Raw genomic sequence first — 54,728 nt, forward strand, 5'->3', positions numbered from 1 at the left:
GCTGCGCGTCCCGCTCACCGGCCCGGCTGCGCCGGGCCGGTGACGCTCCGTCCGCTGCGCTCCCGGAGCTGCGGGGCGTTGCCCCGCTGAGGTGGCCTCCGCTGCGCTCCAGCCACCAGGCCGCACCCGCTGCGCGGGCACGGAACGGGCCTGCGGCCCGAGCAGCTAGGAGGGAGGGTGGCGGGGGTGGTGACTCTGCATCAGGTGATGCCCCATGTAGCTTTGGCAGAACCAGGCCGACCCCCGTGCTTCAAAATGCAGCATCAGACTGACTCTGGAACCAGACGCTACCCCCGTTCGATGTGGGCCACCCAGGTAACGGCCTGGAATTTGCTGGGGACTTCCCCGATTCGCTGATGGCCGGCAGGAACCTGGTAATCCGGCGACCGGTTCTATGCCTGCCCGTCATGCCGCCTTTCGGTACGTGTCACTGCGTAGGTTACTGGCCACCCTTAATACTGGTCGGGTACTCTCACCGCAGAGAGTCGTTCAGCATCGAGCCTGGCGGGAACGAGGCATCCAAGTCGCTCTTGTATCTGACGAAGCGCATTCTCGTATGCCTCGGCACGCTCGCCACCTGCCACGGCAGCTCTGTGGCCGGTGAGCCTGTCGAGAACTTCCGGACTTTTACCGTAATCTCGATCCATGAAAAGAGGATCGAAAGAGGATAGAATCTCACCGTTTTCAGCGTAAGAGAGCCATGATGACCCCGTTGCGCTAAGCCTGGCACAGAGGGAAATTGTGCCTGATGCAGCGGCTTTGAGTACGTCGTCACCTGCAAGGTATGAACCCTCTGATTCGATGACGAAAGACCAGTCTTTATGTGATCCGGCGCGTAGAAGTGGGCCGCTATTATCTAGCATCCCGATGGTCTCTAGCTCGTCCACATCCAAGTCGGGAACATCTTCCGATTCGATTTCTTCGCCTAGCGCTTTGATCGCTTCCGCTTCGTCACGGTTCATGAGGAGAGGAGCGACAGTGCTCCCGACGATTCGAGATAGCAGAGCGTTGGGTTCGACGTCTCTGGAGAAGATGACGCAGTAGCCGGTGTCATACATACGTGAGTTGGGGAAATATTCATCACTCATATTGGCCTCGACAGGTGTGGCGGGTGAGGGGTTTCAAACTTGCAGGTCCGCCCCACGCAACTGGTGGAGCGGACCATCCGATCAGCAGGCTATGCCATGTCTACCCGACGGGCTGGCCAGCTTCTACCCAGTAAGCGTCATTGTTCAGGAGCCGCCATTCGGTGGTGCGCCTGCCGAGGTCACCTCCCACGCCCTCATTTTGAGTCTTAGGCATGCTGGCGCGAGCGCACTTAGCAGTTGGCGACGGCATCTGGCCCTGTTGCAGGCCTGGCCAGGTGAGACTCAGGCGCACCTGACCATTGACCGTCTGGGAGACCACGTTGTACCGCTGGCACTCGATTCCGGACTTGACGCCCAGTTGCCGGCCGCTCTCCTTCGACGAAGCGAACGGGAACTCGTCGCACTGCGGCTCAGGAGTGCTGGAACTCGGGGTGAACGTGCCGTCACAGACCACGGCTCGGTTCTTCCTCGCCTCGAGTTCGTTGGCCTCGCGATGCAAGGGCTGCCCCTTCCCCTCCCAGCCCGGGTGAGAGGACATGCTCGCCTGCACCATGCCGATAAACTGGCGGGCCTCGGAGTACTTGCGGTCCACGACGAAAGTGGGGGTGTAAGACGGCACGACGCAGCCTGCTCGGGCGGACACTTCGTTGTCGCACCGGACGAGGTACTCCCCGCCCCCGGGCTCACCGTTTCCGCCCCATCGGGTGGTGCCGGATGCACCTCCGATGTTGACGGTGAGCGCATAGCTGATGAGGAAGCTCTTTCTCCCTGTCGTGCCCGTCCAGGTGCGACTCATTGTTCCGTCAAGGGAGCCACCGACCGTGACCGGGCGCGGTGTGGCCCAAGCACCTGCATTCTGCTTACAGCTAGTGTCGAGTGAACATACCGGAGTTACCTTGACCGTCATCGCGCTCGACGTGACGTCAGAGGCGTACAGGAAGAAGTTCATGTACTCGAAGAACTCGGGAATTGAGTTCTGAGTATCGATCTCCTGCTCGACTGTACCGTATGCCTTGCCATAGACCATACCCGTGATGGTATCCATGACAATAATGACCACACCGCGCACGGAACAGATACTGGTCCGCTCGACGTAGGTCGTGTTTTGGGGCTGCTGGGAGCACCAAACCACGTTTGCTGCTGATGGCGCTGCAGCCCCCCGCGTCTTCGCGAGTTCTTGGGGTGTCTGCCATTCAATGCAGACAGCCTTGTCTTGGCCGGCCCTTCGCAGAGAGTCCAGATTTCGCTTGGTTTCTGCACAGGTAGATTGCGGGGCCATTGAAGCAGCAGGCAGTACGTCGAAGTCCGAGGGGGTGTCACCGACTAGAATCTTCTGGCTCTCGCCGCCCTCCCGGCGCTCGACGGAGCTAGAGCTTGACGGGCTTTGTGCGCTGTCAGCGTTTGCCGTGAAGGGGGAAAGTAACGCCACGGTGAGTGCAGCGACTACTCCTAGGCGTCTTCTTTTGGCGCGCAATGGTCCTCCAGATCGCGTGCGACGTGAAAATTCCACCTCGCACGCAATCACGCGTCACCGCTGACGGTCAACGATCAGTTCCAGACAGTGAAAATCGGGTTTCAGATTAACTCCGCAATCGGAAATGTCGCTGTAAATAGAATTATTCCCTGGCCTGTCACGTGGTGGTGACCAGGGTGCCCGCAGTGGGGCGAGGGCTTGATGGGCCACGCAGCGGGCTGTCGACCGGGGCCGACGGGTGCGCCCGCAGGGCGCCGGCCCCGGCGGTCCGACCGCGCGCAGCGCAGGACCGCAGTGCAAGGGAGCGCAGCGACCCGCGCGTCGCGTACGGGAGGCCCGCAGGGCGCTCCCGTACGGCCCCCGACCCACCGCGTGGCACCTTGGGCCGCCACCACACCAGAAAGGCATCTACCGGACGGGCTGGATGGAGCGCGGGGTGGAGTGGGCCACGCTGCGGTGTCCGGCCGAGGCTGGCGGTGGGGCAAGGTGGTCCGCGGGCTGTTCAGCGTTTGGCGGTGCCCAGTTGTTCGGGGGTTGTGTGCAGGTATGCCCGTTCGACGGGTTCGGCGGCGGTGTGCTCGCGGCGATCTGTAGCGGGTTGTTTCGGCCGTCTCTGCCAGGTGTGTGGGCGGTCTGTTGCGGCGAGCAGGTAGTTGATCCGGCGGGCGAACTCGTCTCCGGGCAGGGGGATTTCGGTGTCGGGTTCGCGGAGGTAGCCGGCCGTGACGGCGGCGGGGATGTAGGCCATGAGTTTGCTGATCGAAGCGGGCCTGGACCGTACGGTCTGCTTGGCGAGGTGTCGCAGGATGCGCATGAGCTGGGTGGTGGAGGCGCTGGTGATGCGGTGGTCGGCCGGGTTCCAGCTGTTGCCGTCGTCGCAGGCTCTGGGTTGGGGCGGCGGTTGGACGTCGTCGGTTTGCCGGTGCCACCACTCGGCGGTGTGTCGTTCTCCCAGCGCGAGGTGGTGGAGGTAGAGGCAGTAGGCGGCGGCTGCGAGTCCGGCGCCGGCGGCGTATTGCCACCAGAAGCGTGCTCCTTCATCGGTGTCGGTCAGTTGCAGGATGCAGGCCAGGACCAGAGCGCTGCGGGGCTCGGGGACCTGGTCGGTGACGAACCGGGTGACGGTGGCGGGTGGGGTGTGCAGGACGAGGGTCTCGCACAGGGCGTGTAGATCCTGGGCTGCGATGTTGGGGGTGCTGTTGTCCCGGGTGGGGTTGCCGGTGGGGCGGGAGGCCGCGGCGTTCGCGGGAGGCCGGGGTGTTTCTCGGGGGACGGTGCGCTCGCGGGCGAGCAGTGCTCTGGAGAGGAGTTCTTCGATGCGGGTCACGGGGCTGTTCCTCCGGTCGAGGGCGGCGTGTCGAGGACGTCTCTCACGAAGCGGGTGGCGTGGCGTTCGTCGGAGCGGACGGTGGCCAGGGAGGCGCCGACGAGGGCTGAGACGGTCTCGGGGGTGAATCCGCACAGGCGCCGTAGCACCATGACGTCGAACTGGCGGCCGGGCAGGTGGCTGATCACGGTGAACAGCTCGACCAGTTCGGGGATCTGGTCCATGTCGTCGGCGGGGTCGGTGAGGGACCGCAGTGCGAGGGTGTCGAAGGCTGCCGGTCCGAGTTCGGGCCGGCCCTCGCGGTGCAGGGTGCGGGCCATGACGGTGTCCCGGAGAACGGTCCAGGCGTGGCGGCGGGTGTCGGTGCTGGTGAGGGCGTCGTTCCAGGAGAGCCAGAGGATGTCGTAGGTGTCTGAGACGGCGGTGTCGCGTTCCTCGTCGTCGAGGAAGGCCTGGGCGTAGAGGAGGTAGTGGCTCTCGGTCAGCTCGCGGAAGGCGCGGTGGTCCATGGGCGGGGCCGTGTCAGCAGCGGTGAGGATGGTGGTGTGGTCCGTGCAGCGTTCGACCCATTCACCGCTCCTTTGAGACTCGAAGGCTGCCTGGCGCCAGAGGCGGTACAGGGGCCAGTTCGGCATGCCCAGCTCGGCTGCGATCAGGTGGACGACTTCCCAGCGCGGGTACAGGCTCACGCCGCGCAGCAGTTCGGACAGCTTGGACTTGGCGAAGCGGATCCGGTCGCTGAGTGCGTTCAGAGTCAGGCCGCTGGCCAGGTAGGTGTCGCGCATCGGCACGAGCCAGGCGCGGTGGGTGCTGCTGACGTTGTCTGCGATGGGGCCGAGTTTGCGGCCGGGGCGCGGTCTGTCGGGTGGTACCAGCGGGTCGGTGGGCGTCGTCACGGGGCACCGTCCTCCTTGTCCGCAGGCTGCGCGGGCGCGGGCGGTGCACTGTGGGTGCGTGCGGTGTGGACGATCTGCTGCACGGTGACGGCGAGGGCGGGGGCCAGCGCGGTGGCTGCCGCGGTCTGGCCGGCCGCCACCATCACCCCGCTCCACGTGAAGACCGTCATCGTGACGGTGAGAATGACTATCTGCCGATGCTGCATGTGGCTCCTGCTTTCCGTGGTTGTTCGGCCTCCTGTTCCGGCGGCTCGTCTGGACGCCGCCGGGTCCCCGGGCAGGTGGGTGCCGAGGCCACCGGTCCGGGAGGGCAACCAGCATGGAATGCACGGGAGTTGCTACGCCATGTGATCAAGGAATCACGGAACAATGCCGATCACCGGTTCGGTCCCGGAGGCAGGCGGTAGGCGCATCGCGGCTGCGAGATCAAGGAGGCGCGCTGACGGGTGGAAGTTCCCGGTTCTCCTTGCAATTGCACGCCGAAGAGACGTCAATAGAACATGACGCCGTTGGTGTCGGCCTTCCATCCGGAAGAGCCCGCCCCCGTGCCGAAACAATGGGGGAAGCGGGCACCCGCTCTCGCCTGGCCGGTCGTAGAGGCCAGGCGAGAGCACACCCCACTACAGGGCACGACGACCGTAGACCACGGCGCTGACACGCCCCCGCCCCTCCTCGCGCAGGCGGCCCGGTGGGGCGAGGGCGACAGGTCAGCTCAACGAGGTCGGGCGGCGCGGAGGCGGCACCGCGCGCAGGAGTTCCCACAGGGGGCGTGAGCCGGATGCCCAGACGGCGAGGGTCTGGCGGTCGACGACGTGCAGCCGCTGCTGCTGGGCGAACGACACCGCGGGGGCGGTGACCCGGCCGTTGGTGATGATGACCGCGATGTCGGCGCCGTGGACCTGGCGGGCGGTGCCGTTGAGGACCTGGAGGTCGGGGGTGCCCACGGGTGAGCCGTGGGCGCCGTTGCGGCGGTGCTTGCACTGGATCACCCAGCGTCGCCCGTATGGGTCGGTGGCTTTGACGTCGGCGCCGAGGTCGCCGCGGCCGCCGACCCGCTGGGCGTCCTGGCAGCCGTCGCGGTGCATCAGCTCGCGGACCGCGTCCTCGAACCGGGAGTGGTGCAGTGCGTCCAGCTGGGACAAGCCGTAGCGCAGGCCCTGAGCCCGTACCGCCTCCCACTGGGCCTGCTGCTGACGCTGGTAGAGCCAGCCGGCGCCCGCGAGGGCGGCGAGGACCAAGAGGGGGACGAGGACCCACCAGTGGGTGAGGAGCCAGTTGACGACCGTCACGACCAGCGTGATGCCGGCCGCGGCCGCCGCGGCGTAGAGGAGCAGCTGGGCGTCGCGCTGCTGCTGCCTGCGGGAGGGCCGCCGGGTGCGCCGCCGCGCGGGCGGCCGCCGGCGGGTCACCGCTCCCACCGGATCGGGTACGACACCGTCGGCCGCGGGTGCGGCTGCGGTGCCCGCGCGGCGGGGGCGTCGTCGAAGCGGATCGGGTAGTGGACGGTGGTCTGCGGCCGCGGGGTGGTCCCGTCGCCGGGGGAGATGTTGCTGTTGCCCAGGCCGATGACGGCCAGGGCCACCACACTGAAGATCATCGTTTCCCGTCGGGCGCCCGGCGCCCACCGCGAATGCCCGCGGACCGGTGTCCCGTCAGAGCGTACGTACGGCCGTACCCAAGGCATGCAAGCCTCCCCCTCGTCACAACTTCCCCCACACCAGGACATGCTGACAGCAGCCACTGACAACGCGTCAGCAGATCAGCACCCCAGGTGATCAATAAAGAGAAGAACAGGCCAGGTCAGGGAGAATGCGAGGCCGAAACCAGTGGCGTGCAGGGGTGGCGCTCAGGCGCGGGTCGCGCGTGCCAGCCGGCGGTCCAGCTCGGAAGAGGTCCGGCCTCCCGACGGCCCCGCACTGGCTGCCCGAGGAGCCTCACTGTGGGGCACCGCCCGTTGCAACACCGGTCAGACGCAGTGGCTCCGCGGACAGTTTCGGAGACTTCCGATCTGCTGGGGGAGAACAGCGAGGGGTCGACCGTCGAGTAGGTGAAGGCGCCACCTGCGCGCCCCCGAAACCCGACGGAGACCAACTCACATGACGTCGTCCTTGGACTGGGCCGGTCTTGTTCCGGCTGTAGCGGCGACCGCGCAGGCGGCGGCCGCCATGGTGCAGATGTACTGGGACCGGCGGCAACGCGGTACCAGGACGACGGAGCGCGACCACTGCCGCTGCACGCCCCACCAGGGCGCAACCCACCTGCTGGACACTCGCGTAATTCGTGTACATGTCAGTGTCGCAGCCCGCACCTGTACGTCAGTCACGCTGGGTGTCCTCGTGGACGTAGGAGCCAACGAAGCGGGCCCGTGCCCCCTGCCTGCTGAGGAATACCGCTCGTGGTAGCGGGTGAGGCTGCCGCTGAGCCCCCCGTCTCTGGAGAGGGGGAGCCCTCCCCAGCGGCGAAGGTAGACCTGGGCCAGCGACTGTTGGACTACTACGAGACCTTCATGGAGACGGAACCCCGGTTTCTGCGCAACATGTGGATGGGCACGCTCTCGGAACAGGCCTGCGAGGACGTGGCCCAGGAGGCGTTCATGAGGGCGGCGCGTAGGGTCCAAGCCGGACAGCTGGGCCCCACCGTGAAGATCGGGGCCTACCTCCGCACGACGTCGTTCAATCTGGCAATCGACAGGCTGCGTGCCGACAAGCGGATCGACTTCGTGGATGCCACCGCGATTGTGGAGGCGCCGCCCAGCCCGCGGAGTGAGGACGTCGATCCACTGAATGAGCTGGTCCGACCCGCGATCGAGGCTATGCCGCCCAGCAGGCGCCGCCTGATCGTGCAGCTGCAGAGCCAGGGGCTCGACGACACGCAGATCTCTGCAGAACTGGGCATAGCCGCGGACCGGATCCACCGAGACCGGTATGCAGCCGTCAGTGAATTGCGCAGCAAGCTGAACGCATTCATTCGAGATAGGCACCGGAAGAAGACACAACGCGCGAAGAAGGACAGGTGACGGTTGTGCGCCGCTTCACTAAGGGCAGCGGCGGCCGCCGGACGTCGGCGGTACCGGCCGAACTGCTGGCGCTCATGGACAAGCTCGCCGGCCCTCCCGACTTCTGGGATCGTCCCGACGGTGACTTCGGCCCTCTGAGCAACCTCTACGAACTGGAGGTCGAGGAGCGAGAGGAGGCGAACTCGCTGTACCGGCTCGGCTCCAAGGCATTGGGCCGCGACGAGCTGTCCACGGCCGCCGACTGGCTTGGAGCGGCAGCCGCCGCAGGCCATCCAGGCGCGCTATTCCGGCTCGGGCTGGTCGCGCTCCGCTCCAGTGAGGACTGGAAAGACGACGCGTGGTTCTTCATCGCCGAGGCCGCCAGGCACGGACACGGTGACGCCCGGTGGCTCCTCGCCGCGTCCGTCGACTGCCCCTCCTCCCTCACCAGCAGCGCCCCCTTGAACGAGGACACCTTGTACTTCGAAGAGATGCGCCTCCTGCTCGGTGTTGCAGTACCCCTTCCACAGCCGACCCTGCCCGCCACCTCGCCAGCCCTCAGCCGGCAGCCCGAGACGTCCGAGGATTGCCGCGCGACGGAGACGGGCAGCCCGGCGACCGCGCCTAGGCCCATCCCACCCCCGGTTTTGCCCACCCTCTATCGGCCAGCCCGAGCTTCCCTCGGCCGAACAGCTGACCACCCATTGGTCGGGGCCCTTGAGCTCAAGAGCCCGGTTCCGATGTCGGAGTGGCCGATCTCCAGCGAAACTGGCAGGGAATCTCGGGGCAGCTGTGCCTGCTTTGCCTGTGCTTGTCAGAGGCTCGGTCTACGCTGCGGCCAGCGCTGTCTGCGAGGGGGAGGGGCCTTGGTAGAGCTTGATTCGCGGCGTTTCTTCAACAGTCAACAACGGCACGTCTTGTACTCGCGCGCCGAAGGACGCTGCGAGCGCTGTGGCGACGAGCTGGCCGTGGGCTGGAATGCCGACCACCGCGTCCCTTGGGTCGCTGGTGGTCCGACAACCATCGAGAACGGGCAGGCCCTGTGCGCAGGGTGCAACAGCCGGAAGGGGCGGGAGATGCAGTTCCAGGACACATTTAAGCCGCGGCCGTTTCAGGCGGACGTCGTTACACAGGTCATCGACGGTATCGAGTCAGGTCGTGACCGGACGGTTGTCCTTGCCTCGCCGGGTTCCGGAAAGACCTTGGCGTACTTGTCCCTGGCCACCCGCTTGTTCCGCGAGGGCCGGATCGACCACATCGCAGTGTTTGTCCCTCGCGTCACCCTGGCGCAGCAGTGCGAGATCGGTTGGCAGCACCTGACCCCGACCAAGGAGTCGGACGGACTGTGCAAGCTGTTCGAGCAGCCGCGGTTCGGCAAGATCTGGCACCGCACGAATGAAGTGCCGCTGACTGGAGAGAAGGGGACCGGCTTCGTTTCCACCTACAGTGCCCTGGCAACCAGTGAGTCGATCTTTCTGGAGTGGGCTGCCAAGCATCAGGGTCGCTTCTTGCTGATCGCTGACGAGGCACAGTTCTGCGGTGACTCCAAAGACAACGACGGCGGCGGCACCCGCGCCGGAACGCTGATCCAGAAGCTTCACGGGTTCGCTCTGCACACCCTCCTCTTGACCGGTACGCCCTACAGGGCGGACAACGCGCCGCTGGTACTCGCTGACTACGCGGAACCGCGCCCCGACGACCCGAAGGGCCTCAAGCCCTTGGTCAAGCATGCCGAGGCCACCTACGCCGACGGCATCGCCGAGAACTACCTACGCACCTTCGAGATGCATCTCACCGAAGCACGTGTATCACGTCGCACTCTCGGTGACCCTGATGATCGAAACAGCGGGGACAGTCTCCTCACGTACAACCTGTCCGACGACGGAGACGGCCTGGCCGAGGTGCTGCGCGATCCCAAGACGTGGGAGCCCTTGGTCGAGCAAGTCGTAACCAAGGTGCGTGACAAGCAGAAGTTCAACCCCGAGTACCGCGGGCTGATCTCGTGCATGGGTCAGAGCGAAGCGAAGAAGGTGCAGAAGTACCTCCAGACCCGCCACCCCGGTCTGCGGGTCGGTATCGCAGTCTCGTCTGACACGGATGCGCCCCGTGCCCTGGCCGAGTTCCGTTCGCTGCCTATGGACGTCCTCGTGACAGTACGGATGGCGTTCATCGGGTACGACTGCCCGCAGATCAGCGTCGTTGGGATCCTCACCCACTACCGGGACGTCGGACATCTCATGCAGCTGGTCGGGCGCGGCCTGCGGGTCTGGAGCGGGATGCCGTCTCGCGAACAGTCATGCCTGATCATCGCGCCTGACGACCCGAAGATGAAGGACTTCCTTGAGCATCTACGCGGTCAGAGGGAAGAAGGTCTGCGTCGTGTCAAGGAGCGTGAGACCGCCGAGGAGTCGACTGGCACTGCCGAGGAACGCCAGCTCGCGCTGTCCTACGTGGAATCAGCCGTGGCCACGACGACCCGCGCCGCGAGTAACGACACTGACGTCGAATCCGATGAGCTGATGCTCATCGAGTCGATCAAGGTGGAAGTGGACGCTGCCGAGGATGCGACCAAACTCGCTCGATTCCTCGACCTTTACGGCATCCGCACGAAGATGGCGCAAGATCTCCCAGGGCCCCGGAGTGACTCGGACAACGAGGTTTTCGTCCAGCTCCCCCAGCCTCCGCGCACGGACAAGGAGATCATGGAAGACCTTAGGAGCAGGACTACAAGCGCCATCACCCGATATCTTCACGCCTGCGGCGTGCCGCCGGGTTCTCCCGGATACGCGGACGCCGTTCAGAAGGCCACCTTCAGAGTGAACGAAGCCGCTGGCTACACCGCGAAGACGGCCAACACCGTCGATCGCGCCGAGAAGCGGCTGAAGGCCGCACTAGCCCTGAAATAGGAGGGCAGCATGAGCGCACGCATAGAGTCGAACTCTCAGCTCACCCCGGAACAGGAGCGTGTCTACCGGCTCCGCAACGCCGCCGAGCGCGACGGTGGAACGCCTGGTGGTTTCCTTGAGCTGCTTGCTGCCGTCGTGGCCGACGGGACGTGGCGCCAGATCCCTTCAGGGATCAACGCTCCGCAGCCGTTCTCCTCGTTCGCGGAGTTCATCGAGGCCAAGCCACCATTCGGCCTGGGCCAGCGCGTCCAGGACGTCCATGTTCTCCTGCAGATGCGTCATCCCCACGAGACGGTCACTGAGATCCGGACGAAGATGGACTTCATGCGTGCCGAGGTACGCCGGCTGCTGGCAGAGGACGGCATCACCGGCTACTCCGAGCAGCAGCGTGACCGCGACATCCAGGCGTGGACAGCTCTCGACAAGGCCGGCAGTTGGTGGCTGGCCTTCTTCGTGGCCTGCCAGGTCCGTCCGGCGAACGGGGGGAAAGCGGAAGTGCAACGGCACGCACTGGTGCCGAAGATCTCCGCTGCCGAGTTCGCCCGGCGGGCCAGCACCTCGCCCGAACGCATCCTGCGCTACTACAAAGCCTGGGAGGCGGCCCACGCAGCCGGCGCAGTTCCGACCAGCGCGACCGAGCTGTACCCCGGTCACGAGCCGCTTGAACTTCCCCCTGCCGAGGACTGGACTCTCTACTACACAAGCCGCCGCAACTCCTCGTCCGACCGAGGCGCTCTCATCAGCGCAGCAGCAGAAGCAGAGGGCATCCGGCCCACCAAAGCCTTGGAAGTCGCCGAGAACCCGACGGCTTTGCGAGCAGCCATCCTGGGTGACGCCAAAACCGCCAACGCCGCTCGTGACGCGCTCAAGGCCCTGAGCTTTGAGGAGCGCCGCGAAGAACACCTCGCCTACGTCCGGCAAGCAGCTGAGGAGGGGAAGGCGCAGGCCGCCTCCGGGCTGCTGATCGAACTTCCGGACAAGGTAAGAAACGAGGTGTCCACGCGTCTGGCGGAAGTCACCAATAGCGCCACCGACATCGAGGCGGTGGCGACAGCCTACGAGGCCGTGCAAGCGCTAGTGACCAAGGCCGTAGAAGCAGACCCACAGCTGCATGCGAATGAGCGGCGCGTCCGCTTTCAGAAGGCGCTCAAGGCGACTCGCAAGAACATCTCCTCCATCGACCCCACCGACTTGCCCGCGGTCGTCGATGACGATCTCCGACAAGAGATCACCGCTTTGCAGGAACTTGTCAATACCCTCGTAGCAAGCATCGCCGACCGCAGCTGATCACAGCTGCCGCCGGATGTCACAACCGATGTCGGCGGCCCGTCACCAGCTGGCTCCCTGGACGCGAGTCACGAAATCGGCCCAGGGAGCCAGTGCATGAACGTTGCTGGGAGCACTGCGCAGACCCCCACCCCCTGTCGGTCTCCCTGGTCTGTCAGGATCAGGCGCCAATCGGTATCTCGCCATGCCTGCCAGGTAACGCTCTGCACGCCGGCGGGCCCTCGTGCGGAGCCCTGCGACGGCGCGGCGCGGGGGCGTCGCGCCTATGCGCCGGTCTCGCGTGCCAGCTGACGGTCCCGCCTATCGAGATCTCGCTCCTCGGCGGCCAGGGGGGCATAGCCGTTCCCGCGGCGCGTGCCTTCCCGGCCCACTGGCCAGCTCGGCCGACGTCAGCAGCGTCTGCACTGGCGCCGAGCCAGGCCCGCTCAGACTTTACTCAGTGCCGTCGCCACCCACGATGTCAGCTGTCGTCGCTTTCGTCGTCCACCATCATCTTCTCGTTTAGACCACGCAGCAGCGAGTGCATGTTCAGCAGAGCCGGGAGCAGGTACTCCTCCCGAAAGGAGTCATAGGACGCCGTGTGGCAGACCGCGTGTCTGTTGTGCTTGTCCTTCACCGTGTCGCTGTGCGCGAAGGTAGCCGACAGCGACCGGATGACGAGATGGGCCCGGAGTTCGAAGATGCCGACGCTCCTGGGCGGCATCGGCACATGGTCGATGACCCAAGTCACGGTCTTGCCGGCGCCGAGGGTGGCGAGTAGCCCCTTTCCTTCATCGTCCCGAGCGTGCTTGAACTCCTCCCGGTACCAGTCCAAGGCCTGGGTCTCCATCGCTGTGTAGACGACGTTGGTCGCCAGAGCCAGCGCCGCCTCCCATAGCCCGGCGCGCGCGGTCGCGATCGCGCGCGCTCCCAGCCTCCGGAGGTCTGCCAGATCCTCGTGATGCACTTCGTTGAGGCCGGCCTCTACCTCGTCGAACAGGTCCACGCGCTGGGTGTGCAAGTAGGTGTAGCGGCCCTCGCGGTCGGGAGCGTCCAACAGGGCGCGCAGATGTCGTTTGCCTGGTGCCCACATCAGGCCTATGCCGTCATCGGTGACCATGTCGATAAGCTGAGCCCACTCTTTCTCGCTGAATCCTTGCAGGTTGGGCGGGAAGAGCAGTTCCGCGAGCCTCTCGGCAAGGCCGGGTACCTTCGGTGAGAGGGGGCGCGCAAGGTTCTCGAACGGGTTCGGGAACAGGTCGTTGATGTTGAAGCGCGGTGCCGTGATGATGCCGCGGAGGTGGCTGGCCCCCGCGGCCTGAGCGCTCGCGCGCCGAAGCGATGCGGTAGTAGTCAGCCAGTATGGGTTCGGTCCCAGAACGCCACGGGGCCACGCGTTCTTGCCCCTGAGCACATTGGGGCCCGTGATGGTGGTGCCGTACAAGGCAGGCTTGAGAAGTGGCCGTATTAGGTCGCGTTGCTGGGCGAGGATCATGTCTCGAAGCCCAGTTTGTTCCATCACCTGCCGCCACACCGCCTGAGCGAGCGGCGCTCCCAGCCCGTTGAACATCTCTGTCCGTACGCCCGTTCCATACGAGGACGATACGAACGGCTTCTTCCGCTTCTCCTGACCCATGCCTCATGATCACAAATTCCGGATACGGGCGGGCCTGAATTCCGCACCGAGTCGAGGGCTCCACGGGTCCAGACTGGCGCGTCACACTCGACGTACGCGACGACGACCACCGTGCGCAGCGCCGTGACCCGGTACAGGATGCGTACGCGCTCAACGTCGTCGGTGTACTGGCGCAGCTGGGGACTGAAGGTGTCGCCGGGCAGGGGATCGCCGATGTCGGGGGCGACGGAGACGACGACTAGAGCGCGGTCCAGGGCGTGGAGCTCCGCTTCGCTGGTGAGGGTCTCCAGCTGCTTGGCGGCGGCGTCGGAGAAGGTCATACGGGCGCGGCGCGGGCCGTGCTGTCGGGCCATCAGGCGACGGCTGGGCGCTGGCGAGCCAGCCGGGCGAGGTGGACGTCGCGCAGATCCTCCCAGGGCATGCAGTCCTCTACCGCGGGCAAGCCGTTGGTGGCGATGTCCTCAAGGACGGCGGCGAGCTGGTCGGCGTTCTCGCGGGTCTTAGCCGCGTAGGCGCGGGCCGCGTCGGCGGCCGCGGGCTCCAGCTGCTGCCGGACGGTGTCCGTAGGGGCCGGCTGTTCGCTCTTCGAGGGCGCCAGGGCGCGTGACTGGCGTGTAGGCCCACGGTATCGCCGAGGGCTGAGGGCGGGACCGCTCCGGCGAGGGTAGGCGCCGGCCGCGGGCAACTGTGCGCATGGCGGGGCGAGATGGGTGTGCGGTGCGGGGTTCGGGGGCTCGGCAGGGGTGCAGGGGGCGCACGCTCACCCTGCTGGTGTGCTTCGCGTGTGAGCTTCCGCACGCTGGTGGTGGGAACTGGCACGGCGTACCCGTCGGGTCGTCACAAGCTTCCGCTGCTTGGGGACTTGAGCATCGTTTGAGGTTGGGGAAGTTCACCTATGCGACTGCTTGGTATGGCACGGGGTGTCAGTTCGGTGTTTGGTAGTGCCGCGTTTGACGGGAAACGGGATCCGTAGCGCTCAGGTAAAGTCTCACCACCTCGTAACCCCAGGGCCCTCGCGTACGCGTGGACCGCCCCGCGCGGGGTCCACGAACGATGTGGCCTCCGCGGAGCTGCGAAATCCGCAGTTTCCCGAGGAATGGGGTGATGAGACCCGATGACTGAGCACGACGAGTCGGAGGGGCACTGCCGTTGTTGCAGCAGGCGGGAGCCGCCCAAGCGGGCCTCCCGGTGGCTGGGGTTCCTGCTCCACGTGGCCTACGAGGTCGCGCGGAACTGGCCCTGGTAACGCGGAAAGCCCCGGTCTGAGGACCGGGGCTCTGACCGACCCATAGGTCGGCCGCACTGCACACGGGCGTGCAGGGAAGGCCTCACCGGGATGCTTCGCGGGCGCCAGGTGGGGCTTTCCTCTTGTCCGAATGCGGGTTACCGCCGCGTACGCAAGCGAAACTCGGCTTTTGTGATGCCTGTCACACTCAGGGGTGGCGATGTCCCCACTATGCCTTGCCTTGCCGCCTTGATGCGACAGGTAGTCACATGTTGATCAGCACACATCCGGGCCTTCGAGACGGAAACAGCGCTGGTAGTTCCCACTTTTTCCCCGATTGGGCGTGACGCAAGTCACAACCCCGTACGAGTGATCCCCCGCACTGGCGACCGCGCTTTTTAAGTCGATTTGTCGGGGATTCACACGCGCATAAATCCAGCGCGATGCTGCCTCTGCCGTGCGGCGCCGGACTCTACACGCACCCTCTGACAATCACATCCCCGAAGGGCACGTTTCTTCAGACGCCGGTGCCGTCGCCCGGGCAGCAGCCCGAACACGACGTGAGGCGCCTGCCGGCCTCCTCCTCGATGAGCAGAGCTGGGCTGCGTACCACCGGCGTCCATCCGGGTTCTCATGTCGAGGCGCGGGCCAGGCCACAGGCGACCGCCGCTCGGCCTCCTGCGCGCCCTCGACACCTATAGGCAACGCCCCTGGGCCCGGCTCGTGCGACGGAGCAGTCACCGTCGCGGTGGAAAGGATCCCGGTATGACCATTGCACTCACACGGGCGGCGCACTCAGCGAACCACTGATCGCGCCCCTCCCTGGGCCGCTATCAACGGCTCATGGTCAACTCTGTGCTGCGCGGCCTGGCTGCCGCCTGCCTCGCCGTCCTGTCCCTCTTCGCATCCATTCCGGCTCACGCGGTGGAGACGCTTCCTGTCGCCGAAGCCGTCACCCGCCTCCAGATCGCCACCGAGTCCCGGGAGGGCTACGACCGCGACGCCTTCCGCCACTGGAACCGGGGGGACGACCCGGCCGATGGCTGCTCCACCCGCAACGAGGTCCTGATCGACGAAGCGGTCGAGCCGCCCGTGGTCGGGCCCCGGTGCCGGCTCTCGGGCGGGCAGTGGTGGTCCTACTACGACCGGGTGTGGGTGGCCTCCACTTCCGGGCTGGACATCGACCACATGGTGCCGCTGGCGGAGAGCTGGGACAGCGGCGCGTCCGCGTGGACAGCCGAGCGGCGTGAGGCCTACGCCAACGACCAGGGCGCGGCCACCAGTCTGGTGGCGGTCACGGCCCGCTCGAACCGGTCCAAGGCCGACCAGGACCCGGCACAGTGGATGCCGCCGGCCGCCGAGGCGCACTGCCGGTACATCGCCGAATGGGTCGGCACGAAGCTGCGCTGGAACCTGACCGCGGACGAGGCGGAGCTCGCCGCGCTGCAGGAGGCGGCGAGCAGCTGCCCAGAGCAGAACGTGACGTACGAACTCGTCGCCTAGTACGTCGCCCGCCCGCGGCGGGCAGTGGTGCGGGGACGGGGCCGGCCGCCGGGCTTTTGCCCGGCGGCCGGCTTTGTCGCGTGGGCGGCCGGGTCAGCCGTGGTAGGTGATGTAGCCGTTGCGGTCCTTGTCGTTGGCCTTCTGCGTATAGGCGTGGACGTCCGCGCGGGCCCCGGTGGGCTTGTAGAAGTAGATGGTGTCCTTGTCGTTGTTCCAGATGAAGTTGCAGTTCTGGCGGTAGACGACGTTCTTGGCGTCCGAGTCGGTGCCGCGGCCCCCGCGCAGGCTCACCTGGTCGCCCGGCTGCAGGGTGTGGCTGCTCTTGAAGGTGAAGGTGTTGCCGGCGGCGTCCTTGACCTTGTAGCCCTTCAGGTTCACCGTCGCCGTCTTGGAGTAGTTCTTGATCGTCAGGTACTCGGCCGCGGTGTTGCCGCCGGAGCACCTGTTGGAGTCCCGGCCCGGAACGTCGTACTGGATGCCCTTGATCTTCAAGGGCGAGGAGTACTCGGCGGCCTGCGCCGGCACAGCAGCCGCCAGACCGAGCGCGGCGACAGCCGCCGTGGTCGCGGCAGCAGTCAAGACGCGATGGATGCGCATGAGGAATCCCCCCTCAGTGGTGCGAATGGAGCGCCCGGAGCCTACCGGACGTGATCACCAAGTGAAGTCGAAGTGGAGAAAGTGCAACCACTCGTCCATGCGGCGGAAGACTGGGCCGGTGCGGCTGCGCCGGGCGGGGAATGACCGATTGGCCGGGCCCCGTAGGGGTGAACAGGCAGCACAATGAGAACTGCCGCCCCGGGCCGAGCGTCGTGCCGGTCATGGAAGCGATCAACGATGTGCACGTGTCCGAACCGGGCCTGATCGTGGTCGACGTGGCCGCAGCCGACGACGAGACCGCGTTCGCCTTCCACACCGCGCTGGCCGCCCGGTGGGCGACCACGGCTGTGGAGCGCACCACTCGCGAGCCCGGGCAAGTGGGGGTGCGGCTGCGCTGCTACCTCGACCTGCGCCAGTCCCCGCCGGATCACGGCCACGGCCTCTGGTGACACCCGAACTGCCAGTGCTGACGTCTTCGGTCCCGCCCATGGCGGGCAGGTGACCTAGGAGCTCGTCGCCTAGCGCCTTCCTCCGCCGCGGGCGGTGGGAGGGGAACGGGACCGGCCGCCGGGCGACTGCCCGGCGGCCGGCTTCTTCGTACGGACGGCCGGGTCAGCGGTGGAAGGTGACAGCGCCGGAGCGCTCCGAGGCGTAGGTGGTTACAGGTCCTGGACGGCGCGCAGGGCGGCGTCCACGCGGGCCATGGCCGCGCCGTCGACCGGGCCGAGGAGCTTGGCGCCGTCGAACCGGTCGACGCGCAGCTGTGCGATGTTGACGGCGACGGCGGTGGACGGGAGCGGGTCGCCGATCACGACGGACATGGCAGTGTCGGGGTAGCGGCCGCTGTCGTGCAGCACAATTGCGAGGACCGCCCCGTAGGCCTCTTCGAGGCCGGTCAGGCTGATGATCAGGACGTTGCGGCCATCCGCGAGCGACCAGATTTCCCCACGGTTCACAGAGTGTCGCCCTCGCCCGCCAGGTCGTCGCCGAGGCCGAGCGTAGCCAGCTGCTTGGCGGCATCGAGGGTGGCGGCGCGGCGGGCGGCGCGGACCACGTACGCGTTCACGCTCAGGCCGGCCTCCAAGGCGGCGGCCCGGATCGAGGGCGCGATGTCGTCCGGGACGCGCAGGGTCATCGTGATGACAGACATGGTTGCAGGATAGCCACCGGTTTGCGGTGGCGTAAGGCAGTGGCGGGATGTATGGGCTGACGCGAGTCAGACCTGCCGGGCCCGGATCCAAGCGCGGGGTGCCGGTAGGAGACAGGTCCGGGCGGGGCCGGCGCAAGCGAATGCGTGCCGCCAGTGCTCCGCGGTCCCGGCATCCGATCGTCGGCACCGACCTAGATCACCAGCCGCAGCTCCACGAGAGCGACGTCTTGGGGTTCGCGCGGGCCCCACCCGGCGAAGACCGTCCACCTCTCCCAGATAGGGCGGTTGCGGGCGTACGTGGAGGGGCGTTGCAGCGTTTGGTCCAGCGCCGCATTATGTCCATCAGTGGACATGTACAGTGGTGGACATGTTGAAGTTCTACGCGGTGGTCGTCACCCCGCAGGACCACCCTCCGGCCCTCATCGGTCCGTTCGTCGCCGAGACCAACGCTGAGCGCTACGCCGAGCGGATCGGCTCGTTCGAAAGGCGACGCACGAGGAGCAAGGTCGACGCCTTCGTCGTCGTCGCTCACCCAGGCAGCCGCGAGTACCTCGACCCGCGGCTGCCCACCGACCCCTGGACCCTGGGCGAGCTCATTGACGAGGAGGAGGACCAGGACGTCGTCCCCTGCCTGTACGCCCGCCTGGTCGCCCAGCTTGGGAGCGACGTCGCGGAAGAGGTCTGGTCTCGGGCCACGGGGTGGGAAGGAGGCGAGAATTCCGGCCGCGAGCAGCTCCTTGCCTCGGCCGAGGACTGGCGCACCCAGCGCCTCGGTGCCGCTCTCGCCCTCAAGCGCATCGCGGTGGAGCTGTGGAACGACGGCATGGAGAACGTCCAGGACATCAGACGCGCGACGGGTCTTTCGCGGACCACTGTCTACGAAGTGCTCCGCGCTGCCGGTATTGATCCGGCCTCGCGCGATTCCAAGCGGTGAATCTCTCCCTCGCCTTACCCAGCAGACTCCTTGCCTGCCCGCCTTCGCCATCCCGGCACTTCGAAGGGTTCCGCTCATGACGAAGCTCCGCCCTCACCAGCGTGAGGCTGTCGACGCCGTCCTCGCCGCACTGGAGGTGCCCGCGGACGGCACCGTCCCCGAGCGCGGACTGCGCACCCAGGTCGTCATGGCGACCGGCTCCGGCAAAACCCTCGTCGCCGCGCAGAGCGCACGCGAACTCCAGGCGGGCCGCGTCCTGGTGCTCGTGCCCTCGCTGGATCTGCTGGCACAGACCGAGGCCGCGTGGCGTGCGGCAGGCCGCACCGGCCCGATGATCGGCGTCTCCTCGCTGCGGGGCGAGGGTCTGCCCTTCCCCAGCACCACGGACGTCCGGGAGCTGGTCGAGTGGGTGAAGCCGTTCGACACGGTCACCGTGTTCGCGACGTACGCCTCGCTCGGGCTCGGCACGCTGGAGCGCGCGCACCAGGCCGGCCTGCCGGGGTGGTCGCTGATCGTCGTGGACGAGGCGCACCGGGTTTCGGGGCGGAGCGCGAAGCCGTGGGCGGTCGTCCACGACAACCAGCGCATCCCCTCGCTGCGGCGCCTGTACATGACCGCCACCCCGCGGCTGTGGCAGCTCGGCGACGAGGACGGCGACCAGGGCGCACCGGGCGAGCTGGTGGCCAGCATGGACGACCATCCCGACAGTCCCTTCGGCAGCAGGGCGTACACCCTGACCTTGTCGGAGGCCGTGGACCGGGGAATCTGTGCGCCGTACCAGGTGGTGTGCGTGGACATCACCGACACCCACCTCCAGGCCGCGCAGCTTCTGGGCACGGATGCCCGCTCGGACGAGGTGCGCGGGGCCCGCCTCGCAGCCCTCCAGACCGCCCTGCTCAAGGCATCGTCGGAGGAGGGATTCCGGCGGACCCTGGTCTTCCATCATGTGGTGAAGGAGGCGGAGGCGTTCGCGGCCGGTCTTCCCGACGTGGCCGCCAAGCTGCGCGCTGAGGACCCTGCGCTGTACCCGCGGGCGATCTGGGCGGACTGGCTGTGCGGCGAGCACAAGCCCGCCCACCGGCGGCGGGTGCTGGATGAGTTCGCGGCTGGCGTCGCCGCCGACGGCACGGTGGTGGAGAAGGGGTTCCTGGGGTCGGTGAAGGTGCTGGGCGAGGGGGTGGACACCCGGGAATGCGACTCCGTGTACTTCGGGGACGTGCGCGGCTCGATGCCGGACCTGGTCCAGGCCGTCGGCCGCGCCCTGCGCATCCAGCCCGGCGAGGGCAAGGTCGCCTCCCTCGTCGTGCCCGTCCTACTCGGGCCCGGCGAGAGCGCCGACACCATGCTCACCTCCCGGGCTTTCGGCGGACTCTCCAAGCTTTTGATGGCGCTCCGCGCGCACGACGCCCGGGTGGTCGAGCAGCTCGCCGAGCAGCAAGCCCCGAGCCCCGTGGCCATTCAGGGCGCCCAGCACGACCAGGACGGCGAAGGCGAGGCTGGTGGGCCGTCGGTGCCCGCGCGCCAGCTCCTGAAGTTCTCCACGCCGCGCGATCCCGCGCAGCTGGCCGCGTTCATCAACCTGCGCGTCCTCAACCCCGAGCACCAGCACTGGCGGCGCGGCATCGAAGCCGCGGGCATCTACGCCCGTAAGCACGGTGACCTGAAGGTGCCGTTCACCTACCGGGTGCCCGGCGCAGACGGCCCGGCGGAGGCGGAGGGGTGGCCGGCCGCGCTCGCCGGTTTCCCGCTGGGGCAGTGGATTGCCGACAACCGGCGCTTCTACGCCCGCGGCGACATGGACTCCGGCCGCGCCCGGCAGCTGGAGAAGCTGGGCATGGTGTGGTCGCACTTCGACGTCGCCTGGGAGGAAGGCCTGGCGGCCGCGCGCGGGTGGGCCGCCGAGGCCGGGCACCTCCTGGCGCCGTTGGACGCCGTGTTCCAGGGCTACCGGGTGGGGATCTGGCTGAAGAACGCGCGGGCGGGTGCGCGGAAGGCGCTGGAGGTCGAGCAGCGGCGTGCTCAGGGCCTGCCCGTCGCGTCGTCGGCCGGTGCGCTGTCGCAGGCGCGGCGTGAGCAGCTGGAGGAGATCGATCCGTCCTGGTGCCCGGCGTGGCCGGTGGAGTGGCAGCGTGCTTTCCACCTCGTGCGGCAGCGCCTGGAGGCCGGCGGCATGCTGCCCATGGCGCCGGGCGAGGTCGTGCACCAGGGCGAAGACCTCGGACGGTGGGTCCGCTCCGTCCGGTACGGGTGGGACAGCCTGACCACCGTGCAGCAGTGGTTGTGCGAGCAGGTCCTCGGCATCACTCCCGCGGCCGACGAGGAGAAGCCCCGGGCCCGGCGCAGCCAGGCCGACAAGTGGGCCATGAACTACGCCGCCGCGAAGCAGTTCTACGACCGCGAGGGACACCTCCAGGTCCCGCGCAAGCACATCGAACGGACCGTGGACGAGGACCAGGAGGAGCGGGAGCACAAGCTGGGTGCATGGGTCGGGAACCAGCGCAGCAGGGCCGCGACCCTGTCCCCGGAGCGGATGGAACTGCTGTCCGCGATCGGGATGCGGTGGGCCTGATCAGCGCGAGCATCCGTGATGGTTAGCCGTCACACGGTGACGGCTAACGCAACGGCCGTTCGGATGCGTCACGAGGTGTCGGCAGCCTCATGACGCATGCGCCACGCTCTGGTACGACACCGGGGCGAGCAGTACACCGCATCCGTGCGCTTGCGCACCGAGACGGACACCCCGCACACCGGGCACAGGCCCTGCGCCCACAGCATGCCACCGCCCCTGATGAGGTTCAGCCCCTCCTCCACAGCGCGCCGGTAGATCTCGTTGTGCCGCTGAACGCGCCGCCAGTGACGACTGCGGCATGTCGTGCCGCAGTAGCGCCGGGCCGCCGTTCCCCGCTCAGCGCACTCGCCCCGGCTGCCGAAGGGCGGGACACGGTGCTGATGGCGGGGTCGGGCGGATCGCCGGGGGGCTGGGCGACGGTGGCCAACTGGCGCCGCCGGCACCCCGACTTCCCCGCCCCGGCCGGGGGCACCGCCACACACCCGGAGTTCAACCGGTCCGCGGCCGTCGCCTGGCTCCTGGCCCACGGCAAGCTCGTCGTGCCGTCCGGTGTGCCGTGGGCCACGCTCGTGCTGCGCCCGGACGGCGCGGGCAAGGAGCTGCGGTGCCGGCTCGATGACCCGTGGCTGGAGCTGGCCACCGCCGCCGCCGACGACGACCGCCTTTGGGGCTGGATGAGCAACCAGGACGCCGACGTCCTGGCGGCCCTTGCCGCTGAGGGGGAGGGCACAGCCGTGCGTCGGCTGGCCGCTCCGGGCACGCTGCCGCTGACGGTCCACGGTGGTGCCCGGGTCATCGACCAGTCCCGGCGCGGCAGGGGCGGGCTGCGGGGGACCGTGGCCTGGCCCTGGGCCCTGCGCGGCCCCTCACACCGGGCCAGGCGGGCGGCCAGGTCCGCCACGGCGTGCCGCCCACCGCGCCCGGCGGGCGGTCCCTCGAGGAACAGGTGGTGGCCACCGGCCGCGGCGACCTCGACCGCCGTGCGCGCCGACTCCTGACCCATCACGTCGGCGAGGTCGTGCCCCGTGGTCGTGCTGCGCCGCTCCCATGCTGCGCACGCCGGTGGCGGCTCCGGTGCCGGGCATCATCGGTGAGCTGAGCGCAGAGTTCGGCATCGCGGCCAGCACCGCTCAGAAGGCCCTTGCGCACGTGCGCGACACGGGCCAGGTCCGTACCGAGCTGGGCTTCGGTACGTTCGCGCCGACTCGAAGTAGGCCGGCTAACGTCGACGGCTTCGCGGAGCGGCGAGCGTGGCCGCTTCACGTAACGCGACCGCAAGGCGTTCGTCGGCAGCCTTGGATTCCTCGACGGCACGAGCCGCCACCGGGGCCGCAGCGTTGACGTTCTGTCGGCCTCTGCCCTCGTCGCGTCCCGCAGCAAGTTCAGTGAGCATCAGCTGAAGCCGTGAGATCGCGAGCAGCGCCTTCATGAAGGCTGCGTTGGAGTTCTGATAAGCCGTCACCAACTCGGGCGCCGTATAGAGCATGAGCTTTGTAACGACCAGGCGTGATTGCTCGTCCTGATGACCTTCATCGAGTTCCTGAGGGCTAAGTCCATCGGGTAACTGCCTGCGCATCCAGGCGAGGTCGCGCGCGTTGCCGAGCGCGAGCATCTTCCGATGCGCCTCTTCGATGGCGTCAGCCTTGCGCTCCCAGATCTTGAACTCGGTCTCGCGGTCCCGGGTCGCGCGCTGGGTGCGGCTGGCCGCCATCAGGGTGCCTACTGTGCCGATGATGGACCCCAGCAACCCGGCACCGATTCCGATCAAGGCAAGGGTTACCGGTGTGATCGTCACAGGGTGAGCGTAGGCATGGGTACAGCGTCATGCGGCCGAATCTGGCGAAGCCCCGGAGAGCCGTCGTGGCCTCCGGGGCTTCGACGCGTTCAAAGCACGCCGAGCGACGTGAGCACCACCAGGCACAGCGTCAGCGACCCGCCGAAGACACCACCGCCGTAGAGGAACGCCGGGCCCTTGGGCGTGGTGGGCTTGTGGCTGATGAGACCCGCCACCATGCCGATGATGATGGAGAACAGGAAGCAGATCATGAAGATCAGCATCCTGACACCGAGAGAGAGATTCACCTTCCGACCTTTCCCGGGAGGGTGGTCGGGACTCTGCGGTACGCAGCTCTCAGCCCGACCACCACATGTACATACGTGGGGTCCTGCTGAGGCCGCGCCGACGTGTCTTGGCTCTCGGTGCCTGGCCAGGGCGGTGTAACGGCTGGCCGGTTTCATCTCCTCGAAGGGGTTGCTTATCTCCCGTTAGGGCTGACTCTTTATCCGCGCGATTCGGCTATCTAAGCCCCCTCGTCCGAGGGGGCTCAATACATTGGTCAAGGCCCCCCATCCAGGGGGCCTTCCGAATGTGGCCTACCCGACTGCGTCGGTCTGCGGGCTCGCCGGTAAGTTCGTGTTCACATCAACTGTACCCGAGGCGGTGTTAGTTGGCGGTTAAGAAGCCCGAGGCCCGGGACGGTATCTCCGGGGGCCTCCTGCGGGCGGGCACGGCCGGACGCCCCGGGTGGGGGCTCCAGGCCGCCGGAGACCCCACGGAAGCCCGGGACGATATGCGCCCGGGCGGTGTGCCCGACAGAGGGGGGCACCCCGTTACGGGGTGCCCCCCTCTGTCGGGAACCGTTCACTCGTGATCACTGTAGGCGGTGCCCAGGATCTCGTCCCGGCCGTGCCGGTGCACGACGATGGGCGCGCCACTCACGTCTTCCAGCGTGCTCCCGCCGGCTCGAAAGCGCGAGCAGGGGGTTGGGCAGGTCAGCGGCCTGCGTCGTTGATGCCGGATGCCAGCTGGCCCACAGCGTCCAGCACGCCCTGCCCGAACCCGGTCGGTGCGACGAGGATGCCGAAGACCAGAACGATCAGCACGGTCAGCTTCACGTCATTGCGGCTGCGCGCCTCGGTCCGCCTGCGCAGCCGCACGACGATGATGACCGCCAGCAGCACGGCCACGTTGATGGTCAGCACGTACAACCCCCACCAGCTCAGGAACGCCCCTGGTCAAGGTTGTAGCCAGCCCGTCCAGCCCAGACGTCTGCGTCATCCAAGGATGGCCGCATCCGTCCGCGAGATCGGCCGGATCTGCCGTCTTGTCCCGCCCGGCTCGCGCCTGCTCCCGGTCAACCCGGCACGGGACCGTCGGCGCGCAGCTTCCGGCCCCACCGCTCGGCGGCCTTGGCGTCGCAGTACTCGCACAGCGGCGAGCGGGCCCCGACCCCGTATTTGTGGGTGGGCCGGCGGCATGCGGCGCACGGGCCGACCTGGTCGCCGGGGCAGGTGCGTGCGGAGGTGTCCGGCTCGGTGACCGGCGGAACGGGGGCAGTCATCAGGGTTCCTCGCCTGGGCGGCCGGCGGCGGCCGTCTCGAACGAAGAAGAGAACGACAGGTGCTCCGCGGCGGGCAGGCCCGCCTCCCGGGCCGCGTCCCGCAGGTCCGCGGTGATGCCCTCCAGCGTCTGCGGGAGGCGGTGGCGCCGACGGACCGCCATGCCGTGATCCCAGCACAGGTCCACCCAGCGCGGCCCCGCGCCCGCAAAGGCCACGGCGCGGACGGTAGCCGCGGGGGCGCCGCAGACGGTGCAGGGCCGGGGCGGCACCTCCTGGACGCGGGCGAGAGCCTGCGGGCGGGCAGGCGGAGCCGGGGCCTGGTCGAGGTGCTCGGGGGCGATGCCGTGCCGGGTGAGCAGGTCAGCGGGCTCCATGACGTCTCCGTTCGCCCACCCCTGGGATTGCTGCGTGACCAGCACAGCATAAAATAGAACGTGTGAACGAATCAGGTCCGACGCGACTCGTGCTGCTCCGCTTCCTGGAGCGCGTGCAGCTGCGCGACCTGGCACGCACCCAGCAGTGGATCGCGGACGAAGAACGCCGGGACGCCGAACGGCGACGCGGCATCGAGGAGAAGCCGGACCCGCCCGCATGGCTCCTGGAGCAGGGATTGAACCGGCACAGCCCGCCCGTCTACGTCCACACCGGCGACTGCTGGAACGCAGGCAGGCGCAGCGCCGGCATCGAGCAGGAACAGGCCCGCCAGGCCATCACCGACGGCGTCAAAGCCTGCCCCCACTGCCGCCCCGACAGCGCGCTGGGCATCCTCGACTAGACGAGGCTGCGCCGGAACAGGAACGAGAAGTATGAGGGGTCGCCGTTACGGTCGGCCAGCGCCGTATGGTTCACCGGTTCCCACCCCTGGGCACTCCAGCTGACGAGCATGCTGTTGATCTCCTCATCCCACCCAAGTGAGGCGACGAGCGTCACGAACTGGTACTCCCACTGACCGCTCATGCACCAACGTTGCCCCGTATCGGCGGGCCGCACTCGCCGCGGAGCAGCCCAGCGAGTGCGGCGAAGAGACCGGGCACCGCTCGGGGCGGTCCCGTCGGCTAGATCCGCTTCAGGCACGTGGCAGGCACTTGCCCTCCGCGGATGACTCGCCAGACGTGTCCGCCCTTCCCGCACTTGTGGTAGGCCGGGCCGCTCTGCGTACGGGCGATCGCTGCGACGCACGACGTCACCACGTCACCCCGGTGCAGGTAGCGCACCACGGGACTGTGCGGTGACGCCACGGGCGCGTTGCCCTCTGGCATCCGCACCGCCACCTTCCGCCCGGTGACCTCGTACCGCGCGGAGCACGCCTTGGCGGCAGCCGCTGAGGTAGGGGCGGGGATGGCGTGAGCGGCCGGGGCGAGCAAGGCGGTGGCGGCTAGCATGGTTGCCGTGGCAACGGCGATCATCAGTCGTGTCACACCCCGCCCAACTGCGGGTCGGACGAGAAGGGTCACGGCTCCCAGTTGATGATCACCCGCTCGGGGTGAGGTTGACGGCAAGCGGTGAGGATGTGGCCTCAACGATGAGGTGACCTAGTAATGTTCGGCCACATGAGCATCCCTAGTCCCCGAGGGGAGCGAGAGAAGCTAATCACCGCTCTCACCCCCCAGTTGCGCAGGCACCTGAAGATCCGCGCTTTTGAGCACGGCATGGACATTCAGGATGCCGCTGAGCACGCCATCAAAGCCTGGTACACGGCAGACGAACTGCCCGAGGTGGACACCGCCGGTGCCCGGACTTGGGGCACTTTCCTTCCAGTTGGCGAACCGGACTCGTTCAAGACTGCATGCAGCGAACGCGGAGTCACCTATGTCCAGGGCTTGGCTCAGGCATTGACGCTCTGGCTGGAGGCGCACCCCTCCCCCAGCGCGCCGCTCACCGAGCAGCCGGTCATCCGGGTCATAGTGGCCAACCAGAAGGGGGGCGTGGGGAAGACTTTCATCTCAAGCGGCGTCGCTCAGGCACTCGCAGAGGCCGGCCACCGGGTGCTGATCGTCGACTACGACCCTCAGGGGCACCTCACCGCAGAGCTCGGATTTGAAGACCTCATGTACGAGGACGACGTCGAGACGCTGCTGATGCACATGGATGGGACCGCCAAGGGTGACATCCACGACCTGCTGGTCGCTCTGGACCACGAACGCTTCGGTGAGCGTCTGCACTTGCTCCCCGCGAGCGACGACGCGTTCCTCCGAGACGTGGCACTGTCCAAGGTGTCGTTCAGCGAGGCTGCGCTGGAACGCGCGCTGGAGCCGCTGGAGAACGACTACGACATCATCATCATCGACGGCCCGCCCAGTCTCGGTCTGAACATGGACACCGCGCTCTACTACGTGCGGCGCCGCGAGGGTGAGCTGTCCGACCGGTCGGGCGTCATCACGCCGGTGTGGGCGAACAAGGCATCCCATCGAGCGTTTCGGCTGCTGCGTTCCCAGATGGAAGACCTGTGCCGCAAGGGCCGCATCACGGTCGACTATCTCGGGCTGGTCATCAACGCGTATGACAGCCGGCGCGGCCGGTTGGTCAAGGAGAACCGAGACCAGTGGGAGCGCAGTAGCTCGCCGGCGGTTCTAGCAGTCATCGGTGACCTGAAGGAGGGGCGCGAGGCCGCAGACGGGGAGATCCCGCTGCTGGAGTACGCGCCCGATAGTGAGCATGCGCAGGCGATGCGCGACCTGGCGAAGGAACTGGCGGTATGAGGAAGACCAAGCCGAAGGGCCAGTCGGAGCGTGTGACGCGCGGCTTCACGCTGGACGAGGACGGGCAGGGCAGTCCTGAGGAAGCGCCTCGGCGCGTGCGGACGCGTCAGCAGATCATGAACGGGGAGGGCAAGCGTCCGCCGGCCTCCGTTCCCCTGGCGGAACTGGCGCACAACCCGTTCAATCCTCGCGACGAGTACACCGACATCGAGGAGACTGCGGAGTCGCTTCGGGTCAGGGGGCAGGTTCAGCCGGTCACCGTTGTACGGCGTGCCGCTTTTCTCCGCGCTCATCCTGACCAGGAGGCGCAGATCGGGTCGGCCGACTACGTCGTCATCGACGGCAACCGCAGGCTCAAGGCTGCCGGTGCAGCTGGGCTCGCTGAGGTGCGGATCGACGTCAATGACGACCTGGCCGCCACTGCCGCCGACCTGCTGGAGTCAGCACTCATCGCCAACGTGCACCGGGTGGATGTGCCTCCTCTGGACCAGGCACAGGCCATCCAGGAGTTGGTCGGTGTGCACGGGTCGCAGGGCAAGGTAGCCAAGCGGCTGGGGAAGTCGTCGGCCTGGGTTTCACAGCGTCTGGCACTGCTGGAACTCACGCCGGACCTCCAGAAAGCTGTGGAGGTCGGCGACCTCAAGGTGGAGCCGGCCAGGCGCATTGGCCGCTTGCCCAAGGAGCAGCAGGCCCCTGCTGCTCAGGAGGTTATGACCGCGTCGAAGGCGCCTCGCCAACGCGCGCCGCGTCGGCGCCTGGGGGAAGGGAGCGAGGCCTCCACCGTTAACGGCGTTAACGGTTCTACCGCTCCTCAGCCTGGTGCTGCTGTCCCACCGCAGACCGTTAACGCCGTTAATACCTCGGCATCGGAAGCTCTCGCTCTCTCGATCATCGTGCCCCCCGACGCTTCCCCGGAGCACGTAGTGGCCGCACTGAGGAACCAGCTCTCTCCGCAGGACTTGGCCGCGGTCGCGGAACTCCTCATGGAGAGTCTGACCGGTTCAGCGACTGGCTGAAGTGGACACTCGCCGAGGGCTTGCCCAATTGGGCAAGAACGATCTTGCTCGGAACCGACTATAGGTCGGCCAGAAAAGCGAAAGGGCCCCTGCCATCCGGAGACCGGATGGCAGGGGCCCTTTGCGATGGACGACGGCCGATGTCGGGTGTCTGCGGCCCAGATCTCTCAGTGACCGGCGAGGTGCGCGTCGGCGGTAGCGCGAGCGGTGTCAGCCAGGTGCCCGGACAGCTCAAGGCCGTGCCTGACGGCGGCCTCCAGTCGCTGGACCAGTTCGGTCGGCATGCCGTAGGTGCGGGCGCCGTCCAGCAGGTTCTCCAGGTGGAACGTGTCAGCCAGGACGCGACCGCGGATGTCCAGTACGTCGGGCTGCATGACGAGGGCGCTGTCGTGCCGCCTGATCACCAGGCCTGAGTCAGTGGCCTGGCGGTAGGCGGTCTCGGTCTGCGCGTCGAGCACGGCGGCGACCTCGGTGGCGTCGGTGTAGGCGCGGCGCCCGCCCAGGCAGGCGGTGGCGACGTCCTTGAGGGTCTGTCGGGTGAGGGGCATGGGGACCTCCAGGGGAGGGTGGTCGCCTGGTCCGGGTGACCGGGCGGACACCGTGAGGCCTCACAGCCGGACTGTCCCGGCTGCGAGGCCTCACGGAGAGCGCCGGTTCGTGCAGAGCTGTCGGCCGTCCCACGGGGAGGCCGGTTACAGCAGGGCGACCATGGCGGCCAGGACGAGCAGGGCGAGGGCCGCCAGGGTGCAGTCGATGGCGCGTCGCAGCATGGCGAACTTGGTGACGGCGATGGCCGATAGGACGCGGATGCGGGCGGCGCGGGTGTCGCTGTCCATGGAGGCCCGGACGGTGTCGTCGTCGGTCAGGCGTGCCCAGTAGGGGAAGCTCGCGCGGTCGTCGCCTCGCAGGTTGGGCCTCACGACCAGGAGCAGCAGCACCGCGGCGGTGCCCAGGACGAGGACGGCGAGTGCTCCGACGGCTTTGGCTGCGGTGGGCAAGTCACGGCCGGCGAGGGAGGCAATGCCGGCCAATGCCGCGCCGTTGAAGGCCAGCAGCAGGGAGGCCTTGGCGTCCGTGCGGCTGATCTCGCCCGTGACGGCCGCGCACGCGGCGTCGAGGTTCTTGTCGACGATGGACTCGGGGACAGTGGTCATGCGGTCGCTCCTTGAAGGGCGGCGGCCAGGAGCGCGACGGCGTCGGTCTGGTACGGGTCGGCGTACAGCCGGTGGTCGCTCACGACCAGAGGCCCGAACCGTGCGGAGATGCGGTAGCCGGGCACGAGGGTGGTCTCCCGTTCGTCCAGCGCGGCGGTGAGCCGGTCGTGGTCCCGCTGCGCGTGCCGGGTCTGGGTGTACGGGCCGAGGCGCAGCAGGGTGTAGCCGTCGAGGCTGTCGTCGCGGCGGCGGGCCTCGATGTAGAGGGCGTAGTGCGCGGGGGTCATGCCGACGTCGTCGGGCAGGTCGAGGCCGGCCGCGGCGTGGGTGAGGGGTGCGTAGGCCGGGTTCCACGTGCCGAGGATCTTCCGTGTCTCGCAGCGCAGCCATCCCCGCGTCCAGCGGCGGGCGCCGTAGAGGGGGTACGGGCCGCCCGGGTCCTGGAGGGCGACGGCGATGAGGTCGGGGCCGTGGTCGTCGCCGGGTCGGGGGTGGGCGCGCTCGATGAACGGGCCGACCCGCAGGGCGATGTCGCGCGCGCTGCCCGGGGTCCAGGGCTCCGGGGAGCGCAGGGCGGCGAGCATCGCGCGGAACGCGTCGACGGCGGCCTGGTCCTCGGGGGACAGGCGCCCGGGGGCGTGGCCACAGCGGCGGAACATGTGACGGATCATCGGACGGTCAGGCCTTCCTGCTCGTGGTGCGGAAGCGGTGAAGCGCCGTGCCCGGCCGGGCACGGCGCTCCTGAAGCGGTGTGGACGGAGCCGTGGTGAGTGCTCACGGCTGGAAGTCGGGCAGCTGCTGGAACACCCGCCGGATCAGGTCCGGTGACGGCTTCCAGGGCACGACCTGGCCGCGCGCGGGGACGGGCAGAGGCAGCTCCTGGACGTCGCCGAGCACGAGATGCCAGGCCCCGAGGTGTGCCCATTCCGAACACGGGGCGGACCGGCCGGCGTCCTGGTGGCAGTCGGTGATTCGGGCGACGCCGAGCACGGCGCCGGTCACCAGCTCACGGCCGTGGATCGCACGGCTGACGAGCGGGACGCGCAGCGCAGACTGGTCGATGGTCTTGCTGGCGTGCAGCAGCACCCATCCCGGCCTCCAGGGCCGCGGGCGGTTCTCCACCGGCTTGGCGCCGGTGAGGATGGCGGCCGCGTAGGGCTGCTTGACGCTGAGGCCGCGGATCCAGTCGCCCTTGGGCAACGCAGCCATGCTCATGAGGGGTTGTCCTCTCGTGGGATCGGTGAGTTGGTCTTCCGTGGGTGCGGGGCGTCCAGAGGCGCCACCGGGGCCGGGGCGCGGGTGTCGCTAGGCGTCGGACACGAACCGGCCCCGGCGTGCTTCGAGGGGGTGCTCGGTGAGCCAGGCCTCTGCGCAGACCTTGTGGACGTACTCGCCGGCGTGCGAGATCAGGTGGGCAAGGGCGTCGCACAGGGCGCAGTGGCTTTGTTCACGTCTGGCGGCAGCGCTTGTGCATGAGTTGCGGTGGCAGTTGGTGATCATTCAGCCGAGAGATGTTCGCGAGTTTTGACGGCAGCGCCGTGCCGTCGTCGCGGCGAGTGATCAATTCACTGTGTCTTGGCAAGCAGCGTACGTAGGGTTTGCGCGTGACAGGTGAGAGTGAGCGGGCCGTGCAGGCGGCCATCGATGGGGAGATGCGGCTTCTCGATCCCGAGGTGCGTGCTTCCCCGGCCCGTGTCCTGGAGCTGCTGGATCCGGGGTTCATCGAGTTCGGGGCTTCTGGGCGCCGGTGGGACGTCGAGTCGATCCTCACGGTGACGAGCGGCGGCTCGGTGTCTCTGGAGTCTCCGGTCAAGGTCAGTGAGATGGTGGGAGTCGTCCTCGCTCCGGGCATCGTTCATCTGACGTACTTCGCCGACAACCAGGGCCGTCGGGCATGGCGGAGTTCTGTGTGGCGTCTGACGAAGACGGGCTGGCGGATGTACTTCCACCAGGCCACTTTGACCAGTTGAGTGGGTGGGACCGCCGCCCGCAAGGACGGCGGTTGTCCAGCCGAATCGGGTGGCTTCAGCTGGCCGCCGGGCGACCGGTTGTGCCCGCCCCCGTGTCATGCGATAGGCAGGTGCGTGCCGGGGCGGCCCGCGCGGCGGCCGTTGACGGTGCGGGCGTGAGCGTCCGCGGTGGTGGCCAGGTAGGGGAACTGCGCGCCTTCCTTGACCCGGTACATGGCGGTGTCGGCGCCGCGCAGCAGGCGGTCAGCGGTTTCGCCGGGCAGGTCGGCGGCGCGGACGATGCCCATGGACACGGTCAGGTGCAGCGTCTGCCCGTCGTGGTGCACCGGCTGCTGCATCAGGTCGCGCAGCGCGGTGATGTCCGCCAGGGCCGTCTGGTGCGCCAGCACGGCGGTCATGGCGAACTCGTCACCGCCGAGGCGGGCGGCCAGAGCCTGGCGCGGGTCCGTCCAGTGGGCCAGGCGCTGGCCCATGGTGCGGATGACGGCGTCACCGGTGGCGTGGCCGTAGGTGTCGTTGACGGCCTTGAAGCCGTTGCCGTCCAGCAGCAGGACGTGGACGGCGTCACGGTCGCCGTGGGCCAGCAGGCGCTCGGTGTGGGCGAGCAGCTCGGGTCGGCCGGGCAGGCCCGACAGCGGGTCGCGGCGGGCGTCGTGCAGCTGCCGGCGGACGCGGACGTCGTCGGCGAGCGCGGCCAGGGCGATCGGCACCGCGGCCGCGATGACGAGGGTGCGGGGCCTCTGCCGTAAGACGGCGGCAACAGGCATGATGGTCTCCGTTCTTGCCCGTGCGGGCGGAATGAGGAGGCGCACCCTCGGGCTGTCCAGGCTCTGGTGAGGGTGCGCCTCTGCTGTGTGTGGGGGCCGACCGGGCGGTGGCGGGGCCCGGGCACACTGGAGGTGCTGCGGTCGCTGGGACGTGACCGCAGCAGTCCGGGGCGGTCGCGTGCTTCTGCCGATGCTGCCGCCGCCCCGGACGTCACCCCTGGAGACGCTCAGGCGGCCAGCTGGTGCGCGGCCGGGGCAGCGATGTAGGTGGCCGGGTCGGCGGGTGTGCCGTCCCAGCACTCCAGGCAGGAGCCGAGGGTGCGCAGTGGCAGGACGTGGTGGTAGCGGCGGCGGCACACCGGGCACGTGGTCCGGGCGGCCATCGCGGCATCGAGGGCGGCCTCCCGCGCGAGGGTCATGGGGCGTACCGGCGGTGCGAGGTCGACGCGGTACAGGTAGGCGGGGCGGGTGCAGGTCCGGGCGGGACGCGTGGCGCAGGCCTTGCAGCGCAGGATGGCGACGGGGTCGTGGCCACCGGGCCGCAGTCCGGCGGCGCGCAGCTGGCGGCGGGTGGCGAGCTGGTCGGTTGGCGCGGTTCCCCAGTCGTACTCGGGCAGCCCCTGCGGTGTGCGGGGGAGTGCCTGGCGGCGCTCGCGTCGGGCGCGGGTGGTCATCGTGGCGTCCAGGGGCGGGGCAGGCGCTGGGGGCGCTGCGGGTAGCGGGGGCCGGGGACGGTGGGGCGGGGCCGGCCGATGCGGCGGCGCGGGCAGGGGATGAGCACGAGCAGTACCTCCAGGTGTCGGGAAGCACTGCGCCCCGCCGGTCGGCCGGCGGGGCGCAGTGCTGCGGGGGTATTGGGTGCTGGTCAGGCCGGGCAGCCTGTCCGGTCCTCGCACTCCGCAGAGGGCGAGGACCAGGCAGAGAGTCCGGCGGTCAGCCGCGGAACGCTGATGGGCCCGCACCCCATTTGGATGCGAGCCCATCAGCCGGCCGGAACGTCTCAGACGTCGGTGGGCAGCGTCTCCCCGGAGTCGGCGTCGACCGCCGTGCCTGTGGGGGACAAGCGGATGGTGCGGGCATCGGCCCTTACTCCCTCGGTCCAGTCCTTGCCCCCGATCGCTACTCGTACGGTGACGTCTGCGAGCGGGTCGGTGACGGGGAGGGACAGTTCGGGGGCCTTCGGGTACCAACGGTCGTCCCCGCGGGTTGTGTGCGCGCTCTCTCCTGAAGCGTCGATGCGCAGGTATCGCGCGTTGCGGTCGGCGTACGACCGCAGCTTCACGATGACGTGGTCGCGGTCGCTGTTCCAATGCGCGACGAGGTCGGCCTTGACTCCGTCGATGTTCAGCTCAGTTGCTGACCGTCCCTTGTATGCGGCGGCCTTCGCCTTCCGGTCTTCTTGGTGCTGCTCGGTGTCGGCGGCCTGCCAGACGCCTGCTGCGGTGATGGACAGCGCAGCGATGGCAGCAACGTAGGGCCAGGCGCGGCGACGGGTGGTCACGGCTGGTTCGGCCGCCGCAGGCGGGGGCGTAGCGGGGTCGGGCCCGCGGTGCCACTGCGGGGATGTGTCGTCGTCGCTTGGAGTCTGCTCGAACCACTCCACGTTCTTGCCCATGCGCAGGACCGTAGCGCGCAGTTGTGTGGCCTGGTCCGGGTTGCCGCAGAGTTCAGCCACGCGGGCTCGAGTCGACAGCCAGGAGATGGCTTCGTCGGAGTTGATGCCGTAGGTGCGGATGTCCGTGCGCTCCCCGAGGACGGTGAGGTCGGCGGCTTCGGTGCACCGGCCGGCCATCGCGGCCTGGATGGCATCGCGGTGGCGGGTGTCGACGACGTTGGGGGGCATGTCCCAGTCCCAGGCGTCGTCCTCGGTGGCGGCCTGTTCCAGTTCCACGAGCACGGTGTCATCCTGGTCGTGTTCCTGGCCCTGGTCGTGCTCCTGGTCCTCGATGAGGTCGGAGGTGGTCTCGGGTACGGCGGTGTCCTGCTCTGCGGTCAGTGCCTGCTGTGCCATGCGGCGCCGTGATGAGGTGTCGGTGAGTCGGCTTTCGTCCTCGCTGATCAGTGTCTGGACGATGTCGACGTAGTCCGGACCGACCCGCCATACCGCCTGGCCTGGGTCCAGGGTTGGAATTCGTTCGATCGCCCAGGTGGGGAGGTTGAGGAGAGCGCCGACGATTGCCGCCTCCTCGGGTCCCAGGCGTCCGACGTGGACGACTTCGCACAGGCGGGCCAGGTCTTGCGCCGGTCCGGTGCCGAGGTCGGACAGCGTGTGCATCACCACGTCCAGTGACAGGCCGGCCTTGCGGCTGTTCTTCAGCAGGCGCTGGATCAGTTCGCTGGTGGCCGGAGACAGCAGGATCTGCCAGGCCTCCTCCAGGACCAGGTGCCGGTGGGTGGCGGTCGACTGCCGCAGCCACACGTGCTCTGCCCAGCACGCCACAGCGGCCATCAGCGACGGGATGGCCGGTGAATTGCGGTCCAGCCGGGAGAAGTCAAAGCTGGTGATGGGCAGGTCGGTTTCGGGCAGGCTGGCGTTGTCCCCGTCGAACAGACCGCGCAGCGAGCCCTCGGTGTACCGGGACAGGGCGATGGCGGCGCCCTCTCCCCATTCGGTCAGCTTCTCGGTCGGCCACCTGCCGTCTTCCGGCTGCACCAGGGCATCCACCAGGCCGGTGAGCGAGGTGGCTTTGGGGTGATTCAGGGCGTGCTGGAGAGCGTGGGTGGCCTGGTGCGTGAGGGCGCCGGGTTCGACGGCCGCGATCAGTGACCGCACCAGCTGCTCGCGGACTTCGGGCGGGAAGAGGTCGGAGACGGGATTCAGCGTGAAGGCGCCGGCCTCGATGACGTGACCGCCGAGCGAGCGGGTGAGGGACGCCCACTCACCGGCGTTGTCCTCACCGAATGAATCGACGACGACGTACTGGTGGCCGTGGTCGAGGATCTCGCGGCGAGCGCGGACCTTGGCCGTCGTCGACTTGCCCGAGCCGAGGCCACCCAGGGCGAGAGAGTTGGTGGAGGGCAGGTACCGGTCATCGGCCATGGCGGGGGAGAGGTGGAACGGGCGCCCGTCGAGCAGGCTGCGCCCGATCTCGATGCCGGGGAAGCGAGTGCTGGAGGCGACGAGTGGCACCGTGATCGCGGCATGGCTGGAGGGCAGGCGGATCATTAGAGGATCGCCCCTTTCCTGGTGGAGGCTCCGTGCGGGGTGGTCATCGCGTGAGCGCGGTGCTGCTGGCCCGTGAGCCAGTCGAGACGGATGCGGTGCCGGTCGGCCATGAGGGAGGTCTGCCACCGGGCGTCCGTGACGGCCTCGGGGCTGTCACCCCACACCGTCATGTAGGCGTCGAGGTCGACGAGCGTGGCGCCCTGGACGAGCGCGCCGTGCGTCGTGGTGTTGGCGATGTCCTGCGCATCCGCCTTGACCTTGTCCATGGTGAAGGCCTCGCTGGCGGCGCGCTGCCACTTCGCGGACCGGCGGGACTGGCTGGTCGGCAGCGGCCGGTACAGGACGGCAAGGGTCCGGTCGGTGCCCTGTCCCAGCAGCAGCCGGGTCATGAGGTCGCCTCCGGTCTCGGCGGGCCAGGAGGTGATACGTGCGGTGGCCGCATACCTGCCGTCGTCCAGGCAGACCCAGCCGGAGCCCCGTGCGGATACGGCGGGGACCGGTTCGGGCTCCACCGGGGTCAGTGCGCCGAGACTGGCGAGTTCGTGGGCCAGGGTCTCCACGATGCGGGCCGGCTGGCCTGTCAGCCCCTTGGGCACATGGACGGAAATGGTCTGTGTGTGGGCGGTGTAGTCCTCCACTCGGGCGTGGTGCGTGACGTGGACTTGGATTCCCGCGCCGCGGGCCTGATCGCCGGCGAACGCCAGCGCGCGGGAGAACGCCTCGTGCCAGGCAGCGCGCAGCTGCGCGTCCTGCATCGTGCCGTGCTCCGGGTACAGCGTCCACGTCGTGGTCGCTCCCGCGCTGGCCATGGAGTCGGGGACGGTGCGCTCCCGCACGCGTCGGTAGCCGACAGCGGCCCACCGGGCGATCGAGCGTGGCCCGGGTGCGACGTTGAGCAGCGCAGCGGCAGCGCCGACTGCGCCGAACGTCCAGACCGGGGGCGGGGTGAGCATCGCCGACATGAGGATGGCTCCCCCCAGGCCCGCATTCGCTTTCGTCAGCAGAGTTTCGGCGGGGCTCAGCCCGCGCTGCAGAGCGGGCACACGGTAGCCGGGCGTCAGGGAGTACACGGCAGATCCTCCTGAGGGTGGGTGCAGCCCCGGCGTGCACCCCCCGGACGACCGAGGGGTGCACGCCGGGGTCAGCTGGGTTACGGGTGGGTCGACGGTGGGGTCGATCCGGGCCCGGATACAGGCTGTGAAGGCGCGGCGGAAGCGGGCGCCGATCCGGGAGCGGACAGCGGATTCGATAGGTCGGGGCGTCCCGCAGCGGGCCCGCCGGCGGCCCTCACCGCGTCCTGTCGTGCTTTGCGGATTTGAGCGTGGCGTACTGCATCACGCCCGGCCTTGTCGCTAGCCGATGCCGTGGTCAGCCGCCCCGGCCGCTGAGGCTGCTTGACGCCGTAGGCGCCGAGCAGCACACCTCCGTCGTGCGTCATGGCTCGGCGCGGGGTGTCCACCGTGCGGGGGCCGCGCGGTGTCGTCTCCTGCTCGTAGACGTCGGGTACACCGGCGCGCACGACGGCCCGCGCGAGCGGGTGATCCGTCCTGCGCTCCACCAGCGTCCGGGCGGCGCCGGCCATCCGCGGCCCAAAGTACGGCACCCCGTGCACGATCATGCGCAGCATGAGGACGTCTGCGGCGACCAGGAGCACGGCGTCCATGACGAGCGCGCCCTTGGTCAGCTGTACGAAGGGGCTGACGAGGATCAGGGCGAAGGGCGCGAACATGAGGCCCAGCAGTCGCTGAGCCCACATCTTGACTGCTGCCGTGTCGCCCCCGCGTGCCAGCGACGCCAGCACTACGGGAGCCAGGCAGACGAAGGCCAGGACGCCGAGGCTGCGTGTCATGAAGACCAGCGCCGCGAGGGCGAGGGCAACGACGAGCATGGAGAGGATCAGCAGGACGGACAGCGGATTGTCCGCGTCGGCTGCCTTGTCCATGTCTTCGCGGATGACCGTGAAGAGCGTCCCTTGATCGGCGTTGAACATGGCCGTGAACGCGCCGCTCACGGCCCGGTTGAGCAGTTCCACGGCCCCGGGGACGGACGCCATGCCAGCGACTGCCCCGAGGGTCCATCCGGTCGATGCACCCATCTGTCGCAGGCGCGGTACGCCCTGCCAAGCGGTCAGGGCGCACACGACGACGACACAGATGAAGATGGCGACGGCCAAGTGCTGTCCCAGCCACAGGAACTGCTGGTACACCCAGTTGTCGGCCTTTTCGGGCGCCCATGCGTCCTTGGGGGCGATCAGGTCGACGATCTTCTGGATCAGATTGTTGGCGATCTCCTGGACCTGTCCGGCGGCACCGTCGGTGAGCCCTTGGCTTCCGCCGGGGCCGGGCGACCCGCCACCAGGGGGGCCGCCGCCGTTGTTCTCCTGCTCGCAGAACTCCTTGGCCGGGCCCTTGAGCAGGCTGCACGGGTTTTCGTCTGCTCGGAGTGCCATGGTCAGCCCTTGGCCTCAGTGACCGTGCTGAACAGCGTGTCGCCGTACAGGGCGAGGACCACGGCGACGAACAGGGTGCCGACCGCCATCATGCCCTTACGGAGCGCGCCCTTGGGGTCGCCCGACAGCTGGAGGAGCATCCGCAGGGCGATGACGGCAATGACGGCGGCGATGCCCTTGGTGACGAGTCCTCCGCCGGTCAGGCCGATGGTGTCGAAGAAGTCCTGGAATCCCTTGGACATGTCGACGGGGGCGGCGAGGTTGAACTTGCGCATGGTCAGATCTCCTTGTTGGTGTTCGAGGTGGGACGGCCAACGGCGAAAAGGTCGGTCATGGTGTCCAGGGGTGAATAGCGAACCTGCGTTCCGGGGCGAGGGGCGTCGATTATCCAGCCATTGCCGACGTAAATGCCGACGTGGTGAATGGTCGCCCCGCTGGAGCCGTAGAACATGAGGTCTCCGGGCCTTACCTGCCCCCAGTCGATGTGTTCGGATGCCGCGTACTGTGCGGCGGCCGTGCGGGGCAGAGTAATTCCGGCTTTAGCGTAGGCGTAGAGCGTGAGCCCGGAGCAGTCGAATCCGACGGTTGATTTTCCGGATCGGCCACTGGGCGAGCAGCAGGTTCCGGTACTGGGACCGTTCACGTCTCCGCCACCCCACGAGTAGGGGGTGCCGAGCATCTGCTTCGCCGTGTTGATGGCGGTGGCAGCCTGCTGGGTGGTCGCGGTTTTGCCGCCGCCCTTGCTCTGGTTGGCAAGTGCGTTGATCGACCGCACATAGTTCTGTGTTTCTTTGTAGGGCGGGACGCCGTTGTATTTCTGGACGGCGCCGCTTCCCGCGTTGTAGGCGGCCAGCATGTTGTTCTGCTTGTTGCCGGGAACGTCTTTGACGTCATCGGCGATCGTGCAGAGGTACTTTGCGGATGACGGGATCGCATCTTCGGGGTCCCACACATCACGCTTGCCGTCGCCGTTGCCATCGATTCCGTGGGTTTCCCACGTGGACGGCATGAACTGCGCAATGCCCTGCGCACCGACCGGGCTCCGCGCTTTCGGGTTGAATCCGGATTCCTGTGTGAGCAGTGCGGCGAGCAGATTCGGGCTGACTTCCGGGCAGGTGGTGCCTGCCTTTTCGATGAGCTGCTGGTATTCGGCGGGCACGGCCATGGTGAGCGCCGTGCTCACCGGGCTGTCGCCGGCCGACTGCACGAGCGCGGCCACGACGACGGCCGCGGTCGCGCCTACGCCGATGGTGACGACTGTTGCGGTCCTCAAGAGCGTTTTCCCTCCCTTCACGGTTCAGGGGGTGTTATCCCTGGTCACCTCCGCCATGGCGGTCCGCCAGGGCACCGCCATGGGACCGGAACGGTCCGCCATGGGTCCGCCATGGGAGCGGCGGTATGGCGGTGGCGTGGCGGTCGATGGCGGTGCTGTGGCGGTGCCCTGGCGGAGGTGCGTGGCGGTCACGAACCGGAGCCTGCGAAGGCGACCAGGTCCTTCAGGAGGTAGCCGCGCCCCTGTGAGTTCTTGTACGTGGGCGGGCCGCCGAGAAGCTCGTTGAGCTTCTTTCCGCGTTTGACGGGGTCGTCTTCGAGGATTCCAAGAGCGGGCGCCATGTCCGGTGTGGTCATAAAGTCCACGCCCTTGCTCCGCATCAGCTCGATGGCTTGCCTGAGCGGTCCTTCTTCCGGGATTGATTCCAGACGCTTGGCGACCTTCTCGTCCACCACGTCCCAGACGAATTTGTCGTCGAAGTCGAAACCCCGGATGAGGGTGGATCGTCCGTTGGCGAACAGGACTGCCTGACCCTTGATGTGCGGGTCGAGGAGAACCGGGTTGATCGGTGCGACAGTTTCGAAGTACGTGTCACCGAGGGCAACCTTTGCCGTTCCTGCCGATGCCACGTAGAGGCACATCCGGTAAAGGAACTGGTCGCGCACCATTACAGGAATGGCGTTTGTGGAGGGGCGCTGCGTCATGAGAACCGTGGAGATTCCGGATTCCAGCGACTTGGCGACCAGTGATCGCGTGTCCTCGGCAATCTGCCGCGCTTGGTCCTTTTCTTCGTTCGTGGCTCCGGAGGCGAAGAAGTCGGCCGCCTCATCCACGATGAAGATGACCGGCTTGAATTTCGGCACGGGCTGACGATTACGGATGGCTTCCGTAATTTTCGCGTAGCGGTCGTCCGAGCGGCCATTGAGTTCTCGGACCATGTCCCAGAACACGGCCGGATCGTCGGACGACTCATATCGGCTGGCGATCGGCTCGAATCGGGTAAGTCCACAAAACTTTCCGTCGAGCAAGTACAGCTCGAATTCGCCGTACGCGATCAGCAGACACGTGATGATGCCGTTGACCAGAGTGGTCTTGCCCATCTGCGTCATTCCGGCGACCAGGAGCGATGCCTTGTCGAAGGTGGGCACACCGGCGAGTTGGCCGGTCACGTCGTGACCGAACGGGACACCGGCGAACGTCTCGATCTCCTGCCGGGTCGGTGCCGGGAAGGGGCGGGTGAACGGGGGCTCGTGCAGCTTGAGGAGCTTGACCCGGCGTTCGTTGTCGCGGCTGCGCTCCATCGTCATGTGCAGACGGGTGACGCCGAACATGCCGGCCACCGTGCCCAGGCGCTTCTCGACGTCCTCGTACGTGCGGCCCTTGGGGACCAGGAAGTCGTACAGGTCGCCGGTCTGCACCGGGTCGATGCGGACCTGGTCGGCCCGGATGACCTGCTCACTGCCGATGACCTGGGCCGTACGCAGGGCTGCGGTGAGTTCCGGGTGCGCCGGAACCTCCTCAGCGCTCAGCGCCTCCCCGTCCAGGGACGGTGCGGGCGCCTCCTGCTTCAGGGCCGCATCTGTGGGCGTCTCGCCCGTGAATCGGCGTACAAGGGCCGTCCTGAGCTTCCAGGCCCCATAGCCGAGGGCGACCAGCGCCCCGGCGGTGAGCAGGACAGTGGCCGGCCAGGACAGGCCAGTCTTGTCCTTGATGGCGGCCAGGACTCCGAACGCGATGGCAAGGGCACCGATGGCGCCTGCTGCTTGTCCGGCCATGTCGTCGCTGGCCTGCTGCTTCTTCTTTCCCACACCCCTCTCCCTCTGTGTTGGTCTTGAGCGGTGCGTGACCGCAACCGCCCGTGATCGATTCCTTACGGTCGTTCTCCAGCACTCGCCGGGTCTGCTCCCTCGGGTCTGCGAACGCGCGGTTCGCTCGCCGGGTCACTCGCCGGGTCTGCGCTGGTCGACTGCGTGTTTCTGCTTCCGGCAGTCGCAGCAAGGGCCAGCCCTGGTCAGGGCTGGCCCTCACTGGTGGTGCCGGACGAAACGGGGCGGACGCCCTCCCTGTGGTCAGGCGTCCGCGTCCTCGTCCTCGCTGTCGTCGGCGTCCTCGGGCGCCTCCTCGCCGCCCTCGGCGGCGAGGACCTCGCTCCACACGTGGCGCACGCGCTCCTCGCTGCCGACGTAGCCGGCGCCGCGGTAGTCGGCGCGGGCCTTGCGGTAGGACAGCGGCGGGTCGTCGGAGTAGCGCAGGTGCCGCAGCACGACGCCCATCTGACCGTCGCTCAGCGGCACACCCGGCACGGGGACCGGCACACCCGCGACGGCGGCCAGTTCGTCGAGCGTGACGGTGTGCTCGCCCCTGTGTGCCGCCTCGTCGTCTCCGCCCGCGTTGACCTGCGTGCCGTGGGTGTGCCGCCCCCGGGGCAGGGCGGGCGGGGGTGTGCCGGTGGCGTCACGGTCGTCTGTGACGGGCAGGGCGGGCGCGGACGGCGTCCACTTGCCGAGTTCCGGCAGGGTGATGGCGGCGACGCTGGCGGGGAGCGTCTTCTCCGTGACGGTCTTCTCGGTGGCCTCGGCCTGCTCGTGCAGGTCCGCCGTCATGGTCTGCTGCGCCTTCAGCACCGACCTGCGGTACCTGGTCTCTGCCTTGGCCACCTGCGTCTCCAGCTCGGTGGCCAGCTCCAGCAGCTCGATCCGGTGCGCGGCCTCCGCCTCCATCTCTTCCAGCCGGTCGTCGACCTCCTGGCGCTTGGTGTCGAGGGCCTGCCGTGTTCTGGCGGACACCTTCCGCCCGAGCGACGGCAGCACCCACCACCAGGCCGTTTTGGTTCCGACGATGGCCACCGGGGTCAGGACGTAGGCCAGGTCGAATCCGCCGGGCCCGGACATGACCAGGTGGGCGGTCGGGATGGCGGCGTTGACGGCCGTCAGGGCGAGGCCTGCGATCTGGACGCGCCGGGCGCGGCGGCGGTTGTTGCCCGCCAGGATCTCCGTGGCCTGGAAGACCACCCACAGGGCGTCCAGCGCGCCGACGGTCGGCACTGCCCACGCTCCGAAAGAGGGTTGGAGGATGCGGTAGCTGACGGCCACCGACAGGATGGCCACGCCGAGTGTGACCAGTCCCAGGACGGCCAGCACCGTCCCGCGCGGCGACGGCCTCACGCCGCCGGCCATCTCCTTGAGGTTCTGCACGTCTCTTCCTCTCTGCTCGGTGGGGGGGGTGGGGGGGTCAGTTGGTGGTGCCGGACAGGCGGCCGACCTTGGCGAGGTGGGCGTCCTGGTGCTTGATGAGGTCGTCCACCTTCTCGACGAGACCGTTGCGGAAGTAGCCGCCGAAGCCGTCGCCGACGTACCAGTCCTTGGCCTCTGGGTAGCCAGCCTTCGCCAGGGACTGGTCCTCGCTCAGGTCGGCGTACAGGTGCTTGTAGTGGGCGTCAGCGATGTCGATCGCGCGCGAGTCGAACGCGGCAGCCGCGGCGCGGGTCGCGTCCTGCGCGTCGACCAGGCGGGAGATCGCGGCAGGCCATTCCCGGCCCGCCTCGGGGGTGCGCAGGTAGGCGTAGGCCGCCTCCAGCGCCTTCGCCTCCCGCTCGTAGGCCCGTCAGCGGTCCGGGGCGTCCCTGACGACTCGGCGGAGTTCGGCGACGTAGGCGGCCTTCTTCCACTCCTCGCGGGCCGCCTCGTACAGGTTGGCCATCACGACGCCGGCCTTTTCCCGCAGCAGGTGCTCAGCCTCGTTGTCCGACTCCCTGACGTAGCTGAGCTTCGAGTCGTTGTAGAAGGCCCGGGGCGTGCACGGCTCCTCCTCGCGGCCGGTGAACGGCGCGAAGACGAACGACAGCCCGAAGTACGGGTGGGGCTCGATCTTGCGCAGGTAGGGCGGGAAGTGCGGCGTGAGCCGGGCGTGGATCTCACGCATTTCCTCGGGCGTGATCTGGAACGTGCGGTCGAGAGACGACATGGCAGGTACTCCTTTGCGAGTCGAGGGCGTACGCGGACGCGGGACAGCGGGCCCGCCCGCGGCGGCCGGCTGCTTGCGCTCCAGCCCGGACTCGTCCAGGGGCGCGCGTAACGGGATCAGACGGGACACAGGGGCCTCCCCTGGCAGACGGACGGAGCGCGGCCGCGTGGCTCCCCTGGACCGCGTCCGGTCCCTCACCGGAGTGGTGAGGGACCGGACGGGTCAGGCAGCCGTCAGACGGCGGTGGCGGGCCGGTGCTCAGTGGAGTAGCCGCGGGTGACCAGGGCGGCGGCCAGGTAGTCGGCGGCCTCCTCGTCGTCGATCCGCAGCTGGTAGCGGGCGAAAGCCAGGCAGGCGACCTGCCCCGGAGTGATCCGCTCCCGTGCGGCCATGTCCGAGGACAGCACCGCCGCGTCTCGGACCAGGTGCAGGGCGACCCTCATCAGTCGGGAGTGCCGCCGCCTGGCTCGCATCGTCTTCAGCATCTGGGTTCTCCTTCTTGCCGGGCTGTCCGGCTCCCCTGGACCGCGCCCGGACCAGCCACCGCGAGGTACGGGGCCGGGCGGGTCAGGCAGCCGTCAGACGGCGATCAGTCGAAGCGGAAGCCCTCCGGGAGCTCCCCGGCGCGCAGCGTGGCGGCCATCTCGCGGTACTCCGTGGCGTGGTTGCGGGCGGACTGTGCGGCCCGTGCGGCGCAGGCGCGGGTGTGGTCGCTGTTGCTCGGGTCGGCGGCGGCGCGTTCGCCGTCGGCGGCGGCCGCGTCGGAGCGGGCGGCGGCCTTGTTCTTAATCGGCCTCGCGGTTCATGCGGGCTCGGGTGATGCGGGCCATGGGTGAACTCCGTTCGGGCTGAGGAGGTTGAGAGCACTGTCCGGCTCCCCTCGCCGCGCCCGTACCGGCCACCAGGGGGTGGGGCCGGGACGGGCGGGGGAGGCAACCGACAGAGGTGGCGGTGTCGGCTGAGCGGGGTGGCTCAGCGGCTGCGCTTGCTGCGCAGGCGGGCAATGTGGGCGTCCTGCGACTGGATGAACAGGCGCCACAGTCGCTGTCCTTCGGGGCAGCGGCTGTCGTTCGTGCAGAGGGAGTTGGTGCAGTTGGTGCGGTGGTGCTGGTAGGCGGCGAGGGCCGCCATGTAGCGCTGGTACACGGGGTCAGACACGTGGTGCTCTCTCGTGGTGCCGGCGGGGGGAGTGGAGGTCGGCGACGCGATGTCCCGCGTCCCACGCTGCGGCTGCGGCCACCGCGGCGGCGGCAAGCAGCAGTCGGGTCAGGGGATGGTGGGTGCCGACGTGGGCGGCGGCCCGGGCCGCGCGGTGCTGCGCGGCCCGGGCCGCCTGTATGAGGTGCGGCATCACCCGAGGTTCTGGCAGGCGCCGCACGTCCAGGCGATGGCCGGCCCGGCCGGTTGCCCGGCGACGCCGAACCAGTTGCCGCAGGTGTCGCACTGCCATCCGCCGCTGGCCGTGGCGGGCGCCGGAGCAGCGGAGGCGGGCGGGCAGTCGGCGCCTGTGCAGTTCCACCGGAGGCACAGCGGGCAGGCGTCGTCGGCCATCACCGGGCGGTGCAGGGTGAGCACCGGCTGCCGCTCGTAGCCGGGCAGCATCTCCTGGAGCGTCCGGCGTGCGCGCCGCTCGGCGGGAACGCGGCTGTCGGCCTCACGGGTCATCCGCGTCAGCAGGTCGCCGAGCTGGCAGTGCGCGGCGCTGGCACACGCGCCAGCGTGGAAGCCACCGCACGGGCCGCACCAGTACTCGGGGTTGATCGCGGCCACTGTCGTACGGGCCGCGCTTCGTGTCATGATCGCTGCGGTCATGTGGATACTCCGAATCCTGTGACCAAGACAGCCCCGGAGCTCTCACCTTCCGGGGCTGTCGCTTGTGACTGGCCGGACGGCCAGCCACGGCCCTTCTCCCGCCCCTGTCAGCGGGGGTGGGAGAGGGACCGTGGCAGGCCGGTCAGGCAGCCGGGCCGTACGCGCTCCGGGCGGAGCGGACCAGGTAGTCGGACGTCGTCCAGACGGAGCCGACCACGAAGGGGGCGCCGTCGGGGCGGAGGGTGTCGCGGACGATGAGGGCCCATCGAGCGGCGTTCCGGTGCAGCAGCTGCGCGGCGTCCGTCGGGTTGGTGATGAGGGCCAGGACCTCGAAGCGCCCGTCCACATTCGCGTAGATGGCACCCGGGAGGCGGGGGCCGATCTCGTCCTGGACGCTCGGGTGGGGGATGCTGTGCATGCGGGTCGTCCTCTCCGAAAGGGTGACCAGCGAGAACCCCCAGGGGCATCCCTGGGGGTTCGTCGCGTGAGTGCGTCCTGCGCACTCCGTCGTGCGCCGTCCCGGCCGGGGCGGTGCACGACAGGGCGCGGTCAGGTGGTGATGCGGACCGGCTTCTCCGGTACCTGCGGGCCGCGGTAGTCGGAGACCGTGTTCGCCGGCCGCCTCCGGCAGGTGTTGTTGGCCTCCTCGACCGCCGTACCGGACCGCTTGGCCAGCGCCGTCGGGGCGGTGGTGTCCTCCTCGTGCTGCGCCCACTTGGTCGCTGCGCTCCGCGCGGCGACGCCCGACCGGTGCCGGGTGATCAGCGCGTCGATGCGCGCTTCCTTCTTGCTCACGCGGTCACGCTGCTCCTGACCGCGCTTCAGCAGCTCGTACTCGGCAGCCAGGCGAGCCCCGGTGACGCAGCGGCGGGTGCGCCCGCAGCGCAGGGCGACATTGATCTGCGCGCACTCCGTCGAGCACTTCTTGGAGCACGTGCACGTCGCCTTGCACCCGTTGAGGTGCTTGTTGCTGCACCGGCACTTCGGCCGGCACTCGGCGAGGTGCTTGCGGTAGGCGTCGAGTGCGGCGGCCGCGCTCGGGGCCGGCGGGGCCATCGCGGTGACCGGCTTGGGCGGGGCCGGGATGGGCTTGTGGTGCTGACGGGCGGAGCGGCGACCGCTCGCCGTGCTGTCCGCGGCGAGCAGCCTCTGACTCCATTCCTCCACGGTGAGGTCGATGGTGATGCGCTGCGCGCTTCCCGGGCAGCGAGGGCTCCTGGGCGGCTTGTCGCCGTAGTAGCGGCGCTCGCCGGACTTCGGAGTCGTGATGCTGGCGCGGTGGGGGTGGATCATCGAGCGGGTGAGGCGGTGCCAGGTCTCGCAGTCCGGGCAGACCGCGGAAGCCGGTTCGCCGTCGCGGAGGTTGAGGTGCTCGGGCCGCATGGCGCTGGCCTGGAGCGGAGCACGTCCGTTGTGACGCATCTGGTGTCTCCCTTGCTGCTGCGTTCTCCGACGTCCAGGAGCCGAAGCAAGTCCTGCTCCTGGTCGACGGGCAGCGCAGCGGCTGCGGGTGGCTCACCTGGCTGTGCTCCGGGGATGACCTCGTGGTTCGTCACCCCGGCCGCGCATGTAAACGCGGTCAGCCAGACGTATGGAGTTGTTGACGCTCATGAGGTGAGATCCGTGTGAGGATCGCTACCCTTCTTCAAACCAGATCGCATCATCCAACTTGCGATGGATGCGGTCGCAAGAAGAAGGTGACACACTTGAGCGGCAAGGTCAACATGCAACGCAAGTTGGATTGCGAATCCAACTTGCGTTGCATGTTGCATGGGGCGATCACAGGGTGAGAGAGTGCAGCTATGGCGAAGGCATCGAAGTATCAAGAGCTGGCCGACAGGCTGGCCGGCGCGATCAGGGAGGAGTACGAACCTGGTGACCGCTTCCCCACCATCATGGAACTCGCCAAGGCCTACGGCGTGGCGCCCAACACCGTCAGCAAGGCGGTCCAGGTACTGAAAGAGCGCGGCCTGTTGTCTGGCAAGCCCGGCGGTACGACCCGGGTGCGAGTCCAGCCGATGCAGCAAGTCAGGACGAACACCCGGTACCAGATCGAGAAGGACATGGTGCTGCGTCCGGAAGAGGAACGCCGCGGCACGGGCGTCGCCGAGTTGGAGCACCGGGTCCCGGTGTCCTCCATGTACGAGAACCTGGTAGACATCGACGTCGTTCCGGCGTCGGTGGACGTAGCCGAAGCTCTTGAACTCGAGCCCGGCGACCTTGTCCTGCGCCGCGTCAATACGCGTCGGCACCGACGCGGAGCCGGCGTCGGCAGGTCCGTGTCGTACATGCCGCACGACCTCGCCAGTCGGAATCCGCAACTGTTCGACCCAGAACGCGAACCGTGGCCTGGCGGCGCTCTCCACCAGCTGCACACCGTCGGCATCGAAGTAGAGCGGATCGAGGACTGGGTCACGGCCTCCATGCCGACCGACGCCGAGATGGAGGAACAGGACATCCCTCCAGGGGTTCCGGTGCTGCGCATCCAGAAGGTCTCCTACGCCACCAGCGGATCAGCGGTAGAACTCACTGAAATCCCTCTGCCTGCCGACCGCGTAAAGCTGCGGTACACAACCCCCATGAGGCCCTGGTCATGACACGAACGATTAGCGTCGTCACCCCCGTCTACGACGGCGGGGACGCATACCTGCACGAGGCCTACGAGTCGCTGCGCGATGAGCGGCCACGCCTCCCTGAAGGCTGGGATCTTCAGTGGCTGGTCCAGGAGGACGGCACAACCGGCAAGCCTGCCCAGAAGCTGCCGAATGAGCCCTGGATCTCACCCGGCATGGCGAGCAAGGGAGGCGCTGGCGTCGCGCGCACCATGGCCCTGCCGCGCGCGACCGGCGAACTGGTGCGCACGCTGGACGCGGACGACGTCATCGTGCCCGGCGGCCTGGCCCGTGACATCAGCACGATGGAGGCGCACCCCGAGATCGGCTGGTGCATCTCAGCTGGACTGGACTTGCTCCCTGACGGCTCGACCGCGGCGGGTCCCTATGACCCGCCCGAGGGCCCCCTGCCCTACGAGGACCTACTTGAGGGCTACGACAACGACCTCTTCCCGGTACTCGGAACTCACCTGACGGTGAGGAAGCCCCTACTGTTCGCGGTAGGCGCATGGCCGGCCATCCCGGCATGGGAGGCGATTGCAGTCGTGCTGTGCTGCGCCGCCGTCTCAGACGGGTGGATGATCGAGAAGCCAGGTGGCTACTACCGGAAGCACCCGGGCCAGACCACCGCCCAAGCCGCATACGCCGACGTCGCCGACGAAGAAGACCTGCGCGCCATTGTGAGGGCACAGGCCGAAGCCCTACACAACCTCGGCTGGCGATGGCCCTAGACCAAACCGGTTGGTGACACACCGTCAACTTCCCCCACCGCTTGTCAAGATCTTTGTATAGTTCATCTCGACGCAGAGCAAGGAGGCGAGATCGATGTCCGATCTAGTACAAGCGGTAGACGCTCTGATTGCCCGCGTGCACCCGCTGCCCCCTCCTGAGGTCCGCGCGCGTCTCCGCAAGGCAGATGACCTGACCCAGGAGGACGTCGCGCGCGCGCTTGGGATCACTCGCGTGGCGTTCAATCGGTGGGAGGTGGGAGCTGCGAAGCCGCGTCCGAGGCATCTTGCGGCCTATGCGCACTTCCTCAGGAGGCTGGCAGCCAAGCACCCCGATGCAGCCGCGGGCTACGACTTCACGAAGGTGAGCTGACCGTGTTTCGCTCCGTTCGGTCCCCGTAATGCGAAGCGGCCCCTGTCGCCACAACAGGAGCCGCTTCCAAGTCCGACTCAATCGCCCTTGCCAAGCCTTGAGTCGTGATCCGGTGAGGTGACCTCGCCGGGGGTGATACCCGCGGGCCTTCGGCCCTCGTGGTCACCTCTACCCAGAGTATGCGCCACAGATTGCGCAACGCCACTACTCTCGGGTTCTGATCGGTCACATCTACTGGTCACGACTCCCCTACCTGGGGAGATCACTCCTTGTACGGCCAGCAACACACATCGAATAGCCGTCCCGTAGATGAGACGGGGCGACTGACAGCAGCGCAGGCGCCCGTAAGCGGCGTCTCTGTCCCCCGGCACATGGGTGTCGGAAGCGACCTGGTGCACAGCCTCGATTACGTCGTGCTTCTCCAGGTGATGTTCAACCTTGCCTCCCGGGTGGAGTCCACGCCGCTGAGCGTCTGGAAGCAGCTCCAGGAGCGCGGTATCCGGTCCGCGAAGAACGCGCGGGAGCTGGTAGGCAGGAACGCCGTGTACGAGGCGTTCTCCCGGCTGCTGGACGCCGGTTACGTGCGCCGGACGCAGCTGCCGCACCCAACCAAGCCCGGCCGCAAGGGACCGGTCGTCTACGAGGTCTTCGACAACCCGGCTTGGAATCCGGACTGGTCCCCGACGGCCCCTGAGAGCGAAGATCACGGGAGGGTAAAGCCGCAGGTCGTAACGCTTCCCGGAACGCCGGAAGCGTCGTTCGGGGAAGCAGGCGAAACCGCAGGTCAGAACGCTTCCCGGAACGCGGGAAGCGGTAACGACGGGTCCGGCGTTCCGGGAAGCGGTAAACGGCACGTTCCCGCAGGTCGGAACGCTTCCCCGGTTCCGGGAAACGGAATCGCTTCCCCCCCACACCCCCCGGAGGAGGAGGATTCCTCCTCCCCTACCCCTCCCACGCGTCCCTCGGGTGCGCTTCCGTCACAGCGGGAGGAGGCGCAGGAGTCTGCTCCGGAGGAGATCCGTGCGGCTGAGGACTTCCTTCAGCAGATGCAGCGGTGGCAGGCGGGCGCGGCAACCGCGCGCAGCTGTGCACCAAAGCTTGTGCGCACGATGCGTGAGCAGGGCTGGCCGTCCCTGGTGGGGGCCGATGCCGGGTACACGGCTTTGCTCGAAGCGGAGGTGCTGAAGAACACGGGTGGTGCGGCCTCCTGGACCAAGTGCCTGCCCGGGTGGGTACGCGACCTGCGCCGCTACGCCCTGGTCCGCCCGCAGCCCGCAACTGCTCCCGCGCCGGGTAGCGGCTCACGGTCGACGGCCGCGGTGCGCGATGTCATCGAGGCCTGCCCGGCGTGCGATGAGTACGGCTGGCTGCTCGACGACGACGACGACGCCCCACAGCGGCGATGCACGCACCCCGCCACCACCCGCAACGAAATGGAGACGGCCAAGTGACCATGACTCTTGACCAGGAACAAGCCGTCTCCGTTGAGGCCGAGAACCGGGCACTGGGGGCCTGCCTGATGGCCACGCCCTCATACGACCCAGTCGCCGACGTGGCCCGTGCAGTGCGCGATGGCGACTGGCACGAGCCCGCGCACGAGCTGGTGTGGTTGGCCGTGCAGCGGCTGCATGGCGCAGGGCGTCCGACCGGACTGCCCGCGGTAGAGGCACAGCTGCGCAGCACCGGCGACCTCGAGCGCGCCGGCGGCGTTGTGGGACTGTCCCGGCTCGCGAGCGAGGCCTGCTCGGTGGTCGAGGCCGGCCACTACGCCGACCTTGTGCACGGCTACGCGCAGGTACGTCGCTACCAGCAGGCCCTCGTGCGCGGCATGCAGGGCGCTCGCCAGGCAGATCCGCTGTCGGTGCCGGACACGATCGCCGCCCACCAGGCGGAGCTGGAGTCCCTGGCCGCCGACGACCAGGACGACAACGACACCTTCGGCCGGTTCGGCGACCACCTGGACGCCCACCTGGACAGCCTGGCCGTCTCCGTCCCGCCTGCGGCCGTCACCGGGTTCACCGACCTCGACAGCCTGATGAAACTCATGCCCGGCCAAATGATCCTGGTCGCCGCCCGCCCCGCCATGGGCAAGTCCGCGTTCGCGCTCGGTGTCGCCACCGCCAACGCCCGCAAAAGCGGCCCAACCCTGGTGCACAGCTTGGAGATGGGCCGGGCCGAAGTCAGCAACCGGATCCTGTCGGCCCGGGCGAGGGTGGCGTTCCACCACATCCGCGACGGCGTCGACAGCCTCACCCAGGACGACTGGGATCGCCTTGACCGGTACACCCCGGAGCTGAAGGGCCTGCCGCTGTGGATGGACTACAGCGCCCGCGTCAGCCCCGCCCGCATCCGCTCCCGCATCAAGACCGTCATCCGAGAGACCGGCCGCGCGCCGCTCGTGGTCGTCGACTACCTCCAGCTGATGCAGACCGACCAGCGCAACAACCGGCAGTCGACCTACGACCGCGTCACTGAGATCAGCCGCGAACTCAAGATCCTCGCCTCCGACACCGGTGCCGTGATCATCGCCCTGGCCCAGCTCAACCGCGGACCCGAGCAGCGGCAGGATAAACGGCCGGCCGTGAGCGACCTGCGGGACTCTGGCGCCCTGGAACAGGACGCCGACGCGATCATCCTGCTGCACCGCGAGGACTACTACGAGCCCGAGTCCGAACGGTCCGGCGAAACCGACCTGATCGTGGCCAAGCACCGCAACGGCCCCACAGCGACCGTCACCGTGGCCCACCAGTTCCACTACAGCCGCCTGCGCGACATGTCCGGCGCGGAAGAACCGGAACCGGCCCGCTAACCGCCCTGGAAGCCGCTGTGCGGCGCGATCATGGGTGGGCTGGAGACTTTCCTCCATCCTGCCCGTGATCGCCCCGCAGTGGCCCCCACAGCCGATCATGAACAGGAGTGGCCCCGTGGGCATCATCGGAGACGGCCTCAACCGTGCCGTACAGGGCGCGTTCACCCGCCCCATCCCCAAGTCAGCCGGCGCGCAGATGCGCTACCTGGTCAAGCAGCTCAAGGGCACCCGCGCGGTGGCTGGCCTGCTTGGCGTCTCGCAGCGCACCGTCGAGCGCTACGTGAAGGACCAGATCCGCCGGCCGCGCGCGGACCTGGCGCAGCGCCTGGAGGACGCCGTGCGCCAGCGCTGGCAGCCCCGCGTACGCGAGCGGGCCCGCCGCCAGGCCGCCAGCACTGCGGGCATCATCATCGACACCCGGGCCCGCTTTGGGTTCACCGCGCCGGTCGGCACCACCGACGACGCCCGCGTCCGGCACCTCACGCTCGCCCTGCCCCCGCACCACGCCGCCCGCCTCTTCGACGCGCAGAACGCCGGCGCCAGCGAGCAGCAGCTGCGCGGCCTGGCCGCCGAAGCGCTCGGCGAGGTCTACTTCCGCGACGGCGGCCGCCGTGCCGGAGGCCTGGAGGTCGAGTTCACCGACGTCGAGCACGTGGAGTTCGACCTGTAGCCCGGTAGCGGAATCACCTACCGTTTTCTCGACAACTCCGGCGGTGCGCCGGACTGGGAGGCCCACATGATCCGCGCCGGACGCCAGCACCTGGTGCGTACTCTCGCCGACATCGCCGCGCAGCAGGGCATCGCCCTGCAGACCCTGCTGAACAGCGGCCAGCACCAGGAGGAGGGTTTCCCCGCGCCGCTCAACGCGGGCCGGACCCGCCTCTACGACGGCGAGCAGGTCGAGGCGTACCTGGCCGGGCGCCCCGTCCCCGCGCTGCCGACGACGGATGACGACGAGGACCTGCTGGACCGTCAGGAGGCTGCCGCGCTGAGCGGGGTGCCCCTGTCGGTGTGGGACCGCCGTAGGAAGGACCCGGCCGTCAGCGAGCACATGGTGCGGGTGGGCGGGGTCGAGCACTGGCCCCGCCACATCGTGCGCGACTACACCCCCGCCCCCCGCCGCCGTACCGGCGGCAGTGGCGGGGGCCGGCCTACCGGCTCCGGGGACCAGGTCCCCCGCGACCAGCTGCCCGCGCGCGTCGCCCAGCTCCTGGACGCCGACCCCGCCCTCACCGCGGCCGCCGTCACCGACACCCTCGGCGTGCACCGCAACACGGCCCAGGCCGCCCTGACACAGAGCCGCGCGGAGCGGATGGCCGATCTCATGGAGCAACGCGCGCTCACAGCCCCCCAGGCCGCCGCAGCGCTCGACTACCCAGCCAGCCAGACCCGCCGCGCCACCGTCCGCGCCGACGCCATCCTCCGCGGCCGCCAGGCCCGCCCCTACCTCACCGCCGTTGCCCAGGCGCTGCACGCGCGCGGGTGGAGCTCCACCGACACCCCGCCGACCATCCAGCACCCCGACGACGACGTGTGCGTCGCCGCGCTGGTCCTGGACGCCCCCGCGGCGCCCGCCCCCGCCCTGGTGTGGTCCGAGCGGTACGGCTGGCGCACCGCGTCCTCCCGCCGGCACCCGCTCGGCAAAGGCGCAGCATGGCCCGCGCCCGGCGACGGCGTCCGGCACCTCGCCACCGGCACGACTCCTGCGCCCGCCGACCTCGTGAACGCCCTCGACAGCACCAGCTGACAGGAGACGCTCCGCCATGAAGAGGACCCAACTCCCCGACGGCGCCTTTCCCCCCGATGCCCCGCTCGACGTCTACGCCTCGTCGATCACTGAAGCCGACGCCGCGGCCATCGAGAGCTTCATCATGGCGCGGCTCGACGAAGTGGCCGTCCGCTACCAGCCGACCGCTTTGGAGACCCGTATCGCCCAGAGCCTCTACGAAGCCGTCGGCTACCAGATCGATGAGATGCGAGACACCCTCGCCAACCCCACCCCGCAGACGCTGCGGGAACGGCTCGACCTCTGGAACAGCCTCATGCACACCTTGGAGCCGTGGCGGGGCGCCCCGGGCCACGACGGCGACCGCTGGCGCCTGATGACCTGGACCGACGAAACAGCCCCTGCACGCGCCGCCCGGCGCCGGGAGCGGTAAGCACTGGCTTTGTCCAGGAGAACGGGTTCTGGCACGACTTCCGTGAACCAGTCACTATTAGTGATCAGCAGGTGCTTCGAGTGCCTGGAGGATCTGTCGCACTTCCCGCCGCCACTGATCGGCGTCGGCGCTGTCCACCCAGCCGGTAGCCATCTCTGATCCGTCCCCAAGAACTCGGTCCAGTGCGAGTCTCGCCGACGCGCGAAGCGAGGCATTGGCCGGTCCCGCGGTGGACTGACCACGAAGATCCACCTCGCGGCCGACGACCGCTGCCGGCCGCTGGCCTTCTACCTCACCGCCGGACAGGCCGGCGACGCACCCGCCTTCATGGAGGTGATGGCCCGCCTGCGCGTGCCACGACGCCGTGGACGCCCCCGCACCAGGCCAGCCATGGTCCTGGCCGACAAGGCATACTCCTCCCGCGCGATCCGGAACCACCTGCGCAGACGCGGCATCCGCGCGGTGATCCCGGAACGGGCCGACCAGCAAGCCAACCGACGGCGGCATGGACAGGCTGGCGGCAGACCGCCCGCCTTCGACCGGGAGATGTACAAGCAGCGCAACGCCGTCGAGCGGTGCATCAACCGCCTGAAGCAGTGGCGCGGCATCGCCACCCGCTACGAGAAGACGGCGACCATCTACCTCGCCGGACTCCACATCGCGGGCATCTTCCTCTGGTCGGCTCGGTGATCCAAACGAAACCCCCTAGGTGCTCAAGTGCTGTGACCGGTGCGCCGCGACGGCGGTTGCCGGCCCGCCCCTCGTGGCGAGCACGGCATCTGTACGACAGTCCTACGATCTCGCTAGTGTGTTGCCCTGCTGTGATCAACATCGCCTCACCTGCACTCAGCAGCGTGCCTCACCGACCCTC

General features: G+C 68.5%; 59 protein-coding genes and 3 pseudogenes. 21 read left to right on the top strand and 41 right to left on the bottom strand.

Translation table 11 applies throughout. From position 1 onward, the window contains the following. Window positions 1–452 precede the first annotated feature (452 nt). The 7 genes from AC07FV_RS33955 to AC07FV_RS33985 form a co-directional block, all read right to left on the bottom strand. A complete protein-coding gene (locus AC07FV_RS33955; RefSeq protein WP_479091549.1) occupies window positions 453–1,088 on the bottom strand; it encodes a DUF6461 domain-containing protein in 636 nt (211 codons plus the stop codon). 100 nt (window positions 1,089–1,188) lie between these two features. Further along, the gene (locus AC07FV_RS33960; protein ID WP_479091551.1) at window positions 1,189–2,157 is read right to left on the bottom strand and encodes a hypothetical protein; all 969 of its coding nucleotides are present in this window, start codon (window positions 2,155–2,157) and stop codon (window positions 1,189–1,191) included. A 907-nt stretch (window positions 2,158–3,064) separates the two neighbouring features. Further along, entirely contained in the window at window positions 3,065–3,889 is an 825-nt protein-coding gene (locus tag AC07FV_RS33965) for a hypothetical protein (protein WP_479091553.1), read from the bottom strand. Then, the gene (locus AC07FV_RS33970; RefSeq protein ID WP_479091555.1) at window positions 3,886–4,785 is read right to left on the bottom strand and encodes a sigma-70 family RNA polymerase sigma factor; all 900 of its coding nucleotides are present in this window, start codon (window positions 4,783–4,785) and stop codon (window positions 3,886–3,888) included. The genes AC07FV_RS33965 and AC07FV_RS33970 overlap by 4 nt, the downstream gene beginning before the upstream one ends. Beyond that, window positions 4,782–4,991, bottom strand: coding sequence for a hypothetical protein (locus tag AC07FV_RS33975; protein ID WP_467810507.1), 210 nt, complete (start codon window positions 4,989–4,991; stop codon window positions 4,782–4,784). The genes AC07FV_RS33970 and AC07FV_RS33975 overlap by 4 nt, the downstream gene beginning before the upstream one ends. A 501-nt stretch (window positions 4,992–5,492) precedes the next feature. Next, window positions 5,493–6,194 carry a restriction endonuclease gene (locus AC07FV_RS33980; protein ID WP_479091556.1) on the bottom strand — a complete coding sequence of 234 codons (702 nt, stop codon included), beginning with the start codon at window positions 6,192–6,194 and terminating at the stop codon, window positions 5,493–5,495. Next, window positions 6,191–6,382, bottom strand: a complete 192-nt coding sequence (locus AC07FV_RS33985) for a hypothetical protein (protein WP_479091558.1) — start codon at window positions 6,380–6,382, stop codon at window positions 6,191–6,193. The genes AC07FV_RS33980 and AC07FV_RS33985 overlap by 4 nt, the downstream gene beginning before the upstream one ends. Window positions 6,383–7,270: 888 nt before the next feature. Here AC07FV_RS33985 and AC07FV_RS33990 point away from each other — a divergent pair. Genes AC07FV_RS33990 through AC07FV_RS34000 form a run of 3 tightly spaced genes read left to right on the top strand, consistent with a single transcriptional unit; the run spans window position 7,271 to window position 11,973 of the window. Next, window positions 7,271–7,801, top strand: coding sequence for an RNA polymerase sigma factor (locus AC07FV_RS33990; RefSeq protein WP_479091560.1), 531 nt, complete (start codon window positions 7,271–7,273; stop codon window positions 7,799–7,801). Then, window positions 7,798–10,686 carry a DEAD/DEAH box helicase family protein gene (locus tag AC07FV_RS33995; RefSeq protein ID WP_479091562.1) on the top strand — a complete coding sequence of 963 codons (2,889 nt, stop codon included), beginning with the start codon at window positions 7,798–7,800 and terminating at the stop codon, window positions 10,684–10,686. The genes AC07FV_RS33990 and AC07FV_RS33995 overlap by 4 nt, the downstream gene beginning before the upstream one ends. A 9-nt stretch (window positions 10,687–10,695) precedes the next feature. After that, window positions 10,696–11,973, top strand: a complete 1,278-nt coding sequence (locus AC07FV_RS34000; protein WP_479091564.1) for a hypothetical protein — start codon at window positions 10,696–10,698, stop codon at window positions 11,971–11,973. Window positions 11,974–12,433: 460 nt separating this feature from the next. On the opposite strand, the gene AC07FV_RS34005 is transcribed toward AC07FV_RS34000, so the two are convergent. The 3 genes and pseudogenes from AC07FV_RS34005 to AC07FV_RS34015 all read right to left on the bottom strand — a co-directional run bounded on the left by AC07FV_RS34005 (window position 12,434) and on the right by AC07FV_RS34015 (window position 14,186). Further along, window positions 12,434–13,588, bottom strand: a complete 1,155-nt coding sequence (locus AC07FV_RS34005; protein WP_479091637.1) for a hypothetical protein — start codon at window positions 13,586–13,588, stop codon at window positions 12,434–12,436. Window positions 13,589–13,674: 86 nt separating this feature from the next. Further along, window positions 13,675–13,941, bottom strand: a pseudogene (locus tag AC07FV_RS34010) (hypothetical protein); the annotation flags it as partial. After that, window positions 13,941–14,186 (bottom strand): hypothetical protein, encoded by a 246-nt coding sequence (locus tag AC07FV_RS34015; RefSeq protein ID WP_479091630.1) that lies wholly within the window; start codon window positions 14,184–14,186, stop codon window positions 13,941–13,943. The gene AC07FV_RS34015 and the pseudogene AC07FV_RS34010, both read right to left, overlap by 1 nt. A gap of 1,470 nt (window positions 14,187–15,656) precedes the next feature. Here AC07FV_RS34015 and AC07FV_RS34020 point away from each other — a divergent pair. Beyond that, on the top strand, window positions 15,657–16,316 hold the full coding sequence (locus tag AC07FV_RS34020) for an HNH endonuclease family protein (protein ID WP_479091566.1): 660 nt from the start codon (window positions 15,657–15,659) through the stop codon (window positions 16,314–16,316). A 93-nt stretch (window positions 16,317–16,409) separates the two neighbouring features. On the opposite strand, the gene AC07FV_RS34025 is transcribed toward AC07FV_RS34020, so the two are convergent. Then, window positions 16,410–16,913 (bottom strand): lamin tail domain-containing protein, encoded by a 504-nt coding sequence (locus AC07FV_RS34025; protein ID WP_479091568.1) that lies wholly within the window; start codon window positions 16,911–16,913, stop codon window positions 16,410–16,412. A gap of 221 nt (window positions 16,914–17,134) precedes the next feature. On the opposite strand from AC07FV_RS34025, the gene AC07FV_RS34030 reads away from it, so the two are divergent. Further along, a complete protein-coding gene (locus tag AC07FV_RS34030; RefSeq protein ID WP_479091569.1) occupies window positions 17,135–17,362 on the top strand; it encodes a DUF6207 family protein in 228 nt (75 codons plus the stop codon). 210 nt (window positions 17,363–17,572) lie between these two features. Here AC07FV_RS34030 and AC07FV_RS34035 read toward each other — a convergent pair whose 3' ends face one another. Together AC07FV_RS34035 and AC07FV_RS34040 are read right to left on the bottom strand one after the other, a co-directional pair. Beyond that, complete coding sequence (locus AC07FV_RS34035; RefSeq protein ID WP_479091571.1) at window positions 17,573–17,869, bottom strand: hypothetical protein; 297 nt, start codon at window positions 17,867–17,869, stop codon at window positions 17,573–17,575. Next, on the bottom strand, window positions 17,866–18,063 hold the full coding sequence (locus tag AC07FV_RS34040; protein WP_479091573.1) for a toxin-antitoxin system HicB family antitoxin: 198 nt from the start codon (window positions 18,061–18,063) through the stop codon (window positions 17,866–17,868). The genes AC07FV_RS34035 and AC07FV_RS34040 overlap by 4 nt, the downstream gene beginning before the upstream one ends. A gap of 367 nt (window positions 18,064–18,430) precedes the next feature. Between AC07FV_RS34040 and AC07FV_RS34045 the strand changes: the two genes are divergently transcribed. From AC07FV_RS34045 to AC07FV_RS34055, 3 genes are all read left to right on the top strand, one after another. After that, window positions 18,431–18,997, top strand: a complete 567-nt coding sequence (locus AC07FV_RS34045; RefSeq protein ID WP_479091574.1) for a hypothetical protein — start codon at window positions 18,431–18,433, stop codon at window positions 18,995–18,997. Window positions 18,998–19,073: 76 nt separating this feature from the next. Beyond that, window positions 19,074–21,566 carry a helicase associated domain-containing protein gene (locus AC07FV_RS34050; protein WP_479091575.1) on the top strand — a complete coding sequence of 831 codons (2,493 nt, stop codon included), beginning with the start codon at window positions 19,074–19,076 and terminating at the stop codon, window positions 21,564–21,566. A 380-nt stretch (window positions 21,567–21,946) separates the two neighbouring features. After that, the gene (locus AC07FV_RS34055) at window positions 21,947–22,564 is read left to right on the top strand and encodes a hypothetical protein (RefSeq protein WP_479091638.1); all 618 of its coding nucleotides are present in this window, start codon (window positions 21,947–21,949) and stop codon (window positions 22,562–22,564) included. Here AC07FV_RS34055 and AC07FV_RS34060 read toward each other — a convergent pair. From AC07FV_RS34060 to AC07FV_RS34085, 6 genes and pseudogenes are all read right to left on the bottom strand, one after another. Continuing rightward, window positions 22,492–22,657, bottom strand: a pseudogene (locus AC07FV_RS34060) (ATP-binding protein); the annotation flags it as partial. The gene AC07FV_RS34055 and the pseudogene AC07FV_RS34060 overlap by 73 nt on opposite strands. Window positions 22,658–22,785: 128 nt before the next feature. Beyond that, the gene (locus tag AC07FV_RS34065) at window positions 22,786–23,361 is read right to left on the bottom strand and encodes a hypothetical protein (protein ID WP_479091577.1); all 576 of its coding nucleotides are present in this window, start codon (window positions 23,359–23,361) and stop codon (window positions 22,786–22,788) included. A gap of 89 nt (window positions 23,362–23,450) precedes the next feature. Further along, on the bottom strand, window positions 23,451–23,648 hold the full coding sequence (locus tag AC07FV_RS34070; protein ID WP_479091579.1) for a hypothetical protein: 198 nt from the start codon (window positions 23,646–23,648) through the stop codon (window positions 23,451–23,453). Window positions 23,649–24,338: 690 nt separating this feature from the next. Next, window positions 24,339–24,548 carry a hypothetical protein gene (locus AC07FV_RS34075; protein ID WP_479091581.1) on the bottom strand — a complete coding sequence of 70 codons (210 nt, stop codon included), beginning with the start codon at window positions 24,546–24,548 and terminating at the stop codon, window positions 24,339–24,341. A 152-nt stretch (window positions 24,549–24,700) separates the two neighbouring features. Beyond that, window positions 24,701–24,907 (bottom strand): hypothetical protein, encoded by a 207-nt coding sequence (locus AC07FV_RS34080; protein ID WP_479091583.1) that lies wholly within the window; start codon window positions 24,905–24,907, stop codon window positions 24,701–24,703. Further along, the gene (locus AC07FV_RS34085; RefSeq protein ID WP_479091584.1) at window positions 24,907–25,281 is read right to left on the bottom strand and encodes a hypothetical protein; all 375 of its coding nucleotides are present in this window, start codon (window positions 25,279–25,281) and stop codon (window positions 24,907–24,909) included. The genes AC07FV_RS34080 and AC07FV_RS34085 overlap by 1 nt, the downstream gene beginning before the upstream one ends. Window positions 25,282–25,343: 62 nt before the next feature. On the opposite strand from AC07FV_RS34085, the gene AC07FV_RS34090 reads away from it, so the two are divergent. Continuing rightward, window positions 25,344–25,682, top strand: coding sequence for a DUF6233 domain-containing protein (locus AC07FV_RS34090; protein WP_479091586.1), 339 nt, complete (start codon window positions 25,344–25,346; stop codon window positions 25,680–25,682). On the opposite strand, the gene AC07FV_RS34095 is transcribed toward AC07FV_RS34090, so the two are convergent. Next, entirely contained in the window at window positions 25,679–25,864 is a 186-nt protein-coding gene (locus tag AC07FV_RS34095) for a hypothetical protein (RefSeq protein ID WP_479091587.1), read from the bottom strand. The two genes, AC07FV_RS34090 and AC07FV_RS34095, sit on opposite strands and share 4 nt — an antisense overlap. Before the next feature lie 692 nt (window positions 25,865–26,556). Here AC07FV_RS34095 and AC07FV_RS34100 point away from each other — a divergent pair. Together AC07FV_RS34100 and AC07FV_RS34105 are read left to right on the top strand one after the other, a co-directional pair. Further along, a complete protein-coding gene (locus tag AC07FV_RS34100; protein ID WP_479091588.1) occupies window positions 26,557–27,606 on the top strand; it encodes a ParA family protein in 1,050 nt (349 codons plus the stop codon). Continuing rightward, window positions 27,603–28,622: a ParB/RepB/Spo0J family partition protein gene (locus AC07FV_RS34105; protein ID WP_479091590.1), complete on the top strand. Its 1,020-nt coding sequence runs from the start codon at window positions 27,603–27,605 to the stop codon at window positions 28,620–28,622. Before AC07FV_RS34100 ends, AC07FV_RS34105 begins: the two co-directional genes overlap by 4 nt. 167 nt (window positions 28,623–28,789) lie before the next feature. On the opposite strand, the gene AC07FV_RS34110 is transcribed toward AC07FV_RS34105, so the two are convergent. The 4 genes from AC07FV_RS34110 to AC07FV_RS34125 form a co-directional block, all read right to left on the bottom strand. Continuing rightward, on the bottom strand, window positions 28,790–29,170 hold the full coding sequence (locus AC07FV_RS34110) for a hypothetical protein (RefSeq protein ID WP_479091591.1): 381 nt from the start codon (window positions 29,168–29,170) through the stop codon (window positions 28,790–28,792). A gap of 144 nt (window positions 29,171–29,314) precedes the next feature. Continuing rightward, a complete protein-coding gene (locus AC07FV_RS34115) occupies window positions 29,315–29,776 on the bottom strand; it encodes a Pycsar system effector family protein (RefSeq protein ID WP_479091592.1) in 462 nt (153 codons plus the stop codon). Beyond that, window positions 29,773–30,435, bottom strand: a complete 663-nt coding sequence (locus AC07FV_RS34120) for a hypothetical protein (RefSeq protein ID WP_479091593.1) — start codon at window positions 30,433–30,435, stop codon at window positions 29,773–29,775. Before AC07FV_RS34120 ends, AC07FV_RS34115 begins: the two co-directional genes overlap by 4 nt. Before the next feature lie 115 nt (window positions 30,436–30,550). After that, on the bottom strand, window positions 30,551–30,991 hold the full coding sequence (locus tag AC07FV_RS34125; RefSeq protein ID WP_479091594.1) for an ASCH domain-containing protein: 441 nt from the start codon (window positions 30,989–30,991) through the stop codon (window positions 30,551–30,553). A 413-nt stretch (window positions 30,992–31,404) separates the two neighbouring features. Here AC07FV_RS34125 and AC07FV_RS34130 point away from each other — a divergent pair, with 413 nt between their 5' ends. Next, on the top strand, window positions 31,405–31,746 hold the full coding sequence (locus AC07FV_RS34130) for a nuclear transport factor 2 family protein (RefSeq protein ID WP_479091631.1): 342 nt from the start codon (window positions 31,405–31,407) through the stop codon (window positions 31,744–31,746). A gap of 95 nt (window positions 31,747–31,841) precedes the next feature. Here AC07FV_RS34130 and AC07FV_RS34135 read toward each other — a convergent pair whose 3' ends face one another. From AC07FV_RS34135 to AC07FV_RS34210, 16 genes are all read right to left on the bottom strand, one after another. Then, complete coding sequence (locus AC07FV_RS34135; protein ID WP_479091595.1) at window positions 31,842–32,513, bottom strand: GGDEF domain-containing protein; 672 nt, start codon at window positions 32,511–32,513, stop codon at window positions 31,842–31,844. Between the two features lie 227 nt (window positions 32,514–32,740). After that, window positions 32,741–33,187 (bottom strand): RRQRL motif-containing zinc-binding protein, encoded by a 447-nt coding sequence (locus AC07FV_RS34140; RefSeq protein WP_479091596.1) that lies wholly within the window; start codon window positions 33,185–33,187, stop codon window positions 32,741–32,743. 326 nt (window positions 33,188–33,513) lie between these two features. After that, the gene (locus AC07FV_RS34145) at window positions 33,514–35,679 is read right to left on the bottom strand and encodes a hypothetical protein (protein ID WP_479091597.1); all 2,166 of its coding nucleotides are present in this window, start codon (window positions 35,677–35,679) and stop codon (window positions 33,514–33,516) included. Beyond that, entirely contained in the window at window positions 35,679–36,641 is a 963-nt protein-coding gene (locus tag AC07FV_RS34150) for a hypothetical protein (RefSeq protein ID WP_479091598.1), read from the bottom strand. The genes AC07FV_RS34145 and AC07FV_RS34150 overlap by 1 nt, the downstream gene beginning before the upstream one ends. Window positions 36,642–36,829: 188 nt before the next feature. Further along, entirely contained in the window at window positions 36,830–38,128 is a 1,299-nt protein-coding gene (locus AC07FV_RS34155; RefSeq protein WP_479091599.1) for a hypothetical protein, read from the bottom strand. A 2-nt stretch (window positions 38,129–38,130) separates the two neighbouring features. Next, window positions 38,131–38,403, bottom strand: coding sequence for a hypothetical protein (locus AC07FV_RS34160; RefSeq protein WP_479091600.1), 273 nt, complete (start codon window positions 38,401–38,403; stop codon window positions 38,131–38,133). A gap of 2 nt (window positions 38,404–38,405) precedes the next feature. Continuing rightward, window positions 38,406–39,401 carry a C40 family peptidase gene (locus AC07FV_RS34165; protein ID WP_479091601.1) on the bottom strand — a complete coding sequence of 332 codons (996 nt, stop codon included), beginning with the start codon at window positions 39,399–39,401 and terminating at the stop codon, window positions 38,406–38,408. 188 nt (window positions 39,402–39,589) lie between these two features. Further along, entirely contained in the window at window positions 39,590–41,209 is a 1,620-nt protein-coding gene (locus AC07FV_RS34170) for an FtsK/SpoIIIE domain-containing protein (protein WP_479091602.1), read from the bottom strand. A 261-nt stretch (window positions 41,210–41,470) separates the two neighbouring features. Then, window positions 41,471–42,595, bottom strand: a complete 1,125-nt coding sequence (locus AC07FV_RS34175) for a hypothetical protein (RefSeq protein WP_479091603.1) — start codon at window positions 42,593–42,595, stop codon at window positions 41,471–41,473. Between the two features lie 409 nt (window positions 42,596–43,004). Then, window positions 43,005–43,364, bottom strand: a complete 360-nt coding sequence (locus AC07FV_RS34180; RefSeq protein WP_479091604.1) for a hypothetical protein — start codon at window positions 43,362–43,364, stop codon at window positions 43,005–43,007. 233 nt (window positions 43,365–43,597) lie between these two features. Beyond that, the gene (locus AC07FV_RS34185; protein ID WP_479091606.1) at window positions 43,598–43,849 is read right to left on the bottom strand and encodes a hypothetical protein; all 252 of its coding nucleotides are present in this window, start codon (window positions 43,847–43,849) and stop codon (window positions 43,598–43,600) included. Window positions 43,850–44,336: 487 nt separating this feature from the next. Continuing rightward, window positions 44,337–44,522, bottom strand: a complete 186-nt coding sequence (locus AC07FV_RS34190) for a hypothetical protein (RefSeq protein WP_479091607.1) — start codon at window positions 44,520–44,522, stop codon at window positions 44,337–44,339. Beyond that, complete coding sequence (locus AC07FV_RS34195; RefSeq protein ID WP_467810328.1) at window positions 44,515–44,715, bottom strand: hypothetical protein; 201 nt, start codon at window positions 44,713–44,715, stop codon at window positions 44,515–44,517. Before AC07FV_RS34195 ends, AC07FV_RS34190 begins: the two co-directional genes overlap by 8 nt. After that, entirely contained in the window at window positions 44,715–45,176 is a 462-nt protein-coding gene (locus tag AC07FV_RS34200) for a hypothetical protein (protein WP_479091609.1), read from the bottom strand. The genes AC07FV_RS34195 and AC07FV_RS34200 overlap by 1 nt, the downstream gene beginning before the upstream one ends. Window positions 45,177–45,318: 142 nt before the next feature. Then, window positions 45,319–45,594, bottom strand: coding sequence for a hypothetical protein (locus tag AC07FV_RS34205; RefSeq protein ID WP_479091610.1), 276 nt, complete (start codon window positions 45,592–45,594; stop codon window positions 45,319–45,321). Window positions 45,595–45,725: 131 nt separating this feature from the next. Then, window positions 45,726–46,598 carry a hypothetical protein gene (locus tag AC07FV_RS34210; protein WP_479091611.1) on the bottom strand — a complete coding sequence of 291 codons (873 nt, stop codon included), beginning with the start codon at window positions 46,596–46,598 and terminating at the stop codon, window positions 45,726–45,728. A 380-nt stretch (window positions 46,599–46,978) separates the two neighbouring features. Here AC07FV_RS34210 and AC07FV_RS34215 point away from each other — a divergent pair, with 380 nt between their 5' ends. From AC07FV_RS34215 to AC07FV_RS34250, 8 genes are all read left to right on the top strand, one after another. Then, a complete protein-coding gene (locus AC07FV_RS34215) occupies window positions 46,979–47,773 on the top strand; it encodes a GntR family transcriptional regulator (RefSeq protein ID WP_479091613.1) in 795 nt (264 codons plus the stop codon). Beyond that, entirely contained in the window at window positions 47,770–48,519 is a 750-nt protein-coding gene (locus AC07FV_RS34220; RefSeq protein WP_479091615.1) for a glycosyltransferase, read from the top strand. The genes AC07FV_RS34215 and AC07FV_RS34220 overlap by 4 nt, the downstream gene beginning before the upstream one ends. 94 nt (window positions 48,520–48,613) lie before the next feature. Continuing rightward, window positions 48,614–48,889 carry a helix-turn-helix domain-containing protein gene (locus tag AC07FV_RS34225; RefSeq protein WP_467810312.1) on the top strand — a complete coding sequence of 92 codons (276 nt, stop codon included), beginning with the start codon at window positions 48,614–48,616 and terminating at the stop codon, window positions 48,887–48,889. Window positions 48,890–49,281: 392 nt separating this feature from the next. Then, a complete protein-coding gene (locus AC07FV_RS34230) occupies window positions 49,282–50,340 on the top strand; it encodes a hypothetical protein (RefSeq protein ID WP_479091617.1) in 1,059 nt (352 codons plus the stop codon). A gap of 2 nt (window positions 50,341–50,342) precedes the next feature. Further along, window positions 50,343–51,698 carry a replicative DNA helicase gene (locus AC07FV_RS34235; protein WP_479091633.1) on the top strand — a complete coding sequence of 452 codons (1,356 nt, stop codon included), beginning with the start codon at window positions 50,343–50,345 and terminating at the stop codon, window positions 51,696–51,698. A 115-nt stretch (window positions 51,699–51,813) separates the two neighbouring features. Further along, window positions 51,814–52,368, top strand: a complete 555-nt coding sequence (gene tpg / locus AC07FV_RS34240; protein WP_479091619.1) for a telomere-protecting terminal protein Tpg — start codon at window positions 51,814–51,816, stop codon at window positions 52,366–52,368. A 66-nt stretch (window positions 52,369–52,434) separates the two neighbouring features. Further along, window positions 52,435–53,445, top strand: a complete 1,011-nt coding sequence (locus AC07FV_RS34245; protein ID WP_479091620.1) for a DUF6292 family protein — start codon at window positions 52,435–52,437, stop codon at window positions 53,443–53,445. Between the two features lie 16 nt (window positions 53,446–53,461). Next, window positions 53,462–53,857 carry a hypothetical protein gene (locus AC07FV_RS34250; RefSeq protein WP_479091621.1) on the top strand — a complete coding sequence of 132 codons (396 nt, stop codon included), beginning with the start codon at window positions 53,462–53,464 and terminating at the stop codon, window positions 53,855–53,857. Between the two features lie 57 nt (window positions 53,858–53,914). On the opposite strand, the gene AC07FV_RS34255 is transcribed toward AC07FV_RS34250, so the two are convergent. Next, a complete protein-coding gene (locus tag AC07FV_RS34255; RefSeq protein ID WP_479091622.1) occupies window positions 53,915–54,109 on the bottom strand; it encodes a DUF4259 domain-containing protein in 195 nt (64 codons plus the stop codon). Here AC07FV_RS34255 and AC07FV_RS34260 point away from each other — a divergent pair. After that, window positions 54,047–54,547: pseudogene (locus AC07FV_RS34260) on the top strand (IS5 family transposase); the annotation flags it as partial. The gene AC07FV_RS34255 and the pseudogene AC07FV_RS34260 sit on opposite strands and share 63 nt — an antisense overlap. Window positions 54,548–54,728 lie beyond the last annotated feature (181 nt).

The organism is Streptomyces sp. NPDC045956 (assembly GCF_056430705.1).

Bases quoted from the DNA above. Each gene is read 5' to 3' on its own strand.
- AC07FV_RS33955 (WP_479091549.1), bottom strand. From the start codon at position 1,088: ATGAGTGATGAATATTTCCCCAACTCACGTATGTATGACACCGGCTAC.
- AC07FV_RS33975 (WP_467810507.1), bottom strand. From the start codon at position 4,991: ATGCAGCATCGGCAGATAGTCATTCTCACCGTCACGATGACGGTCTTC.
- AC07FV_RS33985 (WP_479091558.1), bottom strand. From the start codon at position 6,382: ATGATCTTCAGTGTGGTGGCCCTGGCCGTCATCGGCCTGGGCAACAGC.
- AC07FV_RS34000 (WP_479091564.1), top strand. From the start codon at position 10,696: ATGAGCGCACGCATAGAGTCGAACTCTCAGCTCACCCCGGAACAGGAG.
- AC07FV_RS34005 (WP_479091637.1), bottom strand. From the start codon at position 13,588: ATGGGTCAGGAGAAGCGGAAGAAGCCGTTCGTATCGTCCTCGTATGGA.
- AC07FV_RS34020 (WP_479091566.1), top strand. From the start codon at position 15,657: ATGGTCAACTCTGTGCTGCGCGGCCTGGCTGCCGCCTGCCTCGCCGTC.
- AC07FV_RS34025 (WP_479091568.1), bottom strand. From the start codon at position 16,913: ATGCGCATCCATCGCGTCTTGACTGCTGCCGCGACCACGGCGGCTGTC.
- AC07FV_RS34030 (WP_479091569.1), top strand. From the start codon at position 17,135: ATGGAAGCGATCAACGATGTGCACGTGTCCGAACCGGGCCTGATCGTG.
- AC07FV_RS34040 (WP_479091573.1), bottom strand. From the start codon at position 18,063: ATGTCTGTCATCACGATGACCCTGCGCGTCCCGGACGACATCGCGCCC.
- AC07FV_RS34045 (WP_479091574.1), top strand. From the start codon at position 18,431: ATGTTGAAGTTCTACGCGGTGGTCGTCACCCCGCAGGACCACCCTCCG.
- AC07FV_RS34050 (WP_479091575.1), top strand. From the start codon at position 19,074: ATGACGAAGCTCCGCCCTCACCAGCGTGAGGCTGTCGACGCCGTCCTC.
- AC07FV_RS34055 (WP_479091638.1), top strand. From the start codon at position 21,947: ATGGCGGGGTCGGGCGGATCGCCGGGGGGCTGGGCGACGGTGGCCAAC.
- AC07FV_RS34080 (WP_479091583.1), bottom strand. From the start codon at position 24,907: ATGACTGCCCCCGTTCCGCCGGTCACCGAGCCGGACACCTCCGCACGC.
- AC07FV_RS34085 (WP_479091584.1), bottom strand. From the start codon at position 25,281: ATGGAGCCCGCTGACCTGCTCACCCGGCACGGCATCGCCCCCGAGCAC.
- AC07FV_RS34095 (WP_479091587.1), bottom strand. From the start codon at position 25,864: ATGAGCGGTCAGTGGGAGTACCAGTTCGTGACGCTCGTCGCCTCACTT.
- AC07FV_RS34100 (WP_479091588.1), top strand. From the start codon at position 26,557: ATGGACATTCAGGATGCCGCTGAGCACGCCATCAAAGCCTGGTACACG.
- AC07FV_RS34105 (WP_479091590.1), top strand. From the start codon at position 27,603: ATGAGGAAGACCAAGCCGAAGGGCCAGTCGGAGCGTGTGACGCGCGGC.
- AC07FV_RS34110 (WP_479091591.1), bottom strand. From the start codon at position 29,170: ATGCCCCTCACCCGACAGACCCTCAAGGACGTCGCCACCGCCTGCCTG.
- AC07FV_RS34115 (WP_479091592.1), bottom strand. From the start codon at position 29,776: ATGACCACTGTCCCCGAGTCCATCGTCGACAAGAACCTCGACGCCGCG.
- AC07FV_RS34120 (WP_479091593.1), bottom strand. From the start codon at position 30,435: ATGTTCCGCCGCTGTGGCCACGCCCCCGGGCGCCTGTCCCCCGAGGAC.
- AC07FV_RS34125 (WP_479091594.1), bottom strand. From the start codon at position 30,991: ATGAGCATGGCTGCGTTGCCCAAGGGCGACTGGATCCGCGGCCTCAGC.
- AC07FV_RS34135 (WP_479091595.1), bottom strand. From the start codon at position 32,513: ATGCCTGTTGCCGCCGTCTTACGGCAGAGGCCCCGCACCCTCGTCATC.
- AC07FV_RS34140 (WP_479091596.1), bottom strand. From the start codon at position 33,187: ATGACCACCCGCGCCCGACGCGAGCGCCGCCAGGCACTCCCCCGCACA.
- AC07FV_RS34145 (WP_479091597.1), bottom strand. From the start codon at position 35,679: ATGATCCGCCTGCCCTCCAGCCATGCCGCGATCACGGTGCCACTCGTC.
- AC07FV_RS34150 (WP_479091598.1), bottom strand. From the start codon at position 36,641: ATGTCGGCGATGCTCACCCCGCCCCCGGTCTGGACGTTCGGCGCAGTC.
- AC07FV_RS34155 (WP_479091599.1), bottom strand. From the start codon at position 38,128: ATGGCACTCCGAGCAGACGAAAACCCGTGCAGCCTGCTCAAGGGCCCG.
- AC07FV_RS34160 (WP_479091600.1), bottom strand. From the start codon at position 38,403: ATGCGCAAGTTCAACCTCGCCGCCCCCGTCGACATGTCCAAGGGATTC.
- AC07FV_RS34180 (WP_479091604.1), bottom strand. From the start codon at position 43,364: ATGTCGTCTCTCGACCGCACGTTCCAGATCACGCCCGAGGAAATGCGT.
- AC07FV_RS34185 (WP_479091606.1), bottom strand. From the start codon at position 43,849: ATGCTGAAGACGATGCGAGCCAGGCGGCGGCACTCCCGACTGATGAGG.
- AC07FV_RS34195 (WP_467810328.1), bottom strand. From the start codon at position 44,715: ATGCCGCACCTCATACAGGCGGCCCGGGCCGCGCAGCACCGCGCGGCC.
- AC07FV_RS34200 (WP_479091609.1), bottom strand. From the start codon at position 45,176: ATGACCGCAGCGATCATGACACGAAGCGCGGCCCGTACGACAGTGGCC.
- AC07FV_RS34205 (WP_479091610.1), bottom strand. From the start codon at position 45,594: ATGCACAGCATCCCCCACCCGAGCGTCCAGGACGAGATCGGCCCCCGC.
- AC07FV_RS34210 (WP_479091611.1), bottom strand. From the start codon at position 46,598: ATGCGTCACAACGGACGTGCTCCGCTCCAGGCCAGCGCCATGCGGCCC.
- AC07FV_RS34215 (WP_479091613.1), top strand. From the start codon at position 46,979: ATGGCGAAGGCATCGAAGTATCAAGAGCTGGCCGACAGGCTGGCCGGC.
- AC07FV_RS34220 (WP_479091615.1), top strand. From the start codon at position 47,770: ATGACACGAACGATTAGCGTCGTCACCCCCGTCTACGACGGCGGGGAC.
- AC07FV_RS34225 (WP_467810312.1), top strand. From the start codon at position 48,614: ATGTCCGATCTAGTACAAGCGGTAGACGCTCTGATTGCCCGCGTGCAC.
- AC07FV_RS34235 (WP_479091633.1), top strand. From the start codon at position 50,343: ATGACTCTTGACCAGGAACAAGCCGTCTCCGTTGAGGCCGAGAACCGG.
- AC07FV_RS34245 (WP_479091620.1), top strand. From the start codon at position 52,435: ATGATCCGCGCCGGACGCCAGCACCTGGTGCGTACTCTCGCCGACATC.
- AC07FV_RS34250 (WP_479091621.1), top strand. From the start codon at position 53,462: ATGAAGAGGACCCAACTCCCCGACGGCGCCTTTCCCCCCGATGCCCCG.